The sequence below is a fragment of the Oceanicola granulosus HTCC2516 genome (assembly GCF_000153305.1).
GTDB lineage: Bacteria > Pseudomonadota > Alphaproteobacteria > Rhodobacterales > Rhodobacteraceae > Oceanicola > Oceanicola granulosus.
Genome location: NZ_CH724107.1, coordinates 1,182,756 through 1,237,360 on the forward strand (window position 1 = coordinate 1,182,756; position 54,605 = coordinate 1,237,360).

At 70.9% G+C, this 54,605-nt stretch carries 54 protein-coding genes, 1 tRNA gene and 1 other RNA gene (2 of these 56 cut by a window edge); 15 read left to right on the forward strand and 41 right to left on the reverse strand.

Annotated features, from left to right (window positions below):
• From manD to OG2516_RS05555, 3 genes are all read right to left on the reverse strand, one after another.
• A protein-coding gene (manD, locus tag OG2516_RS05545; protein WP_007254649.1) for a D-mannonate dehydratase ManD crosses the window boundary here: on the reverse strand, positions 1-400 show its beginning. The gene continues 827 nt to the left of window position 1, outside the view; the window shows 400 of its 1,227 coding nt (coding positions 1-400); its start codon is at positions 398-400; its stop codon lies beyond the left edge, outside the window.
• An 11-nt stretch (positions 401-411) separates the two neighbouring features.
• Positions 412-1,548, reverse strand: coding sequence for a Gfo/Idh/MocA family protein (locus OG2516_RS05550; RefSeq protein ID WP_007254650.1), 1,137 nt, complete (start codon positions 1,546-1,548; stop codon positions 412-414).
• A 418-nt stretch (positions 1,549-1,966) separates the two neighbouring features.
• Positions 1,967-2,956, reverse strand: coding sequence for an NAD(P)-dependent alcohol dehydrogenase (locus OG2516_RS05555; RefSeq protein WP_007254651.1), 990 nt, complete (start codon positions 2,954-2,956; stop codon positions 1,967-1,969).
• 49 nt (positions 2,957-3,005) lie between these two features.
• Here OG2516_RS05555 and OG2516_RS05560 point away from each other — a divergent pair, with 49 nt between their 5' ends.
• Positions 3,006-3,941 carry a LysR family transcriptional regulator gene (locus tag OG2516_RS05560; RefSeq protein ID WP_245544272.1) on the forward strand — a complete coding sequence of 312 codons (936 nt, stop codon included), beginning with the start codon at positions 3,006-3,008 and terminating at the stop codon, positions 3,939-3,941.
• Between the two features lie 95 nt (positions 3,942-4,036).
• Here the strand turns inward: OG2516_RS05560 and OG2516_RS05565 are convergent, their stop codons facing one another.
• The 9 genes from OG2516_RS05565 to OG2516_RS05605 all read right to left on the reverse strand — a co-directional run bounded on the left by OG2516_RS05565 (position 4,037) and on the right by OG2516_RS05605 (position 12,071).
• Positions 4,037-4,717 (reverse strand): DUF4386 family protein, encoded by a 681-nt coding sequence (locus tag OG2516_RS05565; protein ID WP_007254653.1) that lies wholly within the window; start codon positions 4,715-4,717, stop codon positions 4,037-4,039.
• Positions 4,714-5,580: an SDR family oxidoreductase gene (locus tag OG2516_RS05570; RefSeq protein WP_007254654.1), complete on the reverse strand. Its 867-nt coding sequence runs from the start codon at positions 5,578-5,580 to the stop codon at positions 4,714-4,716. The genes OG2516_RS05565 and OG2516_RS05570 overlap by 4 nt, the downstream gene beginning before the upstream one ends.
• Positions 5,581-5,596: 16 nt before the next feature.
• Positions 5,597-5,965 (reverse strand): hypothetical protein, encoded by a 369-nt coding sequence (locus OG2516_RS05575; protein WP_007254655.1) that lies wholly within the window; start codon positions 5,963-5,965, stop codon positions 5,597-5,599.
• A gap of 64 nt (positions 5,966-6,029) precedes the next feature.
• The gene (locus OG2516_RS05580; protein ID WP_007254656.1) at positions 6,030-6,392 is read right to left on the reverse strand and encodes a glycine zipper family protein; all 363 of its coding nucleotides are present in this window, start codon (positions 6,390-6,392) and stop codon (positions 6,030-6,032) included.
• A gap of 100 nt (positions 6,393-6,492) precedes the next feature.
• Positions 6,493-7,503: an AraC family transcriptional regulator gene (locus OG2516_RS05585; RefSeq protein ID WP_007254657.1), complete on the reverse strand. Its 1,011-nt coding sequence runs from the start codon at positions 7,501-7,503 to the stop codon at positions 6,493-6,495.
• 231 nt (positions 7,504-7,734) lie between these two features.
• Complete coding sequence (locus tag OG2516_RS05590; protein WP_007254658.1) at positions 7,735-8,685, reverse strand: ABC transporter substrate-binding protein; 951 nt, start codon at positions 8,683-8,685, stop codon at positions 7,735-7,737.
• A 52-nt stretch (positions 8,686-8,737) separates the two neighbouring features.
• Positions 8,738-9,748 carry an ABC transporter permease gene (locus OG2516_RS05595; RefSeq protein ID WP_007254659.1) on the reverse strand — a complete coding sequence of 337 codons (1,011 nt, stop codon included), beginning with the start codon at positions 9,746-9,748 and terminating at the stop codon, positions 8,738-8,740.
• Entirely contained in the window at positions 9,745-11,250 is a 1,506-nt protein-coding gene (locus OG2516_RS05600; protein WP_007254660.1) for a sugar ABC transporter ATP-binding protein, read from the reverse strand. Before OG2516_RS05600 ends, OG2516_RS05595 begins: the two co-directional genes overlap by 4 nt.
• On the reverse strand, positions 11,247-12,071 hold the full coding sequence (locus tag OG2516_RS05605; RefSeq protein WP_245544273.1) for an amidohydrolase family protein: 825 nt from the start codon (positions 12,069-12,071) through the stop codon (positions 11,247-11,249). The genes OG2516_RS05600 and OG2516_RS05605 overlap by 4 nt, the downstream gene beginning before the upstream one ends.
• A 249-nt stretch (positions 12,072-12,320) precedes the next feature.
• On the opposite strand from OG2516_RS05605, the gene OG2516_RS05610 reads away from it, so the two are divergent.
• On the forward strand, positions 12,321-12,596 hold the full coding sequence (locus tag OG2516_RS05610) for a hypothetical protein (RefSeq protein ID WP_007254662.1): 276 nt from the start codon (positions 12,321-12,323) through the stop codon (positions 12,594-12,596).
• A gap of 52 nt (positions 12,597-12,648) precedes the next feature.
• On the opposite strand, the gene uxuA is transcribed toward OG2516_RS05610, so the two are convergent.
• On the reverse strand, positions 12,649-13,860 hold the full coding sequence (gene uxuA / locus OG2516_RS05615) for a mannonate dehydratase (protein WP_040614986.1): 1,212 nt from the start codon (positions 13,858-13,860) through the stop codon (positions 12,649-12,651).
• 96 nt (positions 13,861-13,956) lie between these two features.
• Complete coding sequence (otnC, locus tag OG2516_RS05620; protein WP_007254664.1) at positions 13,957-14,607, reverse strand: 3-oxo-tetronate 4-phosphate decarboxylase; 651 nt, start codon at positions 14,605-14,607, stop codon at positions 13,957-13,959.
• 125 nt (positions 14,608-14,732) lie between these two features.
• Here otnC and OG2516_RS05625 point away from each other — a divergent pair, with 125 nt between their 5' ends.
• Positions 14,733-15,503: a WecB/TagA/CpsF family glycosyltransferase gene (locus OG2516_RS05625; RefSeq protein WP_007254665.1), complete on the forward strand. Its 771-nt coding sequence runs from the start codon at positions 14,733-14,735 to the stop codon at positions 15,501-15,503.
• Here OG2516_RS05625 and OG2516_RS05630 read toward each other — a convergent pair whose 3' ends face one another.
• From OG2516_RS05630 to OG2516_RS05670, 9 genes are all read right to left on the reverse strand, one after another.
• On the reverse strand, positions 15,504-16,643 hold the full coding sequence (locus OG2516_RS05630; RefSeq protein WP_007254666.1) for a phage head spike fiber domain-containing protein: 1,140 nt from the start codon (positions 16,641-16,643) through the stop codon (positions 15,504-15,506).
• Complete coding sequence (locus OG2516_RS05635) at positions 16,640-16,909, reverse strand: spike base protein, RCAP_Rcc01079 family (protein ID WP_007254667.1); 270 nt, start codon at positions 16,907-16,909, stop codon at positions 16,640-16,642. Before OG2516_RS05635 ends, OG2516_RS05630 begins: the two co-directional genes overlap by 4 nt.
• A 63-nt stretch (positions 16,910-16,972) precedes the next feature.
• Positions 16,973-17,905: a glycosyltransferase family 2 protein gene (locus OG2516_RS05640; RefSeq protein WP_007254668.1), complete on the reverse strand. Its 933-nt coding sequence runs from the start codon at positions 17,903-17,905 to the stop codon at positions 16,973-16,975.
• Complete coding sequence (locus OG2516_RS05645) at positions 17,902-19,143, reverse strand: O-antigen ligase family protein (protein ID WP_007254669.1); 1,242 nt, start codon at positions 19,141-19,143, stop codon at positions 17,902-17,904. The genes OG2516_RS05640 and OG2516_RS05645 overlap by 4 nt, the downstream gene beginning before the upstream one ends.
• A gap of 114 nt (positions 19,144-19,257) precedes the next feature.
• Positions 19,258-20,154 carry a glycosyltransferase family 2 protein gene (locus OG2516_RS05650; protein ID WP_007254670.1) on the reverse strand — a complete coding sequence of 299 codons (897 nt, stop codon included), beginning with the start codon at positions 20,152-20,154 and terminating at the stop codon, positions 19,258-19,260.
• Positions 20,151-21,353 carry a polysaccharide biosynthesis protein gene (locus tag OG2516_RS05655; RefSeq protein WP_007254671.1) on the reverse strand — a complete coding sequence of 401 codons (1,203 nt, stop codon included), beginning with the start codon at positions 21,351-21,353 and terminating at the stop codon, positions 20,151-20,153. Before OG2516_RS05655 ends, OG2516_RS05650 begins: the two co-directional genes overlap by 4 nt.
• 80 nt (positions 21,354-21,433) lie before the next feature.
• Complete coding sequence (locus OG2516_RS05660) at positions 21,434-22,408, reverse strand: Gfo/Idh/MocA family protein (protein WP_007254672.1); 975 nt, start codon at positions 22,406-22,408, stop codon at positions 21,434-21,436.
• 91 nt (positions 22,409-22,499) lie between these two features.
• On the reverse strand, positions 22,500-23,393 hold the full coding sequence (gene rpoH / locus OG2516_RS05665; protein WP_007254673.1) for an RNA polymerase sigma factor RpoH: 894 nt from the start codon (positions 23,391-23,393) through the stop codon (positions 22,500-22,502).
• Positions 23,394-23,560: 167 nt separating this feature from the next.
• Complete coding sequence (locus OG2516_RS05670) at positions 23,561-24,586, reverse strand: RluA family pseudouridine synthase (RefSeq protein ID WP_007254674.1); 1,026 nt, start codon at positions 24,584-24,586, stop codon at positions 23,561-23,563.
• On the opposite strand from OG2516_RS05670, the gene OG2516_RS05675 reads away from it, so the two are divergent.
• Positions 24,585-24,881 (forward strand): DUF6476 family protein, encoded by a 297-nt coding sequence (locus OG2516_RS05675; RefSeq protein WP_007254675.1) that lies wholly within the window; start codon positions 24,585-24,587, stop codon positions 24,879-24,881. The genes OG2516_RS05670 and OG2516_RS05675 overlap by 2 nt on opposite strands.
• Positions 24,882-24,932: 51 nt before the next feature.
• Here OG2516_RS05675 and OG2516_RS05680 read toward each other — a convergent pair whose 3' ends face one another.
• The 3 genes from OG2516_RS05680 to OG2516_RS05690 all read right to left on the reverse strand — a co-directional run bounded on the left by OG2516_RS05680 (position 24,933) and on the right by OG2516_RS05690 (position 29,524).
• Positions 24,933-26,954 carry a capsular polysaccharide biosynthesis protein gene (locus tag OG2516_RS05680; protein WP_007254676.1) on the reverse strand — a complete coding sequence of 674 codons (2,022 nt, stop codon included), beginning with the start codon at positions 26,952-26,954 and terminating at the stop codon, positions 24,933-24,935.
• Between the two features lie 4 nt (positions 26,955-26,958).
• Entirely contained in the window at positions 26,959-28,101 is a 1,143-nt protein-coding gene (locus OG2516_RS05685) for a polysaccharide biosynthesis/export family protein (RefSeq protein WP_007254677.1), read from the reverse strand.
• 142 nt (positions 28,102-28,243) lie between these two features.
• Complete coding sequence (locus OG2516_RS05690) at positions 28,244-29,524, reverse strand: capsule biosynthesis protein (protein ID WP_083788548.1); 1,281 nt, start codon at positions 29,522-29,524, stop codon at positions 28,244-28,246.
• Positions 29,525-29,668: 144 nt separating this feature from the next.
• On the opposite strand from OG2516_RS05690, the gene OG2516_RS05695 reads away from it, so the two are divergent.
• The 4 genes from OG2516_RS05695 (at position 29,669) to nusB (ending at position 32,517) form a co-directional block, all read left to right on the forward strand.
• Entirely contained in the window at positions 29,669-30,280 is a 612-nt protein-coding gene (locus tag OG2516_RS05695; protein WP_007254679.1) for a riboflavin synthase, read from the forward strand.
• A gap of 106 nt (positions 30,281-30,386) precedes the next feature.
• Complete coding sequence (ribB, locus tag OG2516_RS05700) at positions 30,387-31,517, forward strand: 3,4-dihydroxy-2-butanone-4-phosphate synthase (RefSeq protein WP_007254680.1); 1,131 nt, start codon at positions 30,387-30,389, stop codon at positions 31,515-31,517.
• Positions 31,517-32,050 carry a 6,7-dimethyl-8-ribityllumazine synthase gene (locus tag OG2516_RS05705; RefSeq protein ID WP_007254681.1) on the forward strand — a complete coding sequence of 178 codons (534 nt, stop codon included), beginning with the start codon at positions 31,517-31,519 and terminating at the stop codon, positions 32,048-32,050. Before ribB ends, OG2516_RS05705 begins: the two co-directional genes overlap by 1 nt.
• Positions 32,047-32,517, forward strand: coding sequence for a transcription antitermination factor NusB (gene nusB / locus OG2516_RS05710; RefSeq protein ID WP_007254682.1), 471 nt, complete (start codon positions 32,047-32,049; stop codon positions 32,515-32,517). The genes OG2516_RS05705 and nusB overlap by 4 nt, the downstream gene beginning before the upstream one ends.
• Before the next feature lie 20 nt (positions 32,518-32,537).
• Here nusB and ssrS read toward each other — a convergent pair.
• Positions 32,538-32,692: non-coding RNA, 6S RNA (ssrS, locus tag OG2516_RS20945), on the reverse strand.
• 165 nt (positions 32,693-32,857) lie between these two features.
• Here ssrS and OG2516_RS05715 point away from each other — a divergent pair.
• Complete coding sequence (locus OG2516_RS05715) at positions 32,858-33,319, forward strand: MmcB family DNA repair protein (RefSeq protein ID WP_007254683.1); 462 nt, start codon at positions 32,858-32,860, stop codon at positions 33,317-33,319.
• Between the two features lie 4 nt (positions 33,320-33,323).
• On the opposite strand, the gene OG2516_RS05720 is transcribed toward OG2516_RS05715, so the two are convergent.
• Positions 33,324-33,527, reverse strand: a complete 204-nt coding sequence (locus tag OG2516_RS05720; RefSeq protein WP_040615568.1) for a DUF6324 family protein — start codon at positions 33,525-33,527, stop codon at positions 33,324-33,326.
• Between the two features lie 187 nt (positions 33,528-33,714).
• On the opposite strand from OG2516_RS05720, the gene OG2516_RS05725 reads away from it, so the two are divergent.
• Positions 33,715-33,791 (forward strand) — tRNA-His (locus tag OG2516_RS05725).
• A 51-nt stretch (positions 33,792-33,842) separates the two neighbouring features.
• Here OG2516_RS05725 and murD read toward each other — a convergent pair.
• From murD to OG2516_RS05775, 10 genes are all read right to left on the reverse strand, one after another.
• Positions 33,843-35,237: a UDP-N-acetylmuramoyl-L-alanine--D-glutamate ligase gene (murD, locus tag OG2516_RS05730; RefSeq protein WP_007254685.1), complete on the reverse strand. Its 1,395-nt coding sequence runs from the start codon at positions 35,235-35,237 to the stop codon at positions 33,843-33,845.
• Entirely contained in the window at positions 35,234-35,791 is a 558-nt protein-coding gene (locus tag OG2516_RS05735) for an AAA family ATPase (protein ID WP_007254686.1), read from the reverse strand. Before OG2516_RS05735 ends, murD begins: the two co-directional genes overlap by 4 nt.
• Before the next feature lie 133 nt (positions 35,792-35,924).
• On the reverse strand, positions 35,925-37,007 hold the full coding sequence (gene mraY / locus OG2516_RS05740; RefSeq protein WP_007254687.1) for a phospho-N-acetylmuramoyl-pentapeptide-transferase: 1,083 nt from the start codon (positions 37,005-37,007) through the stop codon (positions 35,925-35,927).
• A gap of 2 nt (positions 37,008-37,009) precedes the next feature.
• Positions 37,010-38,452, reverse strand: coding sequence for a UDP-N-acetylmuramoyl-tripeptide--D-alanyl-D-alanine ligase (locus tag OG2516_RS05745; RefSeq protein WP_007254688.1), 1,443 nt, complete (start codon positions 38,450-38,452; stop codon positions 37,010-37,012).
• Positions 38,452-39,948 carry a UDP-N-acetylmuramoyl-L-alanyl-D-glutamate--2,6-diaminopimelate ligase gene (locus OG2516_RS05750; RefSeq protein ID WP_007254689.1) on the reverse strand — a complete coding sequence of 499 codons (1,497 nt, stop codon included), beginning with the start codon at positions 39,946-39,948 and terminating at the stop codon, positions 38,452-38,454. Before OG2516_RS05750 ends, OG2516_RS05745 begins: the two co-directional genes overlap by 1 nt.
• Before the next feature lie 15 nt (positions 39,949-39,963).
• A complete protein-coding gene (locus tag OG2516_RS05755; protein WP_007254690.1) occupies positions 39,964-41,751 on the reverse strand; it encodes a peptidoglycan D,D-transpeptidase FtsI family protein in 1,788 nt (595 codons plus the stop codon).
• The gene (gene ftsL, locus OG2516_RS05760; RefSeq protein WP_007254691.1) at positions 41,748-42,104 is read right to left on the reverse strand and encodes a cell division protein FtsL; all 357 of its coding nucleotides are present in this window, start codon (positions 42,102-42,104) and stop codon (positions 41,748-41,750) included. Before ftsL ends, OG2516_RS05755 begins: the two co-directional genes overlap by 4 nt.
• On the reverse strand, positions 42,101-43,063 hold the full coding sequence (rsmH, locus tag OG2516_RS05765) for a 16S rRNA (cytosine(1402)-N(4))-methyltransferase RsmH (RefSeq protein ID WP_007254692.1): 963 nt from the start codon (positions 43,061-43,063) through the stop codon (positions 42,101-42,103). Before rsmH ends, ftsL begins: the two co-directional genes overlap by 4 nt.
• A 3-nt stretch (positions 43,064-43,066) precedes the next feature.
• Entirely contained in the window at positions 43,067-43,567 is a 501-nt protein-coding gene (locus tag OG2516_RS05770; protein WP_007254693.1) for a division/cell wall cluster transcriptional repressor MraZ, read from the reverse strand.
• Between the two features lie 751 nt (positions 43,568-44,318).
• The gene (locus tag OG2516_RS05775; protein ID WP_007254694.1) at positions 44,319-45,413 is read right to left on the reverse strand and encodes an Mrp/NBP35 family ATP-binding protein; all 1,095 of its coding nucleotides are present in this window, start codon (positions 45,411-45,413) and stop codon (positions 44,319-44,321) included.
• Between the two features lie 296 nt (positions 45,414-45,709).
• On the opposite strand from OG2516_RS05775, the gene OG2516_RS05780 reads away from it, so the two are divergent.
• Positions 45,710-45,931 carry a DUF1127 domain-containing protein gene (locus tag OG2516_RS05780; protein ID WP_040615572.1) on the forward strand — a complete coding sequence of 74 codons (222 nt, stop codon included), beginning with the start codon at positions 45,710-45,712 and terminating at the stop codon, positions 45,929-45,931.
• A gap of 625 nt (positions 45,932-46,556) precedes the next feature.
• Here the strand turns inward: OG2516_RS05780 and OG2516_RS05785 are convergent.
• Complete coding sequence (locus OG2516_RS05785; RefSeq protein ID WP_007254696.1) at positions 46,557-47,783, reverse strand: Hsp70 family protein; 1,227 nt, start codon at positions 47,781-47,783, stop codon at positions 46,557-46,559.
• A 116-nt stretch (positions 47,784-47,899) separates the two neighbouring features.
• On the opposite strand from OG2516_RS05785, the gene OG2516_RS05790 reads away from it, so the two are divergent.
• From OG2516_RS05790 to OG2516_RS20865, 3 genes are all read left to right on the forward strand, one after another.
• Entirely contained in the window at positions 47,900-49,243 is a 1,344-nt protein-coding gene (locus tag OG2516_RS05790) for an MFS transporter (protein WP_007254697.1), read from the forward strand.
• The gene (locus tag OG2516_RS05795) at positions 49,240-50,100 is read left to right on the forward strand and encodes an alpha/beta hydrolase (RefSeq protein WP_007254698.1); all 861 of its coding nucleotides are present in this window, start codon (positions 49,240-49,242) and stop codon (positions 50,098-50,100) included. Before OG2516_RS05790 ends, OG2516_RS05795 begins: the two co-directional genes overlap by 4 nt.
• 219 nt (positions 50,101-50,319) lie before the next feature.
• Positions 50,320-52,776 carry a Hint domain-containing protein gene (locus OG2516_RS20865; RefSeq protein ID WP_007254699.1) on the forward strand — a complete coding sequence of 819 codons (2,457 nt, stop codon included), beginning with the start codon at positions 50,320-50,322 and terminating at the stop codon, positions 52,774-52,776.
• A gap of 4 nt (positions 52,777-52,780) precedes the next feature.
• On the opposite strand, the gene OG2516_RS05805 is transcribed toward OG2516_RS20865, so the two are convergent.
• On the reverse strand, positions 52,781-53,467 hold the full coding sequence (locus tag OG2516_RS05805; protein WP_040614989.1) for a D-lyxose/D-mannose family sugar isomerase: 687 nt from the start codon (positions 53,465-53,467) through the stop codon (positions 52,781-52,783).
• Between the two features lie 44 nt (positions 53,468-53,511).
• Here OG2516_RS05805 and OG2516_RS05810 point away from each other — a divergent pair, with 44 nt between their 5' ends.
• Positions 53,512-54,027: a hypothetical protein gene (locus OG2516_RS05810; RefSeq protein WP_007254701.1), complete on the forward strand. Its 516-nt coding sequence runs from the start codon at positions 53,512-53,514 to the stop codon at positions 54,025-54,027.
• 3 nt (positions 54,028-54,030) lie between these two features.
• Here OG2516_RS05810 and OG2516_RS05815 read toward each other — a convergent pair whose 3' ends face one another.
• Positions 54,031-54,605, reverse strand: partial view of a gamma-glutamyl-gamma-aminobutyrate hydrolase family protein gene (locus tag OG2516_RS05815; protein WP_007254702.1) — the 3' portion only. The gene runs 205 nt beyond the window's last position; only the last 575 of its 780 coding nucleotides appear in the window; its start codon lies beyond the right edge, outside the window; its stop codon occupies positions 54,031-54,033.

Here is a 54,605-nt window from a genome sequence, read left to right on the forward strand (position 1 = left end):
TGTCCATCAGGTCCTCGAGGTCCGCCCCCGTGGCGTGACCGTAGACCATCGCCCCGTCCCGGCTCTTGCCGCCGAACAGCTGGTAGAGCGGCATGTCGGCGAGCTTGCCCTTGATGTCCCACAGCGCCATGTCGATCGCGCCGAAGGCCGCCATCGCGACCGGACCGCGCCGGAAATAGGCGCCGCGGTAGAGGAACTGCCAGATGTCCTCCGACCGGCGCGGGTCCATGCCGATGAGGTTGGGAACGAGGTAGTCGGTCAGGTACTTCGCCGGCAGCGTCTCGCGGTTGTTCAGCGTCGCGTCGCCGAGGCCGTAGACGCCGCTGTCGGTCATCACCTTGACGGTGACGTAGTTCTTGCCCGGCCCGCCGACGAACACCTTCGCATCGGTGATCTTCATGGTCCCGCTCCTCAGCCCAGATGCCGCACGTCGGTCCAGCCCGCGCTGGCCCGGATGACGTCGATGATCGCCTGGTACCGCGCCCCCTCGCGGAAGGTCGGGTACGGCGCCACCGCCTCGCCGCGGATGTCGCGGGTGAAGTCGCGCACCAGGCGGTGCCAACACTGCTCGGTCTCGCCCTCCACGTCGGGCACCTCGGCCGCGATGTCGTCCGGCAGCGGCAGGTCCGTCCAGCCGCTGCCGTCGTGGAGCGACAGCTGCCCGCTGCCGTAATGGCCCTTCAGGTGGATCGCCCCCTCGGTACCGTAGAACACGATGTGGTCGTCGCCGAACCGGGGCACCAGCCCGCCGTGCTTGAACAGCACCGAGACCGGCTGGCGCGCCAGCGCGCTCTCGATCCGGGCAAGCACGGTATAGGACCATTCCACGTCGCTCTCGCCCCATTTCAGGCTCGGGTCGTCCAGGTCCTTGGGGATGAAGCTGCGCCGCTTGGTGAAGTCGTGGACGCCCTCCACGATGGGCGCGCGGCCGAGGTCGTCGCGCACGTCGCCGAACACCTCGCGGACGCCCTCCCCCACCACCGAGGTCACGATGGACAGGGTGTGGGTGAAGTTGTTGTTGAGCCGCCCGCCCCCGGCCGACTTCTGGTGCGACCAGCCGAACGGGATCTCGCGCTCGAGGTTGAAGTGCGACATGCACTCCACCTCCGTCGGCTCGCCGATCGCGCCGTCGGCGACCAGCCGCTGGGCGTGAAGCACGCTCGGCGTGTAGCGGAAGCTGGCGGCGTAGCAGGTCTTGACCCCCGCTTCCTCGGCCAGCCGGCGCAGCTCGGCGGCGGTCTCTCCGCTCTCGGTCATCGGCTTGTCGCAGAAGACGTGCGCCCCGGCCGCGATGGCCTGCCGGATCGGCTCGAAATGCGCCCCGCCCGGCGTCGCGACGGAGACGACATCGGGCTTGCAGACCTCCAGCGCCTCGGCCCAGTCGGTGCCCGCGTGCGGGATGCCCATCCGCCCCGCGACCTCCTCGACCACGTGCGCCGTCCGCCCGACCATCCCGACGATCTCGGCCCCCGCGGCGCGAAACGCCGCCGCATGCCCCTGCCCCGCGAACCCCGTCCCGTGCACCAGGACCCTCAGCCCATCGCCCATGTCTCTCCTCCCGCTCTGAATTACTAGTATCCTAGTATCAGTCAGAGGAGACAGCAACCGCTCTCCCAGCCGGGCCCGTAAGCCCGCGCTCGCGTCCAGTGTCCTCACCATGGCCCGCCCGGCTCGAAGATAACCCCCCGCTTCTGCCGTACCCTCCTCCCAGCGTCCCCGCTTTCGCGCGCAACAAGGCCCGGGAGACGCTGCCCTGCCCCACTTGACGCAGAGCAAGGCGCACGAGCCCCCGTGTGTGTGTAAGCTGACGAGCAACAAGCGAGCCGCCCTCGCGCGAACAGTCGCTCATGACCTGCGCGCCAGGGCTTCTACAGACAAGCACTGTCCTGACCGCTCCGCTCCCGCCTCAGGACGTTTCGTCGAGCCGGCTGTTGGAACCGAGGTCGGATCCCGCAGGCGCCTCGGGTCAGACCAGGACCACGTTTCCCGCCTTGCGGCCGCTCTCGACATAGCGGTGGGCCTCGTCGAGCTGGTCGAACGGGTAGGTCCGGTCGATCACCGGGACGAACCTGTCGGCCTCGACCAGGTCGAGGAGGTGATGGTGCATCTTCCTCAGGGTCTCGGGCTTGAGCATGCCGGTCGCGGAGAAGCGGGCCTTGCGGGCGCCGAAGAGCGCGGTGCGGATCATGGCGCCGAGCAGGCCCAGGCTCAGCACCGGGCAGACATAGCGGCCGGTGCTGACCAGCGCCCTCTTGGCATGGCCGAACGAACTGACGCCGAGCGTGTCGTAGATCACGTCGTAGCGGATCCCCATCCTGGTGAAGTCCTCGGCCGCGTAGTCGATCACGCGGCTCGCCCCGAGCGAGGCCACGAGCCCCGCGTTGCGCGCGCTGCACGTGCCCGACACCTCGGCGCCCATGGCGGCGGCGATCTGGACGGCGGCGGTGCCGAGGCTGCCGGAGGCGCCGAGGATCAGGATCCTTTGGCCGGCCCGGAGCTCCCCGATCTCCTTGAGGAAGTTGAGCGACGTGACCGCCCCGTCGCTCATGACGGCGGCTTCCTCGTGGGACATCGCGGCGGGCTTGTGCAGCAGAACGCCGTCCTCGTCCATGCAGATGTGGCTCGCGTTCGCGCCGAAGTTCAGCCCCGACATGCCGTAGACCGGATCGCCGGCCGCGAAGTTCGACACGGCGTGGCCGACCGAGACGACCTCGCCCGAGAAGCAGGTTCCGACCAGATCGTGGCGGGGACGGCGCAGGCCCAGGAACAGGCGGGCGAAGCGGGGCGTGCCGGCGCGCATCATGCCGTCGGCGCGGCTGACGGCGGAGGCGCGCACGCGGATCAGCACGTCCTTCGGGCCGGGCGCGGGCATGGTGCGGCTGACGGGCTTGAGGGCCTCGGGGCCGCCGTAGCGGGTGACGCTCCAGGCGTTCAGGGTTTGGGCGGTGGCTTGCATTTTCGACTTCCTCGCTTGAGTTGACGTGGAGGGAAGTATCGGGGCACGGTTGATCCGCATACTGACCGATATCACCCACAGTGGATCGAAAACGTTCCGAATGCTGGACTGGAAAGCCCTCCCCGCCTTTCTCGCCGTCGCGCGGCACGGGTCGCTCCGTGCGGCGGCGGCGCAGCTTGGCGGCACCCATGCGACCGCCCGGCGCCAGGTCGAGGCGCTCGAGGCGCAGCTGGGCGTGCAGCTGTTCCGGCGCGGCGCGGACGGCTTCCGCCTGACCGCGGCGGGGCGGACCCTGCTGCCGCAGGCGCTCGAGGCCGAGACGGCCCTGCTGCGCGGCTTCAATGCCGTGCAGGGACTGGATCGGGAAGCGTCCGGCCGCATCCGCGTCTCGGCCGATCCGCTGACCGGGCATTTCATGCTCGCGCCAGTGCTGGCCGAGTTCGCGGCGCTCTATCCCGAGATCGACGTCGAGCTCCAGCTGTCCTACGGCATCGATTCCATCGAGAAGCTGGAGACGGACGTGTCCATCCGCAGCGTGGCGGAGGTCGACGAGGACGTGGTCGGGCGCAAGCTCTTCCCGGCCGCCATCGGCATCTTCGCGGCGCGGAGCTACCTGGACAGACGGCTCCCCGCAGCCGGACCGAAGGGCCAGGGTCTGCAATGGATCGGGTACGGTCCGGTGCCGGAGCTGCTGGAGTACATCGAGCGGTCGCCGTTTCCCGAAGCCCGGGTCCGGCACACGATCCCGGACCCGGAGATGCATCTTCACATGGCGCGGGCCGGGGCCGGGCTGGCGCTCCTGTCCGCGTGGGTGGAGGCGAAATTTCCGGAATTGCAGCGGGTGCCCGGGACACAGCTGGACGAGCGGCGGTCGCTCTGGGTGCTGCTGCATTCCGACCTGCGGCGGGTCCGGCGGGTCAGGTTGTTCGTGGACTATCTCTGCGACGCCTTGGTCGAACGGCGCTCGGACTTCATCGGAGCCTAGGGCCGCGAGAGCGAGAGCGTCGAGCTCGGCCGTTCACGACGTGGCGCATGAACGGCCGGGCCGATGATACAATACGCGCGCGGGATGGCCCGGTGTCAGGCCGCGAGCCCTCGCCCGAACGTCGTCCGGCTGCCCCGCAGAAGCACCAGGCCCACGGCGACGAACCACGCGATCGCGCCGAGGCCGAAGACGGCGCCGGCGGTCTCACCGAGCGGCGGCAGGATCGTCACGAGCCCGGCGAAGCCGCTGACCGCGCCGATCCCGGCGGTGATGCGGCCGAAGATGCCGCTCGCGAGCGCCGCCAGGCTGACGACCAGGATCCACGCACCGCCGGCGATCTCGTTGCCGCCGCCCAGGCCCAGCTCGACCGCCTGCAGTGTCAGCCACAGCTCGGCGGCGGCCTCCGGATCGGCGGCGAGGGCATGAACCTGCTCCACCGCGACATTGGCGATCATCCCGGCGCCGAGGACGAGGGTGGCCCAGATCAGGCCGATGGCACCGGCCAGGGCGGCGGCGTCGGGCCGCTCGCTGGCGATCCGGCGGTGCAGAGCGACGACCAGCACCGTCAGTGCCAGCGCGTTGACGATGTAGATCGTGGTGTTCCAGGCGATCATGACGCCCGGCCGATCGGCGATGTAGGCGACGACGGCGGGGACATCGGTCTCGCCCGTGCCGAAGCCGAGCGGGGCGAACACGGTGACGAGGAAGACGAAGCCGAAGATGTAGGTTCCGGCGCAGACGAGGGCGGCGAGGCCGCCGGCTTTGGTGAGGGTCATCTCTGTTCTCCTGGTGGGGTATGGGCCGCCTCGGCGGCGAGGGTTGCGAAGTGGTCGGACAGGCGCCGCGTGCCGAAGCGGGGGGCGATCATGTCGTGCCCCAGCGCGGTCAGGAAGAAGCGCGCCGGGCCGCCGATGCGGCGCGGCAGGATCGGCAGGACGGACAGCGCGGCCCGGCGCAGGGCGTCGGGCAGATAGGTGATGCGCGGCTCCGCCCCGAGGGCGGCGAAGGCGGCGTGGGCGATCTCGGCTTGCGTCATCACGTCCGGGCCGCCGATCTCGGCCCAGCCCATCCCGGCCTCCGTCGCGTCGGCGATGGCCGCCGCAAGGTCGGCGCCGTGGATGGGGTTGAGCCGCCGCGAGCCGTCGCCGAACAGCCAGACGCGGCCCTGGCGCGCCATCCCGAACAGCTCGCCCATGTCGGAGAAGAACCCGCAGGGCGCGATCACCGTGGCTTGCAGGTCGGAGGCGTGCAGCGCCTCGACGAAGGCGGTCTTGGCGTCGACCAGCGGGACACCCGCCATGGTGTCGGCGTTCAGGACATGGACGTAGGCGAAGCGCCCGACGCCCGCCGCCTCGGCCTCGCGCAGCAGGTTCAGGTTGGCTTGGTAGTCGACCTCCCGGTAGCCGAGGCCGTCGGCCTGGCGCGTGATGCCCAGCGCCGAGACGACGAGGTCCATGCCGTCCATGATCCCCACGAGCGTCTCGGGCCGGGTCGCCTCGGCTTCGACCGACAGATCGGCCAGCCCCGCGCCACGCGCGGCGTCGCGGACCAGCGCGGTGACGTGGTGCCCGCGCCGGGCATATTCGGCGCAGAGGAAGCGCCCGAGATAGCCGGTCGCGCCGGCCACGAGAACGTTCATGGATCGTCTCCGCAGGTCAAGACAGGCCCACGCCGAGCGCGGCGGCGGCCATGAGGAAGAGGACGGGCGTCCAGAGCAGGCGCTCCGGGCGCGAGGGACTCGCGGCGTTGGCGGCGAGCGACAGCAGCGTCAGCGCGAGGGCGGGCCAGAACAGCGGAGCCAACGGCAGGACGCCGATGCCGGCCCGGGCGAGCACCGCCCCGGCCATGGCGCAGAGCAGCGCCGCCTGGACCAGCGCCAGCGCGCGCCAGGCCGGCGGCAGCCGGCCGGGAAAGCGGCCGCCGACCGTCAGCCGGCCGAGCGGGGCGCCGGCGGCGACGGCTAGTTGCATCAGCACCGGCAACGCCGTCAGCCCGGCAAAGGCGATGGCGAGGGTCTGGGTCATCGGCCCCTCGCCCCCACCGCAGGCGCGCCGGACCGGACATGGATGTCGTGCATCTCGCCCTCCCTCAGTTCACGACCGCATGGCCGCGGCCGCGCAGGCAGTTCAGCACGACGGCCTCGCGGGTGTCGGCCGCCCCGGCCACGCCCGCCGCGGCGCCGGCCACTGCGCCGGCGAGGGCCCCGCCGAGCGCGTCGCCCTCGTCGGCCTCGCCCAGGAGACCGCCGATGCCGGCGCCGAGGACGATCGCGGCCAGCGTCTCGTGGTCCAGCTGCGTCTGGCTGCGTGCCAGGCTGCGGCAGGCGGACAGGTCGCTCTGGAACTGCGCGTTCGGCGGGCCGTCGAGGATTGGGTCCACATCCGTGCCCATCTCCGCGCAGGCCCCGAGGAGGGCGGTCAGGCAGAACGGGGCGATCAGCATCGATCTCATGTCGTGTCTCCTTCGACGGGCAATCCGTGTCGAGGGAGGAGCTACCCGTCCGCGCCGGGAAGCGGCATGACCGCAGGGATCATCGGATTGACCCGAGGCATCAATTGCCGAGCCAAGCGGTCGGGCTGGCGCCGGTCCAGCGCCGGAAGGCGCGCACGAAGGCCGAGGCCTCCGAGAAGCCGAGAAGGTAGGCGGTCTCCCCGACCGACACCTTGCGCGCGCTCAGGTAGTCCATCGCCATCCGGCGGCGCAGGTCGTCGTGGACTTGCGCGAAGGTGACGCCCTCCTCCTTCAGACGGCGATAGAGCGTCTGCCGGCTCATGCCCAGATCGCGCGCGATGCGGTCCATCGACAGCGTGCCCTCGTGCAGGTCGGCCAGCATCCGCGCCTCGACGGCGGAGCGCACGGTGTCGTGCGCCGCAAGCTCGTCCAGCAGCGCGTCCGCATGACGGGTGAACACGCCGAAGACGTAGTCCTTGCCGCCGTCGAACGGCACGTCGAGCCAGACCGGGTTGATGCGAAGCGCGTTGCGCGCCGCGCGGAACGTCACCGGCACCCGGAAGAGCTCCGGGTAGCGGTTGGCGTGGGGCGGCGGCGCGTAGGTCACCTCCAGCGCCTGCTCGAACGGGTACTCCGGGGCGGAGCGGCGGAATTCCGAGATGAACCGCGCGAAGCTCGCCTCCGTCGCCATCCAGCTGCCGTCGGCGGGCTTGTGATCCACCAGCCAGACGGCATTACCGTCGCGCTCGAGCGCGAACCGGTCGCGTCCGCCGGGAAGCGGCACATCCGCCATGAGGCGCGCATAGCGGTTGAGCTGCTCCAGGCTGTGCGGGAAGGAGCGGGAGGCGTGCACGATCTGGCCGACGATCGACATCGTCTCCAGCCGCGTGTCGAGGACGTGACGCAGGAGCAGCGACGTGTCCCCCGTCGCCCGGATACCGGCGGCGATGAGCGCGTGGTGGGCCGCGACGGGTATGCGCCGGTCCTGATCCGCCAGATCGTCCTGGGCCAGCCCCGACGCCGCCAGCAGCCCGCCGCGAGGCGCCCCTTCGGCCACCGCATAATCGAGGAACGCGGCCGTGAAGCCGGCGGCCATGGTCTGATCGGACATGCGGCAGTCTCCTCGGGTCGAGAACCTGGTGCGCCCGGTCATGGCCTCGCCGAACCGGCGCCGGCAGATTGTCCCGAAACTGACGCTAGGGCAACCTTCATGCCGCCCCGCGAGGCGCAAGGCGTCCAGTGCCGTTCATGTCATGAAGTTCCGATGCGCGGGCGCGCCAGGCGTCCATCGCCCGGCGCGCCTGCGGAGCCGGGCGCCGCTGAGGGCGCCCGGCGTGCGGGTTTACTGGTAGAGGACCGCGGCGATCTCGGGATCGTCGATGTTGGTCTGGTCGTACCAGTAGAAGCCGGTGTCGATATCGGCCGGGACCTCCTCGCCGCGGGCGGCGGCGACGGCGGCCTTCACGGTCTCGTAGCCGATGCCGACCGGGTTCTGGGTGATCGCGCCGGCCATGACGCCGTCGCGGATCGCGTCGATCTGGGCCTGGCCGCTGTCGTAGCCGACGATCACGATGTCTTCCGCACCGCTCTCGCGCACGCCGTTGACGACGCCGATGGCCGAGCCCTCGTTGGTGCCGAAGATGCCGGCGAGATCGGGGTGCGCGGCGAGCAGCGCGCGGGTGATCTCGGTCGACTCGAGCTGGTCGCCGCCGCCGTACTCGATGGCGACGATCTCGATGTCGGGATACGCCTCCTCGATCTGGTCGACGAAGCCGTCGCGGCGGTCGACCCCGGTGCGAGAGGTCTGGTCGTGGGCGACCACGGCGACCTGGCCGCTGCCGCCGATCAGCTCGGCCATCTTGTCGGCCGCGAGCGCCGCGGCGGCGACGTTGTCGGTGGCGGCGGTGGCGACGGGGATGTCGCTGTCGACGCCGCTGTCGAAGGCGATGACGGCGACGCCGGCATCCTGCGCCTGGCGCAGCAGCGGGATCGCGGCCTGGCTGTCGAGCGCGGCGAAGCCGATCGCGGCCGGGTTGTTGGCGAGCGCGGCGGCGAGCATGTCCATCTGCTTGTCGACCTGGCTCTCGTTGTCGGGGCCCTCGAAGGTCACGCGCACGCCGAGCTCCTCGGCGGCCTGCTCCGCGCCCTGGTTCACGGCCTGCCAGAACTGGTGCTGGAAGCCCTTGGAGATGAGCGGAATGTAGAGCTCGCCGTCCTGGGCCTTGGCGGCGGTGGCGCCGAGGGTGAGGGCGAGCGCTGTGGCTGCGGTGGTGAAGTGGCGTCTCGTGAACATGGGGTCCTCCTCTGGGTTCACTTGGTCCTGCCCCGCGTCTGGCGCGCGGGTGTCAGCTCGGGTCGCGCCGGCGGAGCTGGTCCGCGTAGACGGCGACGATGATGATGGCGCCGGTGACGACGGTCTGCCATTCGGGCGCGACGGAGAGCACCCGCAGCCCGTTGGTCAGCACCGCCATGATGAGCGCGCCGATCAGGGTGCCGAGGATCGTCCCCCGTCCCCCCGACAGGCTGGTGCCGCCGATGACGACCGCGGCGATGGCCTCGAGCTCGTAGCCGAGGCCGAGCGCCGGCTGGGCCGAATTGAGGCGGCTCGCGATCAGCAGGCCGGCGATGCCGACGATGGCGCCGGAGACGGCGTAGATCGCCATCTTCCAGGCGTCGGCGTTGACGCCCGACAGCCGCACCGCCTCCTCGTTGGAGCCGAGCGCGAAGGTGTAGCGGCCCAGCACTGTGCGGCTCAGGATCCAGGCGACGACGCCGGCGACGATGAACAGGATCAGCACCCCGTTGGGCACCGGGAAGCCCGGGATCACCGCGCCGATGAGCGAGCCGCGCGAGATGAGGTCGAAGCCGGGGGTGTCGTTGAAGTAGATCGGCCGGGTGCCGGTGACGATCAGCGACAGGCCCTTGAGGATCAGCATCATGCCGAGCGTGGCGATGAAGGGCGGGATCTTCATCTTGGCCACGAAGGTGCCCGAGGCGAGGCCCGAGAGCATCCCCGTGGCGATGGCGGTGACGACGCCGAGGATCAGCGGCGCGCCGAGCCATGTCAGCACCACGCCGGTCATCACCGCGCAGAAGGTCATCAGCGTGCCGATCGACAGGTCGATGCCGCCGGTGATGATGATGAGCGTCACCGCGATGGCGAGCACGCCGTTGACCGAGGCCGCCTGCAGGATCGCCATGATGTTGGAGACCTGGAAGAAGTTCGGGCTGGCGATGGAGAAGACGATCACCAGCGCGATGAGGCTGGCGAAGGCGAGCAGCTTCTGCTGCGCGCTGCCGCGGCGGGCGGCCTTGGCGCCGGTGGCCGGCTCGGCGGTCGTGTCGGCGGAAGTCATTGAGCCGTCATCCTTTCTCGCTGTGTGGCAAGCGCCATGATCTCTTCCTGCGAGGCGCCGCCGGGCAGGATGCCGGTCAGCCGGCCCTCGCACATCACCGCGATGCGGTGGGACACGCGCAGCACCTCGGGCAGCTCGCTCGAGATGACGATGATCGCCTTGCCCCGCGCCGCGAGGTCGGCGAGCAGGCGGTAGATCTCGGCCTTGGCGCCGACATCGATGCCGCGGGTCGGCTCGTCGAACATCAGGATGTCGCAGTCGCGCAGCAGCCACTTGGCGATGACCACCTTCTGCTGGTTGCCGCCCGAGAGCAGCCGCACCTCCTGCCGGTCGTGCGGCGTGCGGATGTTGAGCGTGTCGATGTAGTCCTTCGCGACGCCCTCGAGGCGGCGCTCGTCGATGCGCCAGGCGCGGTCGCGGTAGCGGTCCATGCTGGCCAGCGCGATGTTGGCGCGCACGTCGAGCCCGAGGGCGAGACCGTAATGCTTGCGGTCTTCCGACAGGTAGCCGATCCCGGCCCGCACCGCGTCGCGCGGGCTGCGGATGGTGACGCGCCGGCCGTGCACGACGATCTCGCCCGCGTCCGGCGGCTCGGCCCCGAAGATGGCGCGCGCGAGCTCGGTGCGGCCCGCGCCCATGAGGCCGGCGAAGCCGAGGATCTCGCCCTGCTTGAGATCGAAGCTGATGTCGTGCAGGTCGCGCCCGCGGCTGAGGTGGCGCACCTCGAGCGCCGTCTCGGCGGCGGAGAGATCGGGGATGGCGACGCTCTCGTCGGCGATCTCGCGGCCCACCATCATGGTGATGATCTCCGAGATGGGCGTGTCGGCGGCCTCGACCGTGCCCACGTGCGCGCCGTCGCGCATCACCGTCACGCGGTCGGAGATGCGGCGGATCTCGTCCATCTTGTGGCTGATGTAGATGATCCCCACCCCCTCGTCGCGCAGGCGGCGGATGATGGTGAACAGCTCGTCGATCTCGCTGTTGGTCAGCGCCGCCGTCGGCTCGTCCATGATCAGCACGCGCGAGCGGAACGACAGCGCCTTGGCGATCTCGACCATCTGCTGGCGCGCCACGGTGAGCGAGGAGACGGGCGTGCGCGGGTCCATCCGCACGTTCATGCTCTCGAAGATCGCGGCGGCGTCGGCGTTGAGTTTGGCCTCGTCGATCCGCCCGAAGCTGCGCCGGGGCTCGCGCCCGATCCAGATGTTCTGCGCCACGTTGAGGTCGCGCATCAGCGCGAGCTCCTGGTGGATGATGCCGATCCCGAGTTCCTGTGCCGCCTTCGGCCCGGTCAGGTCGGCCTCCTGCCCGTCGATCAGGATGCGCCCGCCGTCGGGGCGGTAGATGCCCGACAGGCACTTCATCAGCGTCGACTTGCCCGCGCCGTTCTCGCCCATCAGCGCGTGCACCTCGCCGGCGCGGAGATCGAAATCCACCGCCTTCAGCGCATGGACGCCGGGGAAGCGCTTGTCGACGCCCTCCATGCGCACGAGGTCGGTCATGGCGCCACACCGTAGAAGCCGGCCGCGTTGTCGTGCAGGATCGCCCGGCGCTCGCGCTCGGAGAGCGGCGCGAGGAGCCTGTCGGTCAGCTCGCGCCACGTCTGCCAGGAGGCGGCGAGGGTCAGCACAGGCCAGTCGCTGCCCCACATGAGCCGCTCGGGGCCGAACCAGTCGAGCAGCCGCTCGAGGATGGCCTGCAGCGCCGGGAGCGGGTCGGCGCGCTCCGCCTCGGAGAGCTCGGTCAGCAGGCCCGAGAGCTTGCAGCGCACGTGCGGCAGCCGCGCCAGCGCGGCCATCCCCTCTTCCCAGCCGGGCCGGGCCCCGGGCTGCGGCTTGGCGGCGTGATCGACGACGAGCGGCAGGTCGGGCCGCGCGGCGGCGAAGGCCTCGAGCATCGGCAGGTGGCGCTCCGTCACCAGCGCGTCGAAGCGCAGGCCGAGCTCCTGCAGCGTGTCGAGCGCCTCGGGGCAGGCCTCCTCGAGTAGCCAGTCGGTCTGCGCGATGTCCTGCAGCATGGGGCGCACGCCCTTGAACGCCGGGTTCGCGGCGAGCCGCCGCAGCGTCTCCCCTGCCCCGTCCTCGGCGAGATCGATCCAGCCGACGACGCCGGCGATGGGCGAGCCCGCGCGCTCGGCGAGCGACAGCAGGAATTCCGTCTCCGCCACGCTCGGCGCCGCCTGCACCGCGATCAGCCGTGCCTCGCCGGGGTAGTCCGGAAGGTCGAAGTCCCGGCGGATCGGCTGCAGCGGGCCGCCCTCGCCGTCAAGCCAGCCATAGTCGCCGCGCGACAAGTGCCAGAAATGGCAATGAGAATCGATCAACGCCAGCGCCCCTCTCCCCTGGACCGGATCGGTCGTTCAAGCCACCATAGCCGCTATTGCGCCGGCCGTGGGGACCGAAGTGTCCTGTTCATATCTGACGACACTACTCGTATAAGAATATTTTGGCAACGATCCATGCGCTCCGCAGGTGCCCGCTCCGCCCCGGTTCCAGAAGATCGGAAAAAGTCTTGAAACTTTATTGCGCCTCGTCGGGTTACGAAGTTGTGAACCTGAACGAAGGAGACACCAATGACTTTCATGAAAGGCGCCACCGCCATCGCGCTTCTGTCCCTCACCGGCGTCGCCGCGTGCGATGAAGCCATGATGGGCACCCGCCCGATGTCGGAGCCGCAGGTCGGCCTCGCCGCCGCCGATGCGCTCGACCTCGCCAGCGCCCAGCGCCTCTACCCGAACATGACCGCTGTCGAGTTCGCCGAGCTGGACGACGACGGCAACGGCATCCTCGACGCGCAGGAGCAGCGCGACATCGAGGACTTCGACATCGACGACCGCATCGAGGGCTGAGCCCTCTCCGCCCATGGCCCCGGCCGCCTCGTGCGGCCCGGGGCCATGCGGCCTACAGCCCGTGCTCGGGATGCGACAGCGCGGCCAGCACGCCGCGCAGCTCCGCCAGCCCCTTGAGCCGCCCGATCGCCGGATAGCCCGGCTGCACCTTCCGCGTGAGATCGTCGAGAATGTCCTGCCCGTGATCGGGCCGGAACGGGATCGACACGTTCGCCCGCCCCGCCTGCTCGCGCTTGCGCTCCTCGCGCAGCACCGCCGCGATCAGCGCCACCATGTCGGTGCTTCCGCGCAGGTGCTCGTCCTCGTAGAAGGAGCACGGCACCGCCTCGGTATCGCGGGTGACGTTCCTCAGGTGCAGGAAGTGGACCCGGTCGCCCAGCCGCTCCATGATCCCCGGCAGGTCGTTCTCCGGCCGCGCGCCGAGCGAGCCGGAGCACAGCGTGATGCCGTTGGCCGGCACGTCGACCGCCTCCATCACCGCCCGGTAATCCTCCTCGGTCGACATGATCCGCGGCAGCCCGAGCAGCGAGAACGGCGGATCGTCGGGGTGGCAGCACATGCGCAGCCCCAGCCGCTCGGCCTCGGGCGCGACCTCGGCGAGGAAATCGACGAGGTGGCCGCGCAAGGTCTCGGTGGGCATGCCGTCGTACTCGGCGAGGTGAGCGCGCACGTCGTCGAGGGTGAAGTGCTCGGCGGTCCCGGGCAGGCCGAAGACGATGTTCTTCGCAAGCTGCTCCCGCCGCTCGCCGGACATCTTCGCGAACCGCTCCCCGGCGATCTCCGCGACGCCCTCTGGGAAGCTCTCGGCCGCGCCGGGGCGCTCGAGGATGTGGATGTCGAAGGCGGCGAAGTCGTGCAGGTCGAAGCGCATGGCGGTGCCGCCATGGCCGACGCGGTAGGCGAGGTCGGTGCGGGTCCAGTCGAGCACCGGCATGAAATTGTAGCAGATCGTCTCGATGCCGGCGGCGGCGAGGTTGGCGAGGCTGAGTTTGTAATTCTCGATATGCGCGCGCCAGTCGCCCGTCTGCTTCTTGATGTCCTCCGTCACCGGCAGGCTCTCGACCACCTCCCAGGCGAGCCCCGAGGCGCTGCCGTCGGCGCGCGTGGCGATCTCGCGCTGGCGCCGCGCGATCTCCTCGGCGCTCCAGACATCGCCCGTGGGCAGGTGATGCAGCGCCGAAACGACGCCCTCGACCCCGGCCTGCAGCATCTCGTCGACGCCCACGCCATCTGCCGGTCCGAACCAGCGCCATGTCTGCCGCATCTCGTTGTCCCCTCTCTCAATGCGCGATCTTCGTAGCGCAAGCCGGGTGGGGCTGCCAGAAGACGGAGAGAAATCGATCCGCGCGCGGGGCCGGCGCTAGTCGTCCCACTGCACGTCGAACCGCTCGACCAGCGCCCCGACCTGCGCGGCGCTGAGCCCCCGCGGGTTCATGCCGCGCGTCAGCAGCGCCAGGCGCGCCGTGTCCTCGAGCTCCTCGATGGCGTTGCACGCCGCCTCCACGTCGCGCCCCGCGACGACGGGGCCGTGGTTGGCCAGCATCACCGCCGAGCGCTTGCCCGCGAGCCCGCGCACCGCCGCGCCCATCGCCGGATCGCCCGGCAGGAAGAACGGCAGCAGCTTGACCCGGCCGAGCTTCATGATCGCGTACGGGGTCAGCGGGGGCAGAAAATTCTCCGCGTCCACCTCGGGCAGCATCGACAGCGCGACGGAGTGGCACGCGTGCAGGTGCACCACCGCCCCCGCGCTCGAGCGGGTCTCGTAGAAGGCGCTGTGGAGCGCCATCTCCTTGGTCGGCGGATCGCCCTCGACCAGCGTGCCGCCGGCGTCGAAGCGGCTCAGCCGGCCCGGGTCAAGCCGGCCGAAGCTGGTCCCGGTCGGGCTGACCAGCAGGCCGCCGTCGTCGGTGCGCGCCGAGATGTTGCCGGTGCTGCCGCCGGTCAGGCCCCGGTCGAACATCGACTTCGCAAGCAGGCACATCTGCTCGCGCAACTGGCTCTCGCTGCTCATTTTCCCCTCCATGCCCCCTGCCCCGCCTCGTTACCGGCTCTGCCGCCGACGCACAAGCTGAGCCCTATGGACAGGCGGGCGAACTAACGCTAAGGTTGCATCGGGAGTCGGGGCAGGAGTACCTTATGGTAGAGCCTCTCGACCCCCTCACCCGTTTCGAAAACAGCCCCAAGCGCCGTGTCGGCGACGTGGACGTCGACTGCGTCTCGCGCGCCGACCTCGTCGCCTGGTGCGCCGCCGACATCGCCGCCGCACGCCATCCGCCCCGGCTGGTCATGGACCTCAACGGCCACGCCCTCTCCCTCGCGCGCCGCGATCCGGCCTATCGCGCCTGTCTCGCCGCCGCCGATATCGTCCACGCCGACGGCGGCTTCCTCGTCACGCTCTCGCGGCACCGCGCCGGGCCGGCGATCCCCGAGCGCTCGGCGACCACGGACATGATCCACGACTTCGCCCGCGCCTTCTCGGACGGCACCGGCAGCTTCTACCTCCTCGGCGGCCCCGAGGAGATCAACGCCGCCTGCGCCCGCGAACTGCGCCGCCGCTATCCGGGCCTCGCCATCGCCGGCCGCCGCCATGGCTTCTTCGGCCACGAGGACGAGCACGGCATCATCGACCACATCAACCGCAGCGGAGCCGACATCGTCTGGATCGGCCTCGGCAAGCCCCGCGAACAGGCCATCGCCCGCCGCTGGCGCGACCGTCTCACGGCGCGCTGGGTCATCACCTGCGGCGGCTGTTTCAACTACGTCACCGGCCACTACCGCCGTGCCCCCGGCTGGATGCAGCGGGCCAACCTCGAATGGCTCCACCGGCTTTGCACCGACCCGCGCCGGCTCGCCCGCCGCTATGCCGTCACCAGTCCGCACGCGCTCTGGATCGCGCTGCACGGCTGATCAGACGGCCCTGTCGAACAAGGTGCAGCGCCGCACCAGCCCGTGCGCCGGCCCCAGCCGCAGGCGCGCGGCCCCGCCCAGGTCGACCGCCGCGCCCGCCGCGTCGATCCCGTCGAGCTGCAGCACCGCGCCCGCCGGCTCCCAGCGCAGCCCGATCTTCGCGGCCTGGCCGAAGCCGACCGGGTCCGGGTGGGTGATGCTCGTCGCGCCGGCGACGAGTGCGAGGGTGCCGGCCGCGTCGCAGCTGATCGCTGCCAGCGCCGTACCGTCCGCCGCCTCGAACGCCAGCAGGCCGGACGCCGCGCCGGCCAGCTCATCGAGCTCGATGTAGGCGGCGCCCCGCGCGGGCGAGAACCAGGGGCCGAGGCTCATCGACGGCGCGTCGGCCGGGCGTGTCGCCACCGCGTCCGTCGTCGGGATCAGCCCGGTCGCCCCGCTCCCGGCCTCGATCTGCGCCGCGTACCCGACGACATCCTCACCCGCGATACCGCTTGCCGGGCCGAGCCCGAATGACACGTCTGCCCGCGATGTGGGGATCGAAACATCGAACCCGACCCGCCAGACGCCGCCCAGGTCGACCTGCTCGAGATTGGCCACCGTCCCGCCGGACTGGTAGCTCGCCGCCAGCGCGCCGATCTCGCCGTCGACCACGAGGTCGAGACCGGTCCCATAGAGCTCGATCCGCGCGCGCCCCGAGCTGCCCCACGCGATCCACACCGTCGCCCGGTATGCGCCCGGCCCGAGCGTGAAGCGATTGCCGTAGGCGCGGCCCCACGTCGTGGTGCCGCTCGCGATCCGGGCGCCCGCGAGCCCGCCGAACCCGCTCCCGGTGGCGGCGGCGATGGACGTCCCGCCGTTCGTGCTCCACCCGCCGGGGGCGATCGCGGAGGGGAAGACGAGGTTGCTCCGCTCCGGCTCGAGCAGCAGGCCCGGGCCGCCACCGAACCAGACCGATCGATCGAGACGCGCGCCGGCGAGCGGCGCGGCGACGGAGCGACCGGCGATGCGCCAGTCCCGGTCGCCGAACTCGAGCGCCGCCATCGGCAGCCGGCCCCCGTGCCCGGCCATCGCCGCCTCCTCGCCCGGTGCGAAACGCGGCGCGCTCCAGGCGACCGCCGAGACATCGCGCAGGATGGTCATGCAAGCACCAGCGCGTGGAGGCCCGTCGCCGTCGTACCCGTCGCCAGCACGCGGCTCGCCCCGACGGGCAGGATGCTCAGCGCCCCGACCGCCACGGTCCGGACCTCGCCGCGCGCCGTCTCGAAGACGATCGTGCCTGCCGTCTCGCTGTAGAGGCCGATCGCCGTGTGGCTGAGCGACTGGCTGTCGTCCGGCGTCACGGGCAGGATATCCGACGCGGGGCCGGAGAGCGGCAGAGCGCGCCCGGACATGAAGGGGTTGGTCATCGTTTGGCTCCGGTGAGTGGCATGTCGTGGGCGGGACCATAGGCGACAGCCGTTAGCGGCCGGCTAAGGCGGCGCGCGTTGCCTGCGCCTGCCGCAGACGGCGACCACGACGTTGGCCAGCCGTCGGTAAAGCGGGCGGGGCACGAGGCATCGCAGCGCCTGTCGCGCGCAGACGGCGGCGGGCACGCCCGCTTCCCGCCATCCGGACCAGATGTAGCTCAGCGCGAGCAGGAGCTGGGTCTCGGCCAGGTAGTAGGCCAGGACCGTCGCGCGATATCCCGCTGCCGCACGCGCCGTCATCAGCGGAGCGGCGCGCGCCAGCCAGGCGGCCGGTGCCGACGCGCCCGGAGCGCGCGAGGTTCGCCCGGCCTCCTCGCGATCGACCCAGACCGTCAGCGGCGTCGGCACCATCTCGAAGCGCGCGCCGGCCGCGGCGAGGCGCACGCAGAGGTCGAGGTCCTGCCCCTTGCGCAGCGCCGGATCGAACCGAACCGCCCGCAGCAGATCCGCCCGGGCCATGATCGTCGACGTCTGGATGAAGCAGTTGGCGACGAACAGGTACTCCGCGACCGGCTCGTTGCAGCCGATCGCCCGCTCCGGCCTGACCCAGCGGCGGGCGCTGCCCCGATCCACCAGCGCCTGCGAGTAGAGCACCGCATCGGGCCCGGCGCGCCTTGCGTGCGCGAAGTAGAGCTGCAGCTTGTCCAGCAGGAAAAGGTCGTCACTGTCGAGCAGCGCGATCCACTCGCCGCGCGCCGCGTCGATGCCGGTATTCCGGGCCGCGCCACCACCACCGTTCCGCCGCCGGATCAGGCGGAACCGCGCATCGGCCAGCGCACCGACCTCGGCGGCGAGCCTGTCGCCGTCGTCCGAGCCGTCGTCGATCACGAGGCACTCGAAGTCTCCGAAAGTCTGCTTCTGGACGGACACCAACGTCGGCCGGATGCTCGCGGCGCGATTGTAGCAGGGGATGACGACGCTGATCCGCGGACTCATTCACCGTCCTCCAACACGGGCAGCTGGCGCAGGACGCCGTAGGCGAACAGGAAGACGATCCAGTCCGGCCGGTCCCGGTCGAGGAGGCCGACCTCCAGCAGGCCATGCAGCCAGGTGAAGAGGATGAGGCCGATGCAGGCGAAGCGCGCGTTGCCGTGGGCGCTCGTGGCCATGAGGAAGCATCGGGACGGGACGACGACGATGGCGGCGACGAAGAGCGCCAGCCCGATCAACCCGATGGAGACCAGCATCTCCAGCAGCACGTTGTGGGCATGGGGGAGGATGGCGAGGAAAGCCAAGTCCGAATTCCGCGCGAGGGGGCTCGCCCAGCCCAGCTGGAAGACTGATTGGAAGCCAAAACCGGACCAGACCTGTTCCTGCGCCAGCGACAGGAGCGTCGCCCAGATGAGGCCGCGCCCGGTGAAGCTGTCCGGCGACAACGCGGGTGTCGTTGATTGGGCGAGATACAGCAGTGCAAGGGCCGTCAGCGCCAGGACGCAGACGAAGAGGCCGAAGAACAGTGATTCGAAACCGCCCCGCCGGCGGGTGAAGATCATTCCGCGCCAGATGAAGAATGACGCGGCCAATCCCGTTGCCAGCGAGGTCTTGGAGCCGCTCATCACCAGCAGGAACAACAGGAGTGCGGCTTCCGCCCAGAGCGCGCCGCGCGAGCGTCCGCCGGGGGCGCATAGCTGGTGGACGACGAGGATCAGGCCCGGGGCGAGGACCGATCCGAAGATGTTCTTGTGGTAGAACACGCCGCGCCAGTCGCCGACGATCGTCGCCTCGCGGTCTCCCGGTTGATGGATCGCGAGATCCGGCACCAGGACAGCCGCGGCGAGGCTCGCGATCGCGAGGGCGACAATCCCCTGCCGCAGCCGGCCCAGGACCTGCAGCGGTGAGCCGAAGGTGGTCAGCAACAGGACCGTCATCGCGATGACCAGCGTCAGGATATACCGCCGCGCCGCGATGGGGGGCTCGACCGCCCAGGTGACGCTGAGGCCGGCCCAGGCGAACAGCGCGAGCAACGACAGCGAGAACAGGCCGCGCCATCGCGACAGCGGCGTGGCCCGCAGGGCGAGCAGGACGACGGAGCAGAAAACGGCGAGGTAGACGCCTTGACGCAATGCCGTCCCCTCCCCCGTCTCGAGCACCGATTCGAGCGCGACCCGCGGCTGCAGGCTTCCGTTGACCCGCAGGAACAGCAGCGCCGGCACCAGGCAGAGCGCCGCCTCCATGAGCCATCGGAGGCGCACGTGGCCGGCCCACAACGATCTCCTCCCAATGGCGTCCATCTCGCCCCTCGCGTCAGATGTTCGCCTCCTCCCTAACGCCCGGACCCTAATCCCCGGTTAATTCCGGTAGCGTTCCGGCGAATACTCTCCGTCGGCCCGTCCCAGCAGCCCCGCCATGAGGCCGCGCGCGCGGGCGAAGTCGCGGGCGCCCCGGAAGGCCTGCGACGGGTCGGCGGCCAGCATCCGCCGCAGGCTTCCGCGCAGGAACAGCGCGCAGGCGTGGGGGAAATATCGTGCGACACCAGCAGCATGTCCGGCATGGAGACAGCAGACGCGGGCGTGGGTGTTGCCGATGCGGAAGCGCCGGCGCAGCAGCCAATCCGGCTCCACCCGCGACGCCGGGATGTCTTCGACGACGCGCGCCTCGGCGGCGAAGGCGTGACGGAAGCCGCGGGCGAGGGTGCGGCGGAGGAATTCGGTGTCGGAGCCGCCGGTGAAGCGAAAGCGCGCATCGAAGAAGGGCTCGCGCCACTCGGTCAGGAGCCGCCGCGACAGGAGCAGGTTCGCCGTGCTGAGGACGGCCACGCGGCCGCGGATGCGATCCGGCCGCAGCTTCTCGAAGTCGCCGCTTTTAACCGGGGGGCGCGGAGCGATGGCGAAGCGCGGGACGACGGGGCCGCCGACGACGTCCGCACCGGTCCGTTCGGCGGCCTCGACGAGCGCGTCGAGCCAGCCCGGCAGCGGCTGTTCGTCATCGTCGATCATCGCCAGCCACGCGGTATCGCGCGCCTGAGCTTCGCGGAGCAAGGCGTTGCGGGCGAAGGGAATACCGGGCTCCCGCTCGAGGACGTAGCTCGCGCCGTGAGCCTCGGCGACGGCGCGTCCCTCGGCTGCGTCATCGTTGTCCACCACGAGCACCTCAAACGGGCGGCGGCTGCGCTGCTCCTGCAGAACCGTGAGCGCCTTGGCGAGCCCCTCGGGGTGCCGGCAGGTGCAGATGCCGACGAGGATCATGCCGCCACCGCGAGGCGACGGTAGGCGCGCGCGATGAGGAGCGCGGCGACCGTCTCGCCGCACAGGACGGCGAGGAGGATGAGCGGGACGGCCGCGCCGCCCGAGCCAAGCGCGAGGGCGGTGCCGCAGGCTGTCACGAGTGCGGCGCGCAAGGTGATGCCGGAGAGCGCCCGGTAGCGGCCGGCGCCCTGCAGGGCGGCGCCGGAGCCCGTGCGCGCCGCGCGGGCGGCGTGCGCGAGGAGGAGGAGCGATGCGAGGGGCCAGAGCTCCCCCGCCTCGAAGCGGCCGCCGCCGATCGATCCCGGCGCGACGGCGATCAGGAGGATGAGCACCGCGCCGTTAACCCCGACCGCGCCGAGGAGTGCTGTGCGGACACGCTCCACATGCGCCCTCAGGTTGTGCAGTTCCCCCGCCGCGTGAGCCTTGGCGAGGATCGGCCGCTCGTACTGCGTGATGGTCTGCATCAGGATCGGGATCGGGCGCAGGAATAGCGTCAGGATTGCCACGGGCGCGAAGGCGGCGGGGCCGAGGAGCAGCGTGATCGCGTAGGCGTGGAGGTTGGCGCAGACCTCGGTCGTCAGGACGCCGGCGAGCGCCCAGCGGCCGTGACGCATGAAGGCGGCGCGATAGAGGCTCGGGGCGGCTGGGCCGCGGGCGGGCAGATGGGCGACGGCGGCGAGCGAGACGGCGGTGCCGAGGGCCATCGCGGCCAGCGCGGTCGCGACGGTGACGCCGAAATACGTGAACAGCAGGATGCCGGCGGTGAGCGTGGTGACGCCGTAAAGCGCATCGGCCGTGGCGGCCTTGCGGAAGCGGTGGCGGGCGAGCGCCGCGGCACGGAAAAACCAGCGCATCCAGAGCAGTACCGCCTGCCCCGCAACCAGCGCCACGTCCTGGGGCGCCATGCCCAGCGCGCGCATGGACAGGGCCAGAAGGGCCGCGCCGACGAAGCAGAAGGCGACGTTGACGCGCCAGTAGCTGGCGACGATCGGGGCCGGATCGGCGGCCTTCAGGAGGGACTGGAGGAGCGGCGATGCGAACAGGGCGTTGGACAGCGATAGGCCGAGCTGCAGGCACACCAGCGCGAACGCGTAGCGGCCGAAGGCTGCGGGCGGCACGGCGCTCTGCAGCGTCAGGGCGAGCAGGAAGTTGGCGCCGGAATAGGCGAAGGCGCCGGCGATGCCGGCGCGCTTCGTCACAAGTTCGGCGAACCTTGGGCACACAACCATTCCGTGCATCATCACCGGAATGGGCTGCGCGGTCTACAATTGTCTGCGGATCAGCGGCGCGCGGCCGCGTAAACCATGTCGATCATCTCCTGCGTGCCGCGCGAGAACTCGAGCGGGCACGGGTAGGCCTCCTCGCCCCTCAGCGCGCGACCGAACGCCTCGACCTGCAGTACGTAGTGGTTCGCGGTCGGCCAGCGCTCGATCGTCCGCGAGGCGGAGTCGGTCTGCAGGTGCAGCTCCGCCAGGTCGTGGACGTTGGCGTTGAAGGGACAGGTAAGCTCGATGAGGCCCTTCGTGCCGTGGAACGTCAGCCGCTGGCGGGCGAAGGCGCGCGTCGAGACCATGCCGCTATAGTGGAACGACGGGAAACGGGCGCTGACCTGGGCGAACGTGTCGACGTCATTTTCGAACCGGATGCTGGCGTCGAGGATGGAATCCGGCTCCTCGCCTGTCACAAAACGAACCGAGCCGAACGCGTAGACGCCGATGTCGGGAAGCGCACCGCCGCCCGTCTCGGCACGGTTGCGGATGTTGTCGTCAACGCCGGCGATGTTGAAGGCGAAGGCGCAATCGGCGTGCACCAGGTCGCCGATCGTGCCGGAGCGGACCAGCTCGCGCGCACGCTGCATCTGCGGGTGGTGGACGATCATGTAGGCTTCGGCGGCGAGGATGCCGGTCTCGTTGCGTTTGGCGATGACCGGGTCGAAATCCTCCGCCCGCAGTCCCAGAGGTTTCTCGACCAGCACCGGCTTGCCCGCATCGAGCGACTTCAGCGCGTAGTCCACGTGAAGGTGATTGGGCAGCGGGACGTACACCGCGTCGACCTCCGGGTCGGCGAGCAGCGCTTCGTAGCTGTCATGGACCCGCAGACGCGGAGCGAACGCGCGGAACCCTTCCGCCTTTTCCGGGCTGGAGGTCGCCAGAGCGAAAAGCTCCGCACCTTCGGCTGCGTGAATCGCGCGGGCCATTTGCCCGCGTGCGAAAGCCGAGGCGCCGAGCACGCCCCAGCGGATATGGTCAACCATCTGCTACCTCCTGACTTCTGCGCGGAGAAGACGTCAGGGGGCGGCAGAATGGAAGACCTGATGCCGAAAACCTCGTTTCGGCACCCGGACATCAGGCCGGCTCGAGCATGCCTTTCTCTTTCGCGAGCTGCTGCATCCGCGCCTGCAGCTTGTCGAACGCGCGCACCTCGATCTGCCGGATCCGCTCGCGGCTGACGCCGTATTGCCCGGACAGCTCCTCGAGCGTGACGGCCTGATCCTGCAGACGCCGCTGGGTCAGGATGTCCTTCTCGCGGTCGTTCAGCACGTCCATCGCCTCGCCCAGCAGCTCGCGGCGCGTCGACAGCTCGTCGCGCTCCTCGTAATCGCCCGCCTGGTCGGCGCTCTCGTCCTCGAGCCAGTCCTGCCACTGGGTGGCGCTGTCGCCCTCGGTGCCGATCATCGCGTTGAGCGACGCGTCGCCCCCGGAGAGCCGGCGGTTCATCGAGATGACCTCCGTCTCCGTGACGCCGAGATCGTTGGCGATCTGCGCGACGTTCTCGGGCCGCAGATCACCCTCCTCGAGCGCGCCAATACGGGCCTTCGCCTTGCGCAGGTTGAAGAAAAGCTTCTTCTGGGCCGAGGTGGTGCCGAGCTTCACGAGGCTCCAGGACCGCAGGATATACTCCTGGATCGAGGCCCGGATCCACCACATCGCGTAGGTGGCGAGGCGGAAGCCGCGCTCGGGATCGAAGCGCTTCACGGCCTGCATCAGGCCGACGTTGGCCTCGGAGATCACCTCTGCCTGCGGCAGGCCATAGCCCCGGTAGCCCATCGCGATCTTTGCCGCGAGGCGCAGGTGGCTCGTCACCAGCTTGTGGGCGGCGTCGGTGTCCTCGTGGTCCACCCAGCGCTTGGCCAGCATGTATTCCTCTTCCGGCTCCAGCATGGGAAACCGGCGGATTTCCTGCAGGTAGCGGTTCAGGCCCTGTTCCGGCGACGGGGCCGGGAGATTGTTGGTCGGCATGTCTGTCCCCTTCCCAATGTTCATGGGGTTAACATGGATGTGGTTGCGCTAACGAGCCGGTTCAAGACTCAGTAGTTCAGTTTTCATAACAAAGGATGAACGGCTCGCACGGCACGTTCCAGCGGCATTACCGTGCGCTCTCGCACATGTGCCTGCTTGTTACAGCCTTAACTACGCAACAGGGCGCAGAGTTCCGTCATGTCGGCGGGCATGTCCGCGGCGAAACGCTTCAGCTCGCCCGTCACCGGATGCTTGAAGCCAAGCGTCGCGGCGTGCAGCGCCTGTCGTGGGAACGTCGCCAAGGCCCGCATTGCGGCCTCCGAGACCGCTCCCTTCGCGATCTTGCGCTTGCCGCCGTAGACCGGATCGCCCACCAGCCCGTGCCCGGCATGGGCCATGTGAACGCGGATCTGATGGGTCCGCCCGGTCTCGAGCCAGCACTCGATGCGCGCGACCACGGGCGGGCCGCCGAAGGTCTCCACGCGCCGCGCCCGCGTCACCGCGTGGCGGCCATTGGACCAGACCACCGCCTGCCGCTGCCGGTCGGTCTTGTGACGGGCGAGTTGCGTCTGGATCTTGAGGATGTTTCCGGGCTCGAACGACGTGCCGCGAATGCCGCGCAAGCGCGGGTCGGCGGCATCGGGGAGGCCGAAGCACAGCGCCTGGTAGTGGCGCTCCACGTCGTGCGCCTCGAACTGCGCGGCGAGCCCGTGGTGGGCGCGGTCGGTCTTGGCGGCAACGAGCAAGCCGCTGGTATCCTTGTCGATCCGGTGCACGATCCCCGGCCGCCGCAGGCCGCCGACACCCGAAAGGCTCTCACCGCAATGGTGGATCAGCGCGTTGACCAGCGTGCCGTCCGGCGAGCCCGGCGCGGGGTGCACGACCATCCCGGCGGGCTTGTTGATGACGATGAGTTCGTCGTCCTCGTAAACCACGTCGAGCGGGATCGGCTCGCCGCCCATGTCGCTGTCAACGGGGATATCGAGGGCGATCTCCACCGCGTCGCCCTCGCCGAGCCGCGCCTTCACGTCGGTCACCACCACGCCGTTGATCCGCACCGCGCCGTCCGGCACGAGTCGCGCCAGCCGGGAGCGGCTCAGCGCGGCGTCCTCTGGCACATCACGGGCCAGCGCCTTATCAAGGCGCGGCGGCGGATCGGCGCTGATCCGGAACGTGACCACGGAGGGCGGCATGGCGGAATCTCCTGACGACGACGTTTGGCCACCCCAGCTCCGGGGGCTGAAGCGGCTGATCACCGTACTAACGGTTGTGATGATTTGCGGGTTTCTAGTGTTGATCGGCGCGCTTGTCATCCGGCTGAATTCCGCACCCCTGCCGCTGCCCGAGCGCATCGCCCTGCCCGAGGGCGCGGAGCCGTTCGCCTTCACGCAAGGGACGGATTGGTTCGCGGTGGTGACGTCGGATCAGCGCATCTTGATCTACGATCGTGCGACGAGCCAGCTGCGCCAGACGGTGGAGATCGAGTAGGCCGTTAGCGGAATCTTCAGGACTCGGTGACAGGCTGGCGGCATGGACGAGTCACCGCCACAGCCACGCCTGCCCCGCCATCACCCCCTGCGCCTTGGCGAGCAGGCGGTTGATCCGCCCCGGCCGGGGGAGCTCGCCCCGGGCCAGCCGCTCGACGGCGACCTCCACGGGACAGGGCCGCCCGGTGACGGGGTCGTGGTAGCGCGGATAGTCGATCAGCACGGCGTGGACGAAGGCGGCGAGGTCGGGCCGCGCGGTCCGCCGGGCGGGCGGCGCGCCGCGGTCGTCGGTGAGGCCCCAGCCGGCGTAGAAGGGCCGGCCGAGCGTGACGACGCGCTTGCCCCGCAGCAGCGCCTCGAAGCCGAGCGTGCTCGTCATCGTCCAGACCTCGTCGACGGCGGCGAGCGCGGCGACGGGATCGGTGCGGGTCAGTACGGCGTCGGCGAGGCTTTCGGCGTCGTCGACGGCACCGGCGCGCAGTCCGGCCTCCACGTCGGGGTGCGGCTTGTAGAGCAGGAATGCGGCGGGATTGGCGGCGCGCACTGCGGCGAGCAGGGCGCGGTTGGTCGAGATCTCGCCGGTGCCGAGGCGGATCGAGGCGTCGTCCTCCACCTGCCCGGGGACGAGGATGCGCCGCCCTGCCGGCAGCCCTGCTGGAAGACCGCCGCCGCCGAGGTTGTACTTCGACAGCCCCTCCCCCGTCAGCCGCCGGACGAGCCGCTCCGCCCGGCGCCGGGCGCCCTCGGGCAGGCCGGTGGCGGCGGCGACGAGGTGTTCGAGCCGGCTCTCGCGGGTCGGGTCGTAGTAGATGCCGAGATCGTCGAGGACGAGCGACAGCGGCGGCACGAGGTCGGCGCCGAGGCCGCGCGAGCGCAGGAAGCCGTCCTCCACCCGCACCGCCCCGGCGGCCTCGAGCGCCGCGTCGGTGCGGCCGGCCCAGACCATGAGCCGGCGATCCTCGGCCGCGGCGCGGGCGATGGCGGGGGCCGGGCGGTCGACGAAGCGGACGCGGCGCTGGCGGCCGAACAGGTCCTGCAGCGGCTTGCGCTTCCAGAGCCGCATCCCCGTCGCCACCCAGCCGCGACGGTCGTCGCGCCAGGCGCGGGTCTCGGCGGCGAAGATGGCGATGGCGTCCTCGAGTTCGCAGAGCCGGTCGCGGAACGGGTCGTACCAGCGCGGGTAGAGGATCATCGCCGCCGCGAAGAGCTGCGCGCGGGTGAGCCGGCGCTGGCGGCGGTCGAGCGGGCGGCGGTCGTCGGTGAGCGACCAGCCGGCATAGAAGGGCTGGCCGAAGACGACGGGGCGGTGCCCCGCGAGGATCGCCTCGAAACCGAGCTGCGAAGAGACGACGTAGACCGCGACCGCCCCCTCGAGCAGGTGCCAGGGCGAGACCGGGTCGCTCAGGAGCAGGTCGCCGGGGCCGAGATCGTCGGGGCCGATATGGCCGGGGCGGGCGCCGGCGCTGGTCTCGGGGTGGCTCTTGACGACGATGCGCGCGCCGGGATGGTCCTCGCGCGCGGTGAAGAGCATCTCGAGGAAGCTGTTGCGCCCGGCCTTGCTGGCGCGGACGCTGGCGTCGTCGCGGGTCTGGTCGATGACGAGGACGTAGCCGGGCGGCGGCGGCGGCAGGTCGGGGTCGAAGCCGGTGTACTTGCTCAGGTGCAGCCGCCTGAGGTCGGCCATCGCGTCGCGCGCACGGTCGAGCAGCGCGGTGTCGTCGAGCGGCGCTTCGGCGCAGAGGCGCTCGAGATCGGAGATTGTGGCCGTATCGAAATGCACGCCGCCGAGGTCGAGATGCAGCCCGAGCGGCGCGCCGCCCCCCGCCCGCCCCGGCAGGACGGAGCGCAGGAAGGCGTCCTCGACCCTCAGCAGCGGCGCGTCGCGGCGCGCGGCGACGGCCTCGCCGCGCGGGCTCGTCGGGCTCTGGCCCCAGACGCCGACGAGGTCGTCCGCCCCGGGCGTGCCGAGGCGGATGTCGTAGCCCGCCAGCGTCAGGATCCGGCGGACCCGGCCCTGGGTCAGGAAGCCGCCGTTGTAGACGTAGAGCTTCCGCGCGGGCGCCTCGCCCTCCAAGTCGTTACCCGCCGGTCACCGTCTGCGCGGTCCCCACCACCGAGTTGACCGCGCCGAGCGAGCCGGTGAGCGCGGCGATGACCTTGCTGAACTGGCTGAAGGGCGCCTCGGTGACATAGACGGTGTCGCCGTCGCGGATCGCGAAATCGCGGGCGAAGAACAGGCCGTTCGGCCGGGTCAGGTCGAGCACGTAGACGACGCGCTGGGTGCCGGTCACTTCCTGGCCCACCAGCTGTTCGGCGATCGCCTCGGGCTCGTTGCGGAACACGAAGACGCCGGTCGGGTCGGCCTGGTTGGGGTTGAGCCCGCCGACGGTGGCGATGGCCTCGATGGCGCTGATCGTCTGGCTCTCGAAGGGCACGAGGTCCTGCGCGCCCGTCGCGCCGAGCGCGGTGAAGCTGCGGGTGTCTTCCTCGACGATGATCCGGTCGCCGTCGCGCAGGGCGATGTCGTTGCCGGGCGTCTCGTAGATGTCCTCGAACCAGACCTGCCCGGTGTGGTCGCCGCGGGTGACGGTGACGCGGGCGATGTCGGCATCGACGGCCACGCCGCCGGCCCGGGCGAGCATCTCGCTGAGCAGGCGCGTCGGCCGCTCGATGGCGTAGACGCCTTGCGCGCCGACCGCGCCGACGACGGAGACCGTCGCGCCGTCGCCCGCGAGCCGGCGGACCTGCACCTGCGGGTCCGGGGTCTGGTCGCCGAGGCGCTCGGTGATGATCTGGCGCACCCGCTCGGGGGTGTTGCCGGCGGCGCGGATGCGGCCGGCGTAGGGCACGAAGATGAAGCCGCCGCCGTCGACCTGCACCTCGTCGAGGATGGTCGCGTTCTGCCCGGTCGGCACGAGCAGGCCGTCGGTGACGTTCTCGAAGATCGTCAGCCCCAGCGTATCGCCCGGGTTGATCGTGTCGGAGCCGACCTGCCCCGCGTTGAGGAAGCTGGAGCTGAAGCCGAGCGCCGGGGCGACGGAGGCGATGGCGTTGACCCGGTCGTCGACGACGAGGATGAACGCATCTCCCTGCCGCAGCACGGATCCCTCGAAGATCTCGCCGCGGGTGGGGCCGGAACGCGGCAGGCCGCAGCCCGCAAGAAGGGCGGCCGCGGCGATCAGGGCCAGGCCCTTCGCCAGGCGCGGGATTGGTAAGCTCACTGCTCGGTCTCCTCGACCTATGTCTGCCTCGGGTATTTTTGTTGCAGGCTAGCCGCCTTGGCCCCGCCTGACCAGCACCCGCGCGGCAGGCGAATCACCGACTGTTGCCGCCCCGCCGCAACCGCGCCGGCGCGCCCTGCCCTCAGGTCACGATGCGCAGCGGCTGGCGCGGCGCGGCGCGGCCCGAGCGCAGGGCGTCGTAGGGGTCTTCGCTGTCGAGCATCATGTCGACGACCTGGCGCAGCAATTGCCGCCGCCCGCGCGCCGAGTAGAAGCCGCCGGGGACCTGGCTCGTCTCGAGCAGGAAGCGGCGGTAATCCTTGTAGGCGCGGCTGTCGGGCCGCGCGGGCTGGGCGAAGAACTCGGGCAGCGGCTGCGACGAGACGAACTCGGGCTTGGCGTAGACGGCGCGGCCGAAGACCTTGAGCGGGATGCCGCGCCAGAGCACCTGCTGGGCGGCGGTCGAGTTGACGGTGACGGCGGTGCGGGCGTGGTCGAGCAGCCGCGCGAGCTTGCCGCCGCGCACGTAATGGACCCGGTCCGCCACGCCCTGCGCCGCCGCGAGCTCGCGGATGATCCGGCGGACCGGCGCGCGGCCGTTCTCGAGCGGATGCGCCTTGAAGACGAGGTGGTGGTGGCGCGGCGCGCCGCGGGCGAAGCCCTCGATCACCACCTCGAGGAACTCCGACATCCGCGAAAACGGCGAGTGGTTGAGGAAGTTGGCGTCGTGGTCGAGCTGCATCAGCACGAGGTGGTAGGGAAAGCCGCCGTACTTGATCCGCGCCGTCGCCAGCATCCGGTCGAGCGCAATGAACGGCATCAGCATCAGCCGCTTGGTGTAGAGCAGCCCCTCCTTCGTCACCGTCAATTCGCGGTGGCGGCGGAAGTTGCGGTAGTCGCCGTTCCGCGCGACGATGAACCAGTGATACAGGGCGCCGTAGAGGATGTGGTGGCGCATGTCGCCCCAGTGCGCCGGCGGCTCGGGGACGTCGAGGTCGGACATCTCGAGCGCGCGCTTCATGCCGGCGAGGTCGAGCTCCATCAGCCGCGAATTGCCGTTGGAGCCGCCCCGTTCGTAGGTGACCCAGTAGGGCCGCATGTAGCCTTCTTCGAAGACGTGCACCGCGAGGCCGAGCGTGCGGGCGGCGGCGACGGCCTCGGCGTGGATCGGACGGGTGTCGCCGTAGAGCACGATGTCGGTGATGCCCTTGTCGGCGACGATGGCCCGGAACGTCTCGGGCCATTCCCCGGGCGTGCCGCGGAACGGGATGTAGCTCGAGGGCGTGAACCAGAAGGCGCGGTCGCCCGCGTTGAAGCCGACCCGCCAGACCTCGGCCCCGGCCCGCCCGAGCATCTTGCCGAGGCGGTGGAAGAAGGGCCCGTGGGGGCCCTGCAGGAAGAGGAAGCGGCGGGTGTCCGGCATCGGCATGGTGTAGGCGGGCCTCACTGGGTTGCCAAGCCTTAGCCGCGCAAGGGGGCGACATTTGGGCAGCGGTGTGAACGGCTTAAGCTTGCCGCTTGCCCGGAGCCGCGGCCCGCGCTAGGCCGGACGAAAGGAGAGCCGCTGATGTTTACCGGGATCGTGACCGACGTCGGGGAAGTGATCGCGCTCGAGCGCCGTGGCGACCTGCGCGCGCGCATCGCCACCGCCTACCCCGCCGAGACCATGGACATCGGCGCCTCGATCGCCTGCGACGGCGTCTGCCTGACCGTCGTCGCGCGCGGCACGGAGGCGGGGCGCGACTGGTTCGACGTCGACATCAGCGCCGAGACCGTCGCCAAGACCAACATCGGCCGCAACGGCTGGGCCGCGGGCAAGCGCATCAACCTCGAGCGCGCGCTGAAGGTGGGCGACGAGCTCGGCGGCCACATCGTCTCGGGCCACGTGGACGGGGTCGCCGAGGTGGTGGCGTCGGCGCGCGAGGGCGACAGCACCCGCCTCACCCTGCGCGCCCCGGAGGCGCTGGCGCGCTTCATCGCGCCGAAGGGGTCGGTGGCGCTCAACGGCACGTCGCTGACGGTGAACGACGTCGACGGGCGCGACTTCGGCATCAACCTGATCCCCCATACCCAGGAGGTCACCACCTGGGGCGAGGCCGGCGTGGGCGACGCGGTGAACCTCGAGGTCGACACGATGGCGCGCTACGTGGCGCGGCTGCGCGACTGGGACGGCGCCTGACGCCACGCCACCCGCGCGCAGGTGCCGCGCGTCAGCGCGCCGCCTGCGGCCTTCCCATTCCGCCGCGCATGGCCTATCTCCCGCCGGCAACAGGAGCGGGCGGCCCATGAGCGAGACATACCAGACACCCGGCCCCGTCGAGCGCGACTGGTCCGACGCCATCTCCCCCATCGAGGAGATCATCGAGGACGCGCGCAACGGGCGCATGTTCATTCTCGTCGACCACGAGGACCGCGAGAACGAGGGCGACCTCGTGATCCCGGCCCAGATGGCGACGCCGGACGCGATCAACTTCATGGCCACCCACGGCCGCGGGCTGATCTGCCTCGCCCTGCCCGGCGAGCGGATCGACGCGCTCGGGCTGAGCCTGATGTCGACGCACAATTCCTCGCGCCACGAGACGGCCTTCACGGTGTCGATCGAGGCGCGCGAGGGCGTGACGACGGGCATCTCCGCCCATGACCGCGCCCACACCGTCGCGGTGGCCATCGACGCCAGCAAGGGCGCCGCCGATATCGCCACGCCGGGCCACGTCTTCCCGCTGCGGGCGCGCCAGGGCGGCGTGCTGGTGCGCGCCGGCCATACGGAGGCGGCGGTCGACCTCGCCCGCCTCGCCGGGCTCAACGCCAGCGGCGTGATCTGCGAGATCATGAACGAGGACGGTTCGATGGCCCGCCTGCCCGAGCTCGTCGCCTTCGCGCAGCGCCACGGGCTCAAGGTCGGCACCATCGCCGACCTGATCGCCTACCGCCGCCGCCACGACAACCTCGTGCGCCAGATGAGCGAGCGCGACGTCACCAGCGCCTTCGGCGGGCAATGGCGGATGCGGGTCTATTCCGACACCACCCACGGCGACGAGCACGTGGTGCTCATCAAGGGCGACATCTCCGGCGACGATCCGGTGCTGGTGCGGATGCACGCGCTCGACCCGCTGCAGGACGTGGTCGGGCTGGGCCCCGAGGGCACCGCCAACGAGTTCGCGACCGCGATGCGCGCCGTCGCCGCCGAGGGGCGCGGCGTGGTGGTGCTGCTGCGCGACACGTCGATGAAGCTGCGCCTGAGCGGCGAAGCCTCGCCCCAGACCCTGCGCCAGTACGGGCTCGGCGCGCAGATCCTGTCGTCGCTCGGCCTGTCCCAGATCACCCTGCTGACCAATTCGCCCAAGCCGCGCGTCGTCGGGCTCGAGGCCTACGGGCTCGAGATCGTCGGCACCCGCCGGATCGAGGAGCCGCGCTGATGGCCGGACCGACGCACCACTCCCTCGCCACGCCGAGCTTCGACAAGCCGGTCAAGCTGCTGATCGTCGTGGCGCCCTACTACAAGGACATCGCCGACCAGCTCGTCGCCGGGGCCGTCGCCGAGGCCGAGAAGGCCGGCGCGACGACCGAGGTGATCGAGGTGCCCGGCGCGCTCGAGATCCCGACCGCGATCGGCATCGCCGGGCGGATGTCGAACTACGATGGTTACGTGGCGCTCGGCTGCGTGATCCGGGGCGAGACGACGCACTACGAGACGGTCTGCAACGACTCCTCCCGCGCGCTGACGCTGCTGGGCCTGTCGGGCCACTGCATCGGCAACGGCATCCTGACCGTGGAGACCTACGATCAGGCCGCCGTCCGGGCCGAGGCTGCGGGGCAGAACAAGGGCGGCGGCGCGGCGGCGGCGGCGCTCCACCTCGTCGCGCTGGCACGGCGCTGGGGCAAGGCGGAGCGCGGCGTGGGCTTCACCCGCGAGCTGAAGATGGCGCAAAGCGAAGACGGACAGGCATGACCACGATCTCAGGCAACCAGCGGCGCAAGATGCGCTCCGCCTCCCGGCTCTACGCGGTACAGGCGCTGTTCCAGATGGAAGCGGCGCAGCAATCGGTCGACCGGGTGATGGCGGAATTCGAGGATCACCGCTTCGGCGCCTCCTACGAGGAAGGCGAGATGGCCGAGGGCGATCTCGAGACCTTCCGCGCGCTCTGCGAGACGGCGGTCGACAACCAGGCGAAGATCGACCAGATGACCGACCGCGCGCTTGTCGCGAAGTGGCCGATCGCGCGCATCGACCCGACCCTGCGCGCGCTGTTCCGCGCCGCCGGTGCCGAGTTCATCCGGCGCGACACGCCGCCCAAGGTGGTCATCACCGAGTTCGTCGACATCGCCCGCGCCTTCTTCCCCGAGGGCCGCGAGCCGAGCTTCGTCAACGCCGTGCTCGACCACATGGCCCGCGAGGCGCGCCCGGAGGCGTTCTGATCCGGACGGGGTGTGAGGTGGCGGGAACCGCTGCATCCGTGGGAGTGTGAATTCCCGAGGACCTGTAATTACAGGTGGGCGCCAGATAACCGAACCAGGGCTCGGACAGAGCCAGCTCCCTCGGATTTGCTTAAGGCCACTGGAATTGTCTCGTTCACGAGAAGAGCAGAAGCCCGCCGACGCCTGACCTAGGCCCCCGCCCCGGCCCCTGCAAGGGCAGCGCCCGAACTTTTCCGCCGGAGGGGGCGCTGCCCCCGCCGGCCTGCGGCCGGCCCCCCGGGATATTGACAGGACAGAGGGGGGCTTGCCGGATGTTTCCCTTTTGTTCATATTCGGACACATGCCCGACGATCTCGACATCTCCGCCGTCCGCCCCGGCCAGCTGCTGGCGCGGGGGGTGTGCCGGCACCTGCTGAGCCTCGACTTCGTCTCGGTCGAGGAACTGACGCCGGAGCGCGGGCTGCGGGTCGACGTGATGGCGATGGGGCGCAAGGGCGAGATCTGGGTCGTCGAGTGCAAGAGCTCGCGGGCGGACTTCCAGTCGGACCACAAGTGGCAGGGCTACCTGCCCTGGTGCGACAGGTTCTTCTGGGCCGTCGACGAGGCGTTCCCGGTCGAGCTGCTGCCCGAGGACACCGGCCTCATCATCGCCGACGCCTACGACGCCGAGATCGTGCGCATGGCGCCCGAGGCGAAGCTCGCGCCCGCGCGGCGCAAGAAGCTGGTCGCCACCTTCGCGCGCCACGCCGCCCTGCGGGCCCACGCGGCGCGCGATCCGGGCGCGCGGCTGTGGGCCGGGTGAGCGGCTAGCGGCCCTTCTTCGGCGTCGCCGCGGCCCGGGCGGCGCGGGCGGCGGCGAGGATCTCCTCGGCGATTTCCTCGGCTTCCTCGGGTTCGAAATCCATCGGGATCTCGGTGCTGCCGCTCTCCACGAAGATGCGCACCATGCCCCGATCGGTCGGCCCGATCTGCAGGTTCGCCTCGATGTCGCGTTCGCTGTCGATGCCCATGATGCCGCTCTCCATTCTGCCGTTCGCGCGCCGTATCGCGCCGCCGGGGCCGGTTGGCAAGGGTGCCGGTGGGCCCGCGCGGCGGCCTTGACGGCGCGTCGGAATGTGCGACGCAGCAGTTGCAAGCGGGCGAAGGTTCTGGCATAGGCACCTCCGACGCCCCCGCCGCGCGGCGGGCGATGGTTGGGCCGCCTTAGCTCAGTAGGTTAGAGCGCTTGATTGTGGATCAAGAGGTCTCCCGTTCGAACCGGGAAGGCGGTACCATTCTCCCCCTCATCTGAGCCGATCCGACGCGCCACGGGACGCGGCCCGCGCCTATGCCAGCGCGGCGACGCGGGCGGCGAAATCCTCGCCGCGTTGCTCGAAGTTGTCGTACTGGTCGAAGCTCGCCGCGGCGGGCGCGAGCAGGACGACGTCGCCGGGCTCGGCCTCGGCGGCGGAGCGGGCGACGGCGTCGGCCATGGTGGTGCAGACCTCGGCGTCGATGCCCGTCAGCGACATCGCGAAGGCCTCGGCCTCGCGGCCGATCACGTAGGCCTTGACCACCCCGCCCGCCGCGTCGAGGAGGCCGCCGAGGCCACCTTCCTTCTGCAGGCCGCCGCAGATCCAGCGGATGCGGCCGAAGGCGGCGAGGGCCTTGGCGGCGCTGTCGACGTTGGTGGCCTTGCTGTCGTTGACGAAGCGCACGCCGCCGCGCTCGGCGATCAGCTGCGAGCGGTGCGGCAGGCCGGGATAGGAGGCGAAGGCGGCCTCGATCTGGCGCGGCCCGAGCCCGAGGGTGCGGGCGACGGCGTAGGCGGCGCAGGCGTTCTGGTGGTTGTGGGCGCCGGGCAGGCCCTTGATCTCGCGCAGATCGATCGACCCCACCTGCCGGCCCTTGCGCAGCTCCGACAGGTACCCCTTGCGCGCCGTGACGCTCCAGCCCTCGGCGAGCTTGCGATCGGCGGAGATGCGGATCACCCGGTCGTCGGCGCGGCTCTCGGCGAGCTGGTTGGCCAGGAAGCGGCCCTCGAGCTCGTCGACGCCGACGATGCAGCGGTCGGGCCCGCCCTCGGCGAACAGGCGGCGCTTGGCGGCGAAGTAGCCGCCCATGCCGCCGTGACGGTCGAGGTGATCGGGGGAGAGGTTGGTGAAGACGGCGACGTCCGGGGTCAGCGAGCGGGCGAGCTCGGTCTGGTAGGACGACAGCTCCAGCACCACCACCCCGCCGTCGCCGGGCGGGTCGATGTCGAGCACGCCGCGGCCGATGTTGCCGGCGAGCTGGCTCTCGCGGCCGCCCTCCCGGAGCACGTGGTGGATCAGCGCGGCGGTGGTGGACTTGCCGTTGGAGCCGGTGACGGCGACGACCTTGGGGGCGACGTCGTGGCTGTCCCAGTCGGACTGGCCGAGCGAGCGGAAGAACAGGCCGATGTCGTTGTCGACCGGCACCCCGGCCTCCCAGGCGGCGGCGATGACCGGGTGCGGTCGGGGGTAGAGGTGCGGGATGCCCGGGGAGACGATCAGCGCCGCGACGTCGTCGAGCGCGCCGGGGCGGGACAGGTCGCGCAGGGCGATGTCCTCGTCCTCGGCCGCCGCCCGGCCCGCCGGCCCGTCGTCCCACGCCACCACGGACGCCCCGCCCGCGGCGAGCGCGCGTGCCGCCGTCCGGCCCGACCGGCCAAGGCCGAGCACCGCGACGGTCGCGCCGTCGACGCCCATCACGGGGATCATGCCACTTCGGTTCCCATCTCCATGGCGTCCTTCACCTTCGCCTCGACCAGGTCCGCGCGTGCCGCGACGCTATCCTGCGGCAGCACGCAGATCCGGTAGCCGTGCCGGGGCAGATGCGCAAGCAGCGCCTCGTACTCGGTGATGGCGTCGTCCCAGGCGTCGGGCCGGGCGGGGTCGGACGTGAAGAGCTCGGGCCAGGGCGGCACCAGGAAGACCGGGTCGGCGTAGCGCAGCCGGCCGACGATCTCGCCGGCGCAGTCGGGCAGCGGCGTGCCGGTGCGCTCGTGCCAGATCAGCGGATCGAGGCAGGAGCGGTCGTAGAAGGTGGGATCGGACGGCGCGGCCTCGTAGTCGGCGCGGGCGAGCTTCATCGTCTGCTCGGCGAAGGCGGCGGCGTCGAGCCACGGCAGCGCGGTGCCCCCCGCCATCTGCTGCTCGCGGATCACCCGGCGGCCGGGATCCTGGAACGTGGCGTAGCCGCGGCGGGCGAGCTCGCCGAGCAGCGCGGTCTTGCCCCCGCGCGACGAGCCGGTGACGACGAAACGATGATACATGCAGACAACCCTCCCTCGCCCGCCGGCGCAGTGGGGGCCGGTGGGCCGGCAGGTCAACGCGCGAGAGGTGGCGGGGGTTCCGGTGGATCTCGATGAATCCAGGGGGGCCGGGCTGAAGCCCGGCCTACGGAGGCTAGCGCACCTTGAGGGTGGCGAGGCCGATCATCGCGAGGATCAGGGAGATGATCCAGAAGCGGATCACGATCTGCGGCTCCGACCAGCCCTTCTTCTCGTAATGGTGGTGGATCGGCGCCATCAGGAAGACGCGCTTGCCGGTGCGCTTGAAGTAGAGCACCTGCACGATCACCGACAGCGCCTCGACCACGAACAGCCCGCCGATGATGACGAGCACCAGCTCGTGCTTCGTCGCCACCGCGATGGCCCCGAGCGCGCCGCCGAGGGCGAGGCTGCCGGTGTCGCCCATGAAGACGGCCGCGGGCGGGGCGTTGTACCACAGGAAGCCGAGGCCGCCGCCGATCAGGCCCATGGTGAAGATCAGGATCTCGCCGGTGTCGGGGACGTAGTGGACGTCGAGATACTCGGTGAAGTCGGTGCGGCCCACCGCGTAGGCGATGATGCCGAAGGTGCCGGCGGCGATCATCACCGGCATGATCGCCAGCCCGTCGAGCCCGTCGGTGAGGTTCACCGCGTTGGCCGCGCCGACGATGACGATCATCGCGAAGGGCACGAACAGCAGGCTCATGTTGAGCAGCATGTCCTTGAAGATCGGGAAGGCGAGCTGGTAGGACAGCTCCTCGGGATGGACCTGCGCGAACCAGACGCCGGCGATGGCGGCGATCAGGAAGCCGAGGCCGAGGCGCGCCTTGCCCGACAGGCCGGCGGTGTTCTGCTTGGAGACCTTGGCGTAGTCGTCGGCGAAGCCGATGGCCGCGAAGGCGAGCGTCACGAACAGCACCATCAGCACGAACGGGTTGTCGAGCCGCGCCCAGAGCAGCGTCGACGTGGCGCAGGCGCCGACGATCAGCAGCCCTCCCATCGTCGGCGTGCCGGCCTTGACGAAGTGGCCCTCCGGGCCGTCGGTGCGGATCGGCTGGCCCTTGCCCTGGTGCTTGCGCAGCACGTTGATGAGCGGCGGGCCGAACTGGAAGCCGAACACCAGCGCCGTCAGGAACGCTCCGCCGGCGCGGAAGGTGATGTAGCGGAACAGGTTGAAGAAGTCGCCACCATCGGAGAGGGCGGTCAGCCAGTAGAGCATACTCAGGCCTCTTGTTCGGACATCTCGCTGCGATGGCCCAGTTTGCGGATGGCGTCAACGACGCGCGAGACGCGGCTGCCCTTGGACCCCTTGACGAGCACGACGTCGCCGGGATCGACGAGGCGGGCGGCCTTGGCGGCGAGATCCTCGGCGTTCTCGACCCAGCGGCCGCGGCGCCCGTCGGGCAGCGCCCGGTGCAGCTCGCGCATGAGCGGGCCGACGCAGTGGACCAGGTCCACGTGCGCCATCGCCGGCTCGTCGGCGACGGCGGCGTGCAGGCCGGCGGCCTCGGGCCCGAGCTCGAGCATGTCGCCGAGGATCGCGATGCGCCGGCCCTTGCCGATGTGGCCGAGATCGTCGCGCGGCCGCGCAGCGGCGAGCACCTCGAGCGCGGCGGCGAGCGAGGCCGGGTTGGCGTTGAAGGCGTCGTCGATCAGCTCGATGGCCCCGACGGCGACGCCGTCGTCGAGCACCAGCGTCTCGCGCGTCCCCCGCCCCGGCGGCGGCGCCCAGCAGGCCAGCCCCATCAGCGCGTGGCTGCGGTCGGCACCGAGGGCGGCGGCGGTGGCGAGGCAGCCGAGCGCGTTGACGGCGAAGTGGGCGCCCTCGGTGGCGACCTTGAGGTGCACCTCGGTGCGCCAGAGCCGGGCGCTGGCGACGGTGCACCCTTCGTGCACCTTGATGTCGGTCAGGCGGTGGTGGTTGCCCGCCTGCGTGCCGAAGCTGACGATCTCCGCCCCCGCCGCCTCGGCGGCGGCGCGCAGGATCGGCGTGGTCGGCAGGTCGCCGTTGATGATCGCCGTGCCGCCGGGCTCGAGGCCCTCGAAGATCGACGCCTTCTCGCGGGCGATCCCCTCGATGCTGTCGAACGCCTCCAGGTGCGCGGGCGCGACGATGGTGACCATCGCCACGTGCGGCCGGGCGAGCCGGGCCAGCGGCGCGATCTCGCCGGGGTGGTTCATGCCGATCTCGACGATCGCGTACTCGGTGTCGGCGGGCATCCGCGCCAGCGTCAGCGGCACGCCCCAGTGGTTGTTGTAGCTCGCCTCGGCGGCGTGGGTGCGGCCCTGCCGCTCGAGGGCCGCGCGCAGCATCTCCTTCGACGAGGTCTTGCCCACCGACCCGGTGATCGCGGCGACGCGGGCGTTGGTGCGGGCGCGCGCGGCGCGGCCCAGCGCCTCGAGGGCGGCGAGCACGTCGGGCACCACGAGCAGCGGCGCGTCGGCGGCGACGCCCTCGGGGCGGTGCGTCACCAGCGCGGCGGCGGCCCCCTTCTCGAGCGCCTGCGCGACGAACTCGTGGCCGTCGCGCGCCGCCTTCAGCGCGACGAACAGGTCGCCCGGCGCCAGCGTGCGGGTGTCGATGGAGACGCCGTCGGCCGTCCAGTCGGTGCGATTGTCGCCCCCGGTGGCGCGCGCCGCCTCCGCGGCGGTCCAGAGCGCCATCAGATCCGCCCGTCGAGCGCGGCGACGGCGACGCTGGCCTGCTCGGCGTCGTCGAACGGCAGCACCGCGTCGCCCACGATCTGGCCGGTCTCGTGGCCCTTGCCGCAGATCAGCAGCGCGTCGCCCGGCTCGAGCATGTCGGCGCCGCGCAGGATCGCCTCGGCCCGGTCGCCGACCTCCGTCGCCCCCGGCGCGCCGGCGAGCACCTCGGCGCGGATCGTCGCCGGATCCTCGCTGCGGGGGTTGTCGTCGGTGACGATCACCCGGTCGGCGTGCTCGGCCGCCGCCTGCCCCATCAGCGGGCGCTTGGTGCGGTCGCGGTCGCCGCCGGCGCCGACGATGGCGACGATGCGGCCGATCACGTGCGGGCGCAGCGCCTCGACGGCAGTGGCCACGGCGTCGGGGGTGTGGGCGTAATCGACGAACACCGTCGCGCCGTTGTCGCGGGTGGCCGCGAGCTGCATCCGGCCGCGCACCGTCTGCAGGTGGCCCAGCGCGGCGAACACCTCGGCCGGGTCGCTTCCCGAGCCGATGGCGAGGCCCGCCGCGAGCAGCACGTTCTCGGCCTGAAAGCCGCCGATCAGGTTGAGCCGGGCGAGCTTGCTGCGGCCCTGCCACTCGAAGCGCAGCTCCTGGCCCGTCGCGTCGAAGCGCTGGCCGAGCAGCCGCAGCCGGGCCTCGGGGTGGCGGCCGACGCCGATCACCTCCTGGCCGCGCTCCTCGGCGATCTGCGCCACCAGCGGGCCCTTGGGATCGTCGAGGTTGACCACCGCGACGCCGTCGTCGGCGAGGACACGGGTGAACAGCGCCATCTTGGCGTCGAAGTAGGCCTCGAAGCTCTTGTGGTAGTCGAGGTGGTCCTGGGTGAAGTTGGTGAACCCGCCGGCCGAGAGCACCATCCCGTCGAGCCGGCGCTGGTCGAGCCCGTGGCTCGAGGCCTCCATCGCCACGTGCGTGACCCCCTGCCGGGCGGCCTCGGCGAGGACGCGGTGGAGCGTGATCGGGTCGGGCGTGGTGTGGCGCAGCGGGTGGCTCCAGGCGCCCTCGACGCCGGTGGTGCCGAGATTGACCGCAGGCTCGCCGAGCTCGTACCAGATCTGGCGCGTGAAGGCGGAGACGGAGGTCTTGCCGTTGGTGCCCGTCACCGCGACGACGGTGCCGGGGTGGCGGCCGAACCAGAGCGCGGCGGTCTGCGCCAGCGTCTGGCGCGGATCCTCGGCGATCACCAGCGCGACGTCGGCCTCGGCAAGCTCGTCGCGCGCCAGGCGCGCGCCCTCGGCGTCGGTGAGGATCGCGCCGGCCTGCTGGGCCAGCGCGGCGCCGATGAAGGCCGCGCCGTGGACCTGGCTGCCGGGCAGCGCGGCGAAGAGGTGGCCGGGCATGACCTCGCGGCTGTCCACCGTGAGGCCGGTGATTTCCGCCTCGCGCCCGCCTTGCGCCGTCAGTCCGAGCGTGGAGAGCGACTTTGTCTGCTCTTCCGGGCGCGCGCTGCTCATGTGGGTGCTCCCGCTTCAGTTCGCGGTGAGTGTTACACCCGTCGGCCGCAGGGTTTCAACGTCCGGCCGGAGGCCCAGCAGGGGCGCGGTGCGGCGGATCATCTCGGCGGCGACGGGAACGGCCGTCCAGCCGGCGGTGCGGCGCGGCTGATCGCCCATGGTCTCGACCGGCTCGTCGAGGCTCAGGATCAGCACGTACTGCGGATCGTCGGCGGGGAAGATGCTGGCGAAGGTGGCGATCACCTTGTCGTCGTAGTAGCCGCCGCCGTTCTCGCGCGGCTTGTCGGCGGTGCCCGTCTTGCCGGCGACGTCGTAGCCCGGCACCTCGCCGAAGCTCGCGGTGCCGCGCACGACGACCTGGCGCAGCATGTAGCGCGCCGCCGCCGAGACCACGTCGCTCACCACCCGCTCGCCGGCCGGCGGCGGAGCGGTGCGGCGCAGCAGCGTCGGGGTGACGCGCTCGCCGCCGTTGAGCAGGCTGGCATAGGCCTGCGCCAGGTGCAGCGGCGACGACGACAGGCCGTGGCCGTAGGAGATCGTCATTGTCGAGATCTCCGACCAGTTCGCCGGCAGCAGCGGCCGCCCGGTCGGGGCCTCGACCAGCTCGACCGACGTCGGCTCGAGCAGGCCGAGGCGGCCGAGGAACTCGCGCTGACGCTCGCCGCCGATGTGCATCGCCACCCGCGCGGTGCCGATGTTGGAGCTCTCGACGATCACGTCCGTCGCGCTCAGCTCGGGGCCGTAATCGTGGAAATCGCGGATGCGGAAACGGCCCCAGGTCAGCGGGCCCTTGGTCTCGATCATCGTCTCGGCGTTGATGAGCCCCAGCTCCATTCCCTGGGCGATGGTGAAGATCTTGAAGACCGAGCCCAGCTCGTAGACCCCCTGCACGGCCCGGTTGAAGAGCGGGCTGTCGGACTGGTCGCCCTGCGTGGCGACGGGCGGGCGGTTGTTGGGGTCGAAGTCGGGCAGCGAGACCATCGACAGGATCTCGCCGGTGTGGATGTCCATCAGCACCGACGACGCGCCCTTGGCGTTCATCAGCGTCATGCCGCCCTGCAGCACCCGCTCGGCCGCGGCCTGCACGCTCAGGTCGATCGACAGCTCGAGCGGCGCGCCCTCGTTGGCCGGGTCGCGCAGGTAGTTGTCGAAGTACTTCTCCGCCCCGGCCACGCCGATCACCTCGGCGGCGCTGACGCCCTCGGTGCCGTAGGAGGCGCCGCCGAGGATGTGGGCGGCGAGCGAGCCGTTGGGATAGAGGCGCATCTCGCGCGGGCCGAAGAGCAGGCCGGGATCGCCGATCTCGAACACCGCCTGCATCTGCTCGGGGCTGATCTCGCGGCGGATCCAGTCGAAGCGGCGCTCGGAGGTGAACAGCTCGTACAGCTCGTCGTACTTCAGCTCGGGGAAGATCTCGACCAGCCCTCGTGCGGCGGCCTCCGGGTCGATGATGTCCTGGGGATGCACGTAGAGCGCGTGGGTGTCGAGGTTGGTGGCCAGGATGCGGCCGTTGCGGTCGACGATGTCGGCGCGGGTGCCGATGATCGGGTTGCCCGCGACGCTGGCCTCGGGCTCGCTCGATTCGGAGCCGGCGAGCGCGCCCATGCGCCCGCCGATGGTGACGAAGGCGAGGAAGAACATCGCGCCCAGCACCACCAGCCGGCCCTCGGCGCGGGCGCGGGCCTTGTCGCGCATGTCCTCGTGGCGCAGCCGCAGGTTCTCGGCCTCGATGGCGTCGGGATTGGCGCCCTCGGCGCGGGCCTTGAGGATGCGCGCGAGCGGGCGGAGCGGACGGCGGATCATGGGAATTCCTCACCGTTGGCGTTGTCGGAGCTGACCTCGATCGGATCGATGATCGGGCTCAGCGGGGGAAGCGGGTAGCTGACCTGATCGATGCGGCCGAATGCCTCGGGCATGAGCGGCAGCAGCTCGAGCCGCTCGAAGTTCATCTCGGCGAGGTCGCGCAGCCGCTCGGGGCGGTTCAGGTAGGCCCATTCGGCGCGCAGCACGCCGAGGCGCTCGTGGGCGAGGCCGATCTCGCGGTGCAGCGCGCGCACCTCGCTAATCGCCTCCTGGGTGCGGTAGTTCTGCTCGTAGGCCCAGAACGCCAGCGCCATGACGCCGACGGCCGAGAGCAGGTAGAACATCGATCTCATGTCACGAATCCCTTCACCACGGGCATCCCGAGGCTCTTGATGTCGACGGGCGCGGCCGGGGCGTCGGTCCGGCGCGCGATCCTCAGCTTGGCGGAGCGGGCGCGCGGGTTGCGCGCGACCTCGGCCTCGTCGGCGCCGATCGCCTTGCGGGTGACGAGGCCGAAGGCGGGCGGCGCCTGCGCCACGTCGGGGGCGTGGCGGCTCGGCCCGCCGGTCTGGCCGGCGCGGGCCTGCATGAAGCGCTTGACCATGCGATCCTCGACCGAGTGGAACGTCACCACCGCCAGCAGCCCGCCCGGCGCGAGCGCCCGCTCGGCCGCCATCAGCCCCTCGGCGAGTTCGCCGTACTCGTTGTTCACCGCGATGCGCAGCGCCTGGAAGGTGCGCGTGGCGGGGTGGCTCTGGCCGGGCTTGGGGCGCGGCAGGCACCCCTCGACGAGGGCGGCGAGCTCGGCGGTGGTGGCCAGCGGCCGCGCGCGCACGATGGCGCGGGCGATGCGGCGCGAGGCGCGCTCCTCGCCGTAGTTGAACAGGATGTCGGCGATGGTGCGCTCGTCGAGCTCGTTGACGAGGTCGGCCGCGCTGGGGCCGTCCTGGCTCATGCGCATGTCGAGCGGGCCGTCGGACATGAAGGAGAAGCCGCGCTCGGGCCGGTCGAGCTGCATCGAGCTGACGCCGAGGTCGAGCACCACCCCGTCGAGCGCCTCCCCGTGCCGGTCGAGCTCGGAGAAGGTGCCCCGGATCAGCGTCACGCGCGGCTCGTCGGCGACCCAGCCGGCCAGTTCGTGCGCCAGGGGGTCGCGGTCGATGCCGATGACGTGCGCGGCCCCCGCCTCGAGCAGCGCGCGGGCGTAGCCGCCGAAGCCGAACGTGCCGTCCAGCCAGGTGCCGCTCACGGGCGCGCAGGCTTCGATGATGGGCTCGATCAGGACCGGCGTGTGCGGCGCGGCGGCGCTCATCGCCTACTCCTCGTCCAGGCAGGCCATCAGGTCGAAGTCGTCGCCCTGCTCCTCGAGCCAGGCCGCGTCCTCGGCCTCTTCGATGTCGGCCTGGTCCTTCAGGCGGATCTCGAAATGGTCGATCAACCCGACGAACATCAGCTCCGCGCCCTCGTCGGACACGCCGAGCTTCTCGCGCAGCTGCTTGTTGAGGATCGCGCGGCCGTTGGCGTCGACGTCGACGACCAGCGACTTGCCCGCGAACATGCGCATCAGCCGCTCGCGCATCGGGTTCGAGCGCTTCATCGCCTTGATCTGGCTGGTGATGCGGACGTATTCCTCGACCGTGTAGGCCTCGATGTAGCCGTCCAGGTGGTTGCCGAAGACGAGGTAGACCTTGGAGCTTTCGCCCGCCTGCCAGTTCGGCTGGCCCGCTTCGATGACACGACGGTGGTCGGCGGGTATCGAGACCCGCCCCTTGCCGTCCACCTTCTGGTGGTATGTGCCCGTGAAGCCTGCCAGCACTGGCGTGGCACCTCGTCCTTTCTGCTCCCCGGCGATGCCGGGGCGTTAACCGCGAGCGGCGGACCGAGAGCTGCCATTCTCGATCCGCCGCCACGTCCCTTTCGGGATTGTCCGACTGCACGCGCACACCTGGGGGGATGTCTGCTCGCCCGCGCGCCGGCACTTCTTCTTTTCTAGAAAGCGATGTTTGCCTGTATGAAACCCGACTTTGTGCCGGTGGGGTCTTGAGCGCCCCGTCTTTGTCTGCCCGCTTTCTGTAGATGGTTGTGCCAAAGCGGAGCGGCTCAGGCAATGACTTTTGTGGTCCTGTAGTGAACTTTATGGAACCACGCTGCACCGGCCCTGCGCCGGGTTCCCGAGAATCGGGCGGGATGCGCTGATATTTGCCGATGTCCAGGCCGGCCAACACAAAATGTGGTGTTTCGCCCCTCAAGCGCACAGCATTTAGGTGTGGCTGAAGATGTGGCAGCTTGATCACAAACAAGAGAGTTCGCGCCGGAAGCTGGGGATAAGGGCGAGAAATCTGTGGACAGAACGCCTGTCTCTCGTCCCGCGCCAGGCGGTTCATCCGCTGCGCAGGTTGATTCACAGCAGTTCCATGAGGCGCCCTGCCCGCCGATGGCCGTCGAGTTCCACGGGAGTCCAAACCGATTCACGGCATGTGTCGGAATCACGAGTTGCGTGACCAAGACACGAGAAGGCCGCCGCCCCTGCGGACGGCGGCCTCCTCCGCGAGCCTATGGCGGGATGCTCAGCCCATGCCGCCGTCGATGAAGCGGCGGGCGAGTCGGCGGTAGCTCTCGGCCATCGCGCCCTCGCCCGCCGCGACGGGCGTGCCGGAATCGCCGGCGAGGCGGGTGTCGAGGTCGATGGGCAGCGCCGCGAGGAACGGCAGGCCGAGCCGCTCGGCCTCGGCCGCGACGCCGCCGTGGCCGAACAGGTGCGCCTCGTGCCCGCAATTGGGACATATATATGTGCTCATGTTCTCGATCAGCCCGAGAACCGGGGTCTTGAGCGTCTCGAACATCGACAGCGCCTTGCGCGCGTCGAGCAGCGCGACGTCCTGCGGCGTCGAGACGACAACGGCGCCGGTCAGGTGGAAGCGCTGGCACAGCGTGAGCTGCACGTCGCCGGTGCCGGGAGGGAGGTCCACTATGAGAGTGTCGAGCTCGCCCCAGTTGGTCTGGCCCAGCAGCTGCTGCAGCGCGCCCATGAGCATCGGGCCGCGCCAGATCACCGGCTTGTTGTCCTCGAGCATCAGCCCGATCGACATGAAGGTGACGCCGTGGGCGTGCAGCGGCTCGATGCGCTCGCCGTCGGGCGACTTCGGCCGGTCCTCCTTGCCCATCATGCGCGGGATCGAGGGGCCGTAGATGTCGGCGTCGAGCAGGCCGACGCGGCGGCCCTCGCGCGCCATCGCGACGGCGAGGTTGGTGGCGACGGTGGACTTGCCCACCCCGCCCTTGCCGGAGCCGACGGCGATGATGCGGTCGACGCCGGCGACCGGCGCGGGGCCCTGGTTCTGCGTCGGGTGGCGGCCGATCTTGAGCGAGGGCGCCGCGCCCTGCCCGGCCGCGGGCGGCGGGCCGCCCTGCGGCTTCGCCGGTCCGTGCGCCGTCAGCACCGCCGAGACCTTCGCCACCCCGGGCAGTTCGGCGACCACCGCCTCGGCGGCGGCGCGCACCGGCTCCATGCGCCGCGCGAGCTCCGGGTCGGCCACCTCGAGCACGAAGCGCACCGAGTCGCCCTCGACGTGGAGCGCGCGCACCATGTCGCGGCTGACGATGGTGCCGCCGTCCGGCAGGCCGACCCGCGCCAGCGCCTCCAAGATCGTGTCCTTGTTCATGCTGTTGTCATCCTGTTGTGGCAGCGCCGCCGCTCCCCGCGCCGGCCGATTGGGCGTTCGCGCCCTTGCTCGCCATATATCTGCCGAACTGCAAGGCCGCCCGCGCCCCGACTGCCCGTTTCGGCAGCGCAAATGAGACGCCGATCAACCAGAACGGCATATGCACTTTCTGCATGGCGGCATTGAGACTTTGCGCCATTGTGCGAGTGCAGCATTCGCATATGTTCACTCTCGAAGACGGCGACAGGACAGAGCGCCGCCATGAATTCGAAAGAGCAGAAACGAGGTCAATGACCATGGCACATTTCACCGACACCCGCGCCGGCTACAACACCGGCTCCCTGCGCACCCGCCTCACCGGTCTCGTCAACGAGTACCGCGAGCGCCAGGCCAAGTACAACGTCTACCGCCGGACCGTCACCGAGCTGAGCAGCCTGACCGACCGTGACCTCGCCGACCTCGGCGTCCACCGGTCGCAGATCCGGGGGCTTGCCCACGAGGCCGCCTACGGTAAGTAACACCCCAGTTCGGAGCCTTCTCTCCTCCTCCCTGAAGGCTCTGACCGCGGCTCGCTCTCTCCTCCTCCCTGAGCGGGTCGCACCTTGAAGAAGCGGCGGCGTCCATCCTCCTCCCGGGCGTCGTCGCCTCTCCAAGACACGGAATTCGCAGGTCGTTCTCTCCTCCTCCCTGAACGGCCGCGATAGCGAAGACGCGGCGGCGCCTCTCCTCCTCCCTGGCATCGTCGCGCGCTTCGGACCACATCGCAGGGCGCCCTCCTCCTCCCTTGGGCAGCCGGCGAGACAAGACGGCGGCGCCTCTCCTCCTCCCTGGCGTCGCCGCTCGACATTCAGATTCGGCGGCCGTTCCCTCCTCCTCCCTGAACGGTCCCCGATGCGAAGACGCGGCGGTGCCTCTCCTCCTCCCTGGCACCGTCGCGCCCTTCGACCAGACGCCGGGCGCCCCCTCCTCCTCCCTTGGGTGCCTGACGAGACAAGCGGCGGCGCCCTCTTCCCGGGCGTCGCCGTTTTCTGTTTCGGGGGGTGTCGCAGCGGAATTGGCGAATTGTGCCGCAACGTAATTGCGGGGAATTGAAGAGTGTGACGCAGCGGAATTACCGGGCGCGGTGCGCAATGAATGCGCACCCTACCGGGCGGCGGCGATGGCGAGGCCGTCGACGATGGCGGTGAAGGCGCGGCCGAAGCGCAGCTCCGCCCCCGGCAGGCGCGCCGCGACGGCGTCGGAGACGACGGCGAGCAGGCTCGAGCCGCCGACGCAGACCACCTGCCCCACCGCCCCGGCGCCGACGCCGGCCCGCGCGAGCGTCTCGTCCACGGCGGCGGCGATGTTGTCGGCGAAGGGACGCAACGTCGCGGTGAGCGCCAGCGGGGGCAGCGGCGCGGCGAGGCCGCGCTCGAGCACGCCGAGGTCGATCTCGTGGAGCCGGTCGCTGCCGTTGGCGGCGATCTTGCCGCGCTCCACGGCGAAGGCGACGTCGTGGCCGAGATGCATCTCCAGCACGTCGCGCAGCCGGGCGAACTTCTCGGGCTCCTCCGCCAGCCGCGCCATGCGCACCACGTCGCGCAGGGTGTCGGCGCCATAGAGGAACGGGATCTTCTCCCAGCTCGCCAGGTCGTTGAACAGCGCGACCGGCGCGGGCAGCGTCGCCCGGCCGAGCTCGGCGCGGATGCGGCTGTCCTTGCCGAGCAGCGGCATCACCAGCGCCAGGCTCAGCGCCTTGTCGAAGTCGGTCCCGCCGATCCGCACGCCGTGGCTCGCCAGCGTGCGGGTCTCGTCGCCGGCGCGCTCGAACAGGGTGAAGTCGGAGGTGCCGCCGCCGATGTCGACGATCAGCCCGAGCCCGTCTCCCGCCGCCGCCGAAAGCGCGGCCGCCTCCGGCTCGGGGAGGAAGTCGACCGCCTCGAAGCCCGCGGCCGCGTAGCAGGCGGCGAGGTCGGCGGCGGCGCGGGCGTCGCGCGCCGGGTCGTGGTGGAAGCGCACCGGGCGGCCGGAGAGCGCGCGCGGGAATTGCTGGCCCGTGGCCGCCTCGGCGCGGGCCTTCACTTCGGCGAGGAACCGGGCGACAATCTCGACGAGGGTGAGCCGCTCCTGCAGGAACTGGCGGCGCTCGTGCATCAGCGGCGTGCCGAGCACGCTCTTGAGCGCCCGCATGAACCGCCCGTCGCGCCCCTCGATCAGCGCCGCGACGGCGGCGTGGCCGAACAGCGTGCGCCGCGCGCCGAAGTCGAGGAACACCGCCGTCGGCAGCGTCTCCTCCGCGCCCTCGAGCGGGATCACGCGCGGCCGGCCGCCCTCGAGCACGGCGGCGGCGGTGTTGGAGGTGCCGAAATCGACGGCCAGTCGTGCGCCCATTGGGCTCGCTCCGGTTTGGGAAAGCCGCCTGAGTAGCTTCGCGCCCGGGGCGCCGCAAGGGCAGTTGGCGGCGCTGGCCCCGCCGCGTATGGTCGCCTGCGGACAGGGGGACGGGCATGGCGTTGAGCTTCGGGCAGAAGGCGGGCTGGGGGCTGGCGGACATGGGCATCGGCGTCTTCGTCGTGGTCAAGCAGCTCCTCGTCTTCGCCTTTCTCACCACCTTCCTCGGCGTCCCCCCCGCCGTCGCCGGCTGGGCGACGTTCCTCGTGCTCGGCTTCGACGTCGTGACAGATCCGCTCGTCGGCTACCTGTCGGACCGCACCGAGAGCCGCTGGGGCCGGCGGCTGCCGTGGATGGCGGTGGGCGCGCCGATCCTGGCGGGAGGCGTGGTCGGCATGTTCTTGGTGCCCGAGGGGATGGGCTGGCAGGCCAACATGGGCTGGGTCGTCGCCTTCTTCGCGCTCGCCACCATCGGCTTCACCTGCGTCGCGATCCCCTACGGCGCGATGGCCGGGGAAATGACGCAGGAGGCGCGGGAGCGCTCGGCGATGACGGCCTGGCGCATGGTGTTCGCCTCGCTCGGGCTGCTCGCGGCGGGCGCGGTGGTGCCGGCGCTGGCGGGCGAGAGCCGGAGCGGCTACGGCCGCGCGGTGCTGACGGTGGCGCCGCTGATCCTGGTGACGATCTGGGGAATGCTGTGGCTGACCCGCGCCGCGCCGCGCATCTCCCGCCCCGCCACCGGCAGCTTCGCCGCGACGCTCGCGCGGGTGATGGGCAACCGCCCCTTCGCGACTCTGGTGAGCCTCTACGGGCTGATGACCCTCGCCGTCGCCATTGTCGCCGCCGGGCTGCAGCTCGCGGCGCTCTACCTGATCGCGGACGCCCACAGCGGGCCCATCGGCGCGCTCGTCGACACGCTCGGCGCCTTCTCGACGCTGTTCGCCTGCTTCATCGTCGGCGCGGTGGCGAGCCAGTATCCGTGGGTGCGCCTGTCGGCCCGGCTCGGACAGCTCGGCGCGCTGATCGCGGGGCTCGCCCTCTACATTGTCGTGCTCGGGATCATATATCTCGCCCTGCCGGCGGCGTCCGTCTCGCTGCTGGCGGTGCTGTTCGTCCTCGCGGGGGTGGGCAACGGCGCCTACCAGCAGATCCCCTGGGCGATGTATCCCGATCTCATGGACCTGACCCGAAGCCGCACCGGCGAACCCATCGAAGGCGCGTTCAGCGCGCTGTGGCTGTTCGGCCAGAAGGTCGCCAACGCCTGTGCGCCGCTGATCCTCGGCCTGATCCTCGCCGCCGCGGGCTGGCAGGAGAGCACGAGCGGTGTCGTGCCCCAGAGCGACGCGGCGCTCGAGGCGCTGCGGGTGTCGCTGACGCTGGTGCCGGCGGCGCTGCTGGCGCTGGCGCTGCTGGGCTGCGCGACGCTCTACCGGGGCGCGCTGCGCCGGGCGGTGGCATGACGCCGCTCGAGGTCAGGCTGCAGCAGGCCGAGGCGGCCGTCGAGGGGCTGCGCGACGATTGCGGCAAGCGCATCATCTGGGCCGGCGAGCCGGGCGCGCGCACGCCGCTCGTGGTGGTCTACGTGCACGGCTTCTCGGCGAGTCCGATGGAGCTGACCCCGGTGCCCGAGCGAATCGCCGCCGCGCTCGGCGCCAACCTCTTCATGACCCGCCTCGCCGGCCACGGCATCGACGGCGCCGCGATGGCGCGCGCGACGCTCGAGGCCTGGCGCGACGACGTGCGCGAGGCGTGCGACGTCGCCGCGCAGATCGGCGGCCGGGTGCTGTGGATGGGCTGCTCGACGGGCGGCACGCTGATCACGCTGGGGCTTAGCGACGGGATGGCGGGCGAAGGCGTGATCTTCGTCTCGCCGAACTTCGGCCTCATCCGGCCGGGCCAGTGGCTGCTCGACGCGCCGGGCGTGCGCAACTGGGCGCCCAAGGTCATCGGCGGCGCGCGCTCCTTTCCGACGATGAACGAGGAGCACGCCCGCTACTGGACCCGCCGCTACCCGATCGAGGCGGTGTTCCCGATGTCGGACGCCGTCAACGCGGTGCGGGGAGTGGACCTGTCGCGCATCCGCGTCCCGGCGCTGTTCTTCTACAGCCGCGGCGACCTCGTCGTCAGCCCGACCACCACCGAGTCGGTCATCGCGCGCTGGGGCGGCCGGACCCAGACCTGCCGCATCCGCTGCGGCCACGGCGACGATCCGAACTCGCACGTCATCACCGGCGACATCCTGTCGCCCGGGCAGACGGAGCGCGTGGTGAACTGCGCGCTCGACTGGGCGGCGGCGGAGCAGTTCGCGCCCGCCTGACGCGGCCGGGCGGAGCGGCCGGCGTGGCGACAATGCGGCGAGGTCGTGGCGGAACGGCCATAATTCGCCGGTTTGACCACGTCTCATCAACAATCGCGCGGTTCCTGCCCCGATATCACCCCAATCTCATCCATTAACCGCCCGCCTCTTCACCGAGCTTGACCGCGGAACCCGCCGATCCTGCGCGACCGGCGGACTCGTGGTTAACGGAGGTGAACAGTGGCGCGCGGCTTTCTCGTTACGCTCGGCGACGGCTCCCTGAACGCAGGCGACTCGATCAGCGGGGCGCCGGTCACGTTCGACGTGGGGCAGACCATCGGCAGGGGCCAGTGGACCTATACCGGGCAGAAGAACAACGGCAGCAGCGTCAGGGAGCAGAACGCCGACGGCAACTACTACGAGGGCGTCGACGGCAACGTCTACTTCGTCCCCAACGCGATGCCGGCCTCCTACTCCTCGGCGAGCGTGCGCTCGGCCCCGAGCTACGACACCACGATCACCGGCAGCGACGGCACCGACGAGACGATCCTCGGCGACGGCGGCAACGACGAGATCCACGGCTCGAGCAATGCCGGCGACAGCGGCCGCGACACGATCGACGCCGGCTCGGGCAACGACCTCGTCTACGGCGGCGGCGGCAACGACGCACTGGTGGGCGGTGGCGGCAGCGACACGGTTCATGGCGGCGACGGCGACGACATCATCTACGGCGACGACTGGCGGACCGTCGCGGGCTCCGACGAGAGCTTCAACTGGTCATCCGTCGCCGCCAGCGGCACCGACGTGAGGGGCGGCATCGCCGAAGACGCCGGCGGGATGATCGTCAGCGTCGGGTTCACCGACGACGGCAACGCCAGCGCCTTCGAGATCAGCAACCAGACCCAGTACACCGCCACCGGCGAGCCGATGGCGACGAATTCGGGCCTGCGCCTCACGGGCACCGGCCAGGGAAACACCTCCACCACCACGATCGATTTCAAGGCGGACCACGGCAGCAGCCTCGCCAACGAGGTCGAGAACGTCACCTTCCGCATCAACGACGTCGACACCGGCAGCTGGCACGACCGCGTCACAGTCCGCGCCTACGATGCCGAGGGCAACCTCGTCCGCGTCAGGCTGACCGCCTCGGGCAACGACAGCGTCTCCGGCCAGACCGTCACCGCGGGGAATTCCGGCGAGACCGCCGCCGACGCCGCCGGCTCGGTGCTGGTCGACATCGCCGGACCGGTCCATCGCATCGAGATCGACTACGACAACCTGAGCAGCGGCGGCCAGGCGGTCTACCTCACCGACATCCACTACCGCACCATGGCCTCGGTCGACGACGACGACAGCCTCTACGGCGGCGCGGGCATCGACACGATCTACGGCGGCGGCGGCGCGGACGTCATCGACGGCGGCTCCGGCAACGACCTGCTCCACGGCGACGGCGGCGACGACATTATCGACGGCGGCACCGGCGACGACCGCATCACCGGCGGCGCCGGCAACGACCAGATGCGCGGCGGCGCCGGGCGCGACACCATGTCCGGCGGCAGCGGCCGCGACAGCCTCCACGGCGGCAGCGAGGCCGATTACCTCTCCGGCGGCGCCGAGGCGGATCATCTCGCCGGCGGCGACGACAACGACGTCCTCCACGGCGACGAGGGCAACGATCGGCTCGACGGCGGCGCGGGCAACGACACGCTTTACGGCGGCCACGGCGACGACACCCTCGCGGGCGGCACCGGCAACGACACCCTCGAGGGCGGCGACGGCAACGACAGCCTCGCCGGCGACGCGGGTGACGACACCCTCGGCGGCGGCCTCGGCGCCGACACGATCAGCGGCGGAGCTGGCAACGACACCATCATCTTCGCCGAGGCCGACAGCGTCGAGGGCGGCGACGGCGACGACCTGTTCGTGCTCGAGGACCTCGGCGAGGCCAACAACGGCACCATCACCGCCATCGGCGGCGAGGGCGACGAAACCCACGGCGACACGCTCCAGCTCGGCAAGCTCGCCGACCTCGAGACGCTGACCTACACCAACACCGACGACGCCTTCGGCGGCCTGTCGGGCTACGTGATGCTCGACGACGGCACGCGGCTGAACTTCTCCGAGATGGAGAGCATCATCTGCTTCGCCGCCGGCACCCGCATCCTCACGCCGCGCGGGCTGGTCGCCGTCGAGGCGCTGCGGCCGGGCGACAAGGTCGTCACCCGCGATCACGGCCTGCAGCCGATCCGCTGGGCCGAGGGCCGCACCGTCCCCGGTGCCGGCAAGCTCGCTCCCGTCGTGTTGCGCCCGGGCACCCTACCCGGCCTCGAGACCGAACTCGTCGTCTCCGCCCAGCACCGCCTGCTCTGGCAGGGGCCGGCGGCGGAACTCCTGTTCGGCGAGAGCGAGGTGTTGGTGGCCGCGAAGCACCTCGTCGACGGCCATGCGGTGCGGCGCGAGGAGCGCGCGGCGGTGACCTACCACCACCTCATGTTCGACAGCCACGAGATCATCTTCGCCGAGGGCGCGGCCACCGAGAGCTTTCACCCCGGCAGCCACGCGATCGACACCGTCACCGACGCCGCCCGCGAGGAGCTGTTCGCCATCTTCCCCGAGCTGCGCGCCGACCTCACCCGCTACGGCGACACCGCGCGCCGCTGTCTCAAGCGGCACGAGTCGGCGCTGCTGCGGGGCTGAGGCCTCAGCCGAGCCGGCGGGCGTAGTCGCTCACGAGGAGGTGCGTCGGCGCGACGTCCTCCTCGACGTCGGAGAACCGGCCGATCGGCTCGCGGAAGACGTTGTCGGTCTCGTCGTCGTTGACCGTGGAGACCTCGCCGATCAGCACCTCGCCGCCCTCGCCCCAGAAGGCGTGCCAGTCGCCCGGCATCAGGGTGACGCTCTCGCCCGGCATCAGCTTCAGCTTCTCGCCCGGCGCGTAGGGGCGCAGGATGCCGTCGCACATCACCGTGCCGCCCTTGTCCTCGGCGAAGTTGCCCGCGTCGTCGGAGCCGTAGAGCTCGATGATGAGCGGCGCGCCGCCGCGGTTGATGATGTCCTCGGCCTTGATGACGTGAGTGTGCATCGGCGAGAGCTGATCCTGCTTCGAGATCAGCAGCTTCTCGGCGTAGCACATGCCCCGCCCGCGCTCGAGATCGCCCAGCCGGCCGTTGCGGAGCGTGAACAGGAACAGGCCCATCTCGTCATAGCGGCCCTTGCCGTAGTCGGTTATGTCCCAACCGCAACGCGAATCGATGACGTGGCGCGCTTCGTCGGCCTTCTCGGCGAAAGATCCGGGCGACCAGTAGGCGAATGGCGGCAACGCGAAGCCGTGGCGGCGGATCGTTTCGTCCGCTTCGGCCATGATCGCATTGATTCTGGAACGTCTCATAGGGCACCCTCATGACAATTTTCGCGAACAATGACCCGAGCCTCATGCCATCTTCAATCCCTGCCCGCCTTTTTCTCGCCTCCGCGCTGCTGGCCCTGGCCGCCTGCGGCCGCGAGCCGCCGCTCTCCAATCCGCCGCTCGCGCCGCTCCTGCCCGAGCCCGTCGCCGTCATCGACCTGACGCCGGACCCGACCTACACCCCGCCCGCCGATCCCGCCGACATCTCGTGCCAGACGATCAACGGCAACTTCTCCACCGGCCCGCTCCTCGCCGCCGCCACCTATGGGCTGGGCCGCTGGCAGGAGTACGCGGCCGACACCGCCACGGTGCAGCCGCCGCCCGCGGACGGGCTCAACGAGATCGCCGTGGCGATCCGCGACACCTGCGAGCTGTCGGGGGCGGGCGATGCGCGCGACGCGGTGAACATCTTCCTGTCGCAGCTGCCCGGCAGCGTCGGCCAGTCCTTCGGCGGCGCCACCCCGCCGGGCACCGGCGGGCTGCCGGTCCCCGCCGTGGCACCGCTGCCCGAGCGCACTGGCCTGTTCTCGCGCTTCAACTGACGCCTAGCCGGCGGCGCGCAGCCCCCCGGCGCGCCGTCCCGCCGCCCAGTCGCGCACGGCGTCGCCGAAGCGCTCGAAGAGCGGGCGCGAGACGGGATCGGTCGCGGCCCTGTATTCCGGGTGCCACTGGACCGAGAGCGTGAAGCCGGGCGCCCCCTGCACGTAGATCGCCTCCGGCGTGCCGTCGGGCGCGTGCCCGTCGATCACCACCCGCGCGCCGGCGCTCTTGATCCCCTGCCCGTGCAGCGTGTTGGTCATCACCTCGCGCGCGCCGAGCGCCCGGTGGAAGGGTCCGCCGTCGGAGAAGGTCACGCTGTGGCGCAGCGCGAACTTCTCCTCGAGCGTGCCGTCGGGCGGCATCCGGTGATTGAGCCGGCCGGGAATCTCGCGGATCTCGGGGTGGAGCGACGAGCCCATCGCCACCGCCACCTCCTGGAAGCCCCGGCAGACGCCGAACACCGGCTGCCCGCGCTCGACGCAGGCCCGCACCAGCGGCAGCGTCAGCGCGTCGCGGGCGCGGTCGAAGGCCCCGTGCGCCGCGGTCTCGGGTTCGCCGTACTCCTCGGGGTGCACGTTGG

Excerpts from the sequence above, each read along its gene's own strand:
- OG2516_RS05550 (WP_007254650.1), bottom strand. The coding sequence starts at position 1,548 with ATGGGCGATGGGCTGAGGGTCCTGGTGCACGGGACGGGGTTCGCGGGG.
- OG2516_RS05555 (WP_007254651.1), bottom strand. The coding sequence starts at position 2,956 with ATGCAAGCCACCGCCCAAACCCTGAACGCCTGGAGCGTCACCCGCTAC.
- OG2516_RS05565 (WP_007254653.1), bottom strand. The coding sequence starts at position 4,717 with ATGACCCTCACCAAAGCCGGCGGCCTCGCCGCCCTCGTCTGCGCCGGA.
- OG2516_RS05570 (WP_007254654.1), bottom strand. The coding sequence starts at position 5,580 with ATGAACGTTCTCGTGGCCGGCGCGACCGGCTATCTCGGGCGCTTCCTC.
- OG2516_RS05575 (WP_007254655.1), bottom strand. The coding sequence starts at position 5,965 with ATGACCCAGACCCTCGCCATCGCCTTTGCCGGGCTGACGGCGTTGCCG.
- OG2516_RS05580 (WP_007254656.1), bottom strand. The coding sequence starts at position 6,392 with ATGAGATCGATGCTGATCGCCCCGTTCTGCCTGACCGCCCTCCTCGGG.
- OG2516_RS05585 (WP_007254657.1), bottom strand. The coding sequence starts at position 7,503 with ATGTCCGATCAGACCATGGCCGCCGGCTTCACGGCCGCGTTCCTCGAT.
- OG2516_RS05590 (WP_007254658.1), bottom strand. The coding sequence starts at position 8,685 with ATGTTCACGAGACGCCACTTCACCACCGCAGCCACAGCGCTCGCCCTC.
- OG2516_RS05595 (WP_007254659.1), bottom strand. The coding sequence starts at position 9,748 with ATGACTTCCGCCGACACGACCGCCGAGCCGGCCACCGGCGCCAAGGCC.
- OG2516_RS05600 (WP_007254660.1), bottom strand. The coding sequence starts at position 11,250 with ATGACCGACCTCGTGCGCATGGAGGGCGTCGACAAGCGCTTCCCCGGC.
- OG2516_RS05610 (WP_007254662.1), top strand. The coding sequence starts at position 12,321 with ATGACTTTCATGAAAGGCGCCACCGCCATCGCGCTTCTGTCCCTCACC.
- uxuA (WP_040614986.1), bottom strand. The coding sequence starts at position 13,860 with ATGCGGCAGACATGGCGCTGGTTCGGACCGGCAGATGGCGTGGGCGTC.
- otnC (WP_007254664.1), bottom strand. The coding sequence starts at position 14,607 with ATGAGCAGCGAGAGCCAGTTGCGCGAGCAGATGTGCCTGCTTGCGAAG.
- OG2516_RS05625 (WP_007254665.1), top strand. The coding sequence starts at position 14,733 with ATGGTAGAGCCTCTCGACCCCCTCACCCGTTTCGAAAACAGCCCCAAG.
- OG2516_RS05630 (WP_007254666.1), bottom strand. The coding sequence starts at position 16,643 with ATGACCATCCTGCGCGATGTCTCGGCGGTCGCCTGGAGCGCGCCGCGT.
- OG2516_RS05635 (WP_007254667.1), bottom strand. The coding sequence starts at position 16,909 with ATGACCAACCCCTTCATGTCCGGGCGCGCTCTGCCGCTCTCCGGCCCC.
- OG2516_RS05640 (WP_007254668.1), bottom strand. The coding sequence starts at position 17,905 with ATGAGTCCGCGGATCAGCGTCGTCATCCCCTGCTACAATCGCGCCGCG.
- OG2516_RS05645 (WP_007254669.1), bottom strand. The coding sequence starts at position 19,143 with ATGGAGGCGGCGCTCTGCCTGGTGCCGGCGCTGCTGTTCCTGCGGGTC.
- OG2516_RS05650 (WP_007254670.1), bottom strand. The coding sequence starts at position 20,154 with ATGATCCTCGTCGGCATCTGCACCTGCCGGCACCCCGAGGGGCTCGCC.
- OG2516_RS05660 (WP_007254672.1), bottom strand. The coding sequence starts at position 22,408 with ATGGTTGACCATATCCGCTGGGGCGTGCTCGGCGCCTCGGCTTTCGCA.
- rpoH (WP_007254673.1), bottom strand. The coding sequence starts at position 23,393 with ATGCCGACCAACAATCTCCCGGCCCCGTCGCCGGAACAGGGCCTGAAC.
- OG2516_RS05675 (WP_007254675.1), top strand. The coding sequence starts at position 24,585 with ATGGCGGAATCTCCTGACGACGACGTTTGGCCACCCCAGCTCCGGGGG.
- OG2516_RS05670 (WP_007254674.1), bottom strand. The coding sequence starts at position 24,586 with ATGCCGCCCTCCGTGGTCACGTTCCGGATCAGCGCCGATCCGCCGCCG.
- OG2516_RS05690 (WP_083788548.1), bottom strand. The coding sequence starts at position 29,524 with ATGCCGGACACCCGCCGCTTCCTCTTCCTGCAGGGCCCCCACGGGCCC.
- OG2516_RS05695 (WP_007254679.1), top strand. The coding sequence starts at position 29,669 with ATGTTTACCGGGATCGTGACCGACGTCGGGGAAGTGATCGCGCTCGAG.
- ribB (WP_007254680.1), top strand. The coding sequence starts at position 30,387 with ATGAGCGAGACATACCAGACACCCGGCCCCGTCGAGCGCGACTGGTCC.
- OG2516_RS05705 (WP_007254681.1), top strand. The coding sequence starts at position 31,517 with ATGGCCGGACCGACGCACCACTCCCTCGCCACGCCGAGCTTCGACAAG.
- nusB (WP_007254682.1), top strand. The coding sequence starts at position 32,047 with ATGACCACGATCTCAGGCAACCAGCGGCGCAAGATGCGCTCCGCCTCC.
- OG2516_RS05715 (WP_007254683.1), top strand. The coding sequence starts at position 32,858 with ATGCCCGACGATCTCGACATCTCCGCCGTCCGCCCCGGCCAGCTGCTG.
- OG2516_RS05720 (WP_040615568.1), bottom strand. The coding sequence starts at position 33,527 with ATGGGCATCGACAGCGAACGCGACATCGAGGCGAACCTGCAGATCGGG.
- murD (WP_007254685.1), bottom strand. The coding sequence starts at position 35,237 with ATGATCCCCGTGATGGGCGTCGACGGCGCGACCGTCGCGGTGCTCGGC.
- OG2516_RS05735 (WP_007254686.1), bottom strand. The coding sequence starts at position 35,791 with ATGTATCATCGTTTCGTCGTCACCGGCTCGTCGCGCGGGGGCAAGACC.
- mraY (WP_007254687.1), bottom strand. The coding sequence starts at position 37,007 with ATGCTCTACTGGCTGACCGCCCTCTCCGATGGTGGCGACTTCTTCAAC.
- OG2516_RS05745 (WP_007254688.1), bottom strand. The coding sequence starts at position 38,452 with ATGGCGCTCTGGACCGCCGCGGAGGCGGCGCGCGCCACCGGGGGCGAC.
- OG2516_RS05750 (WP_007254689.1), bottom strand. The coding sequence starts at position 39,948 with ATGAGCAGCGCGCGCCCGGAAGAGCAGACAAAGTCGCTCTCCACGCTC.
- OG2516_RS05755 (WP_007254690.1), bottom strand. The coding sequence starts at position 41,751 with ATGATCCGCCGTCCGCTCCGCCCGCTCGCGCGCATCCTCAAGGCCCGC.
- ftsL (WP_007254691.1), bottom strand. The coding sequence starts at position 42,104 with ATGAGATCGATGTTCTACCTGCTCTCGGCCGTCGGCGTCATGGCGCTG.
- rsmH (WP_007254692.1), bottom strand. The coding sequence starts at position 43,063 with ATGAGCGCCGCCGCGCCGCACACGCCGGTCCTGATCGAGCCCATCATC.
- OG2516_RS05775 (WP_007254694.1), bottom strand. The coding sequence starts at position 45,413 with ATGAACAAGGACACGATCTTGGAGGCGCTGGCGCGGGTCGGCCTGCCG.
- OG2516_RS05780 (WP_040615572.1), top strand. The coding sequence starts at position 45,710 with ATGGCACATTTCACCGACACCCGCGCCGGCTACAACACCGGCTCCCTG.
- OG2516_RS05785 (WP_007254696.1), bottom strand. The coding sequence starts at position 47,783 with ATGGGCGCACGACTGGCCGTCGATTTCGGCACCTCCAACACCGCCGCC.
- OG2516_RS05790 (WP_007254697.1), top strand. The coding sequence starts at position 47,900 with ATGGCGTTGAGCTTCGGGCAGAAGGCGGGCTGGGGGCTGGCGGACATG.
- OG2516_RS05795 (WP_007254698.1), top strand. The coding sequence starts at position 49,240 with ATGACGCCGCTCGAGGTCAGGCTGCAGCAGGCCGAGGCGGCCGTCGAG.
- OG2516_RS05805 (WP_040614989.1), bottom strand. The coding sequence starts at position 53,467 with ATGAGACGTTCCAGAATCAATGCGATCATGGCCGAAGCGGACGAAACG.
- OG2516_RS05810 (WP_007254701.1), top strand. The coding sequence starts at position 53,512 with ATGCCATCTTCAATCCCTGCCCGCCTTTTTCTCGCCTCCGCGCTGCTG.